The sequence below is a fragment of the Halomicrococcus gelatinilyticus genome (genome assembly GCA_024227995.1).
Classification (GTDB): domain Archaea; phylum Halobacteriota; class Halobacteria; order Halobacteriales; family Haladaptataceae; genus Halomicrococcus; species Halomicrococcus gelatinilyticus.
Window position 1 is genome coordinate 496754 of record CP100465.1, and the last position, 52411, is coordinate 549164.

Sequence of the window (52411 nt, forward strand, 5' to 3'; positions counted from 1 at the left end):
AGTCCACTGCTGAAGGGTCGCGTACCGTTCGTCGGACGGTCCTGTCAGCGCCGCCGGGAAGCGCGCTCGTCGACGAGCGGCAGGGTCGAAAGCCGAGCGTGTACGAGGTCAGCAACCATGCCGCTGCGCTCGGAGTCCGCCTGGGCGTGCATGTAGGCCTCCTCGACGGCGGCCTGTCCGCCGACCGGAACGTACCGCACCGTGGTCCCGTCCGGGCCGACCTCCAGCAGGAGGGCGGCCTGCGGGAACGACGACAGCGCCGGCGCGACCACCTGTCGGACGTCGCCGGCGCACGACACCGCGGGCAGGTGGAGGTGTCCCGAGACGACCAGCGGCGCTCCGTGCCCCGTCAGCGTCTCGACCAGCGCGTCGGCGTTCCGGAGCGGATACGACGACCGCCAGGACCGGAGGTCGCCGCAGGCGAGGCCGGGGAGATTGTGGTGCATCACGACGACCGGCGCGTCGGCCCCCGGGAGCGTCTCGTCGAGCCAGGAAAGCTGGTCGTCCGAAACCGCCCCGTCGTGCGTGTCGTCGAGCGCGCCGTCGGGCGTCGACGCGCTGTTGAGACCGATGACGTCCACGCCGCCGACGCGTGCGTGGAACGGGAGCCCGGAGGGGGACGAACCGCCAGCAGCGCCCGTCGCACCCGCCGAGGCGTAGTTCGCGGTGAACGCCGACAGCGGACGGCCGTCGTGGGCGTCGAAGGCCTTCCGCACGTCGTGGTTCCCGGGGACGGCGAACGTCGGAACCTCGGCGTCCGCGAGCGTGGCGTCGACTGCTTCGAAGTCGATCCGCGCCCCGTCCTCGGTCAGGTCGCCCGCCAGCACGACCGCGTCGACGTCGCGGGCCATCGCGTCAGCGAGCACTGTCCGGAGGCGCTCTCGCGTTCGGTGGAACACCTTCCACGTCCCCTCGCGCTCGGTCGAGACGTGCGGGTCGGAGACCACGGCGACGGTCGTCGCCGTCGCGGTCCGCGGCCGGTCGAACCGGGCAAGCACCGGCCCCGCGTCGGCGTGGCCGGCCGCTCGTCCGTCGTTCTCGCTGCCACGCTCCGGTTCGGTAACGGTCGCGCGCTCGCGTTTCGTCAGGTGTTCGGTCATCCGTTCGGACGAACGAGGGTAGACAGCATAAACCTGCCCCGTAGAATATATAGTTACCACCATAATCTAAATATCTCGGGTCGTTTCGCGGAACTGTTCCTGCAGACGACTGGTCCAGGGAGATAGACGTGTCTGACTGAATTTCAATACGGGGGGAAGCGAAGACGACGACGTCGATGAGTACCAGAAACTCGGGTGGGCTCGACGGACCCGTCGCCGACTCCGCCCCAGAGCATCTGAACCGGGGGCTACAGCTCGCAGGACTGTTCTTCTTCGTGAACGGGATCTATCTCGCGTTCTTCTCGGAGACGCTGGCCACGACGCTGGGCTACTACCTCGTCGTCGTCGCCGCGAGCGCCGCCGTGGTATCGCGGGTTCGTGAAGTCGGAACGCGACGTCCATCGCACGCAGGTCCGGGGCGGAACTGGACGCTTCCGTCCATCGGAGACGCGTCGATGCCGTCGCTGACCAGCGGAACGCTCCGTCGGCGGAGTTCGGGACGCTCGCGGGCAGGGGCCGAACCCCGTCTCGACGGCGGGACCGTCCTCCGTCGTTGCAGCCGTCTCGCCCACGGGACCGTCGAGCGGATCGTGGCGCTGGTTCCCGCCGTCGACCGCAGCGGTCGCGACCGTCTCTGACCTGCCTCACGACTTCCTCCACCTCCACGTTCGACACGTTCTCCGACTCCGAACGCGCGTTCTGGCCACGACCATTCCGCCAGTAGGACGTGTTAGAAGACCGTTATCCGGAGGTTGACCAATCCTAAGGGTTACGTTGCTCACGGTCAACCTACTGTTGTGAGCCGCCAACGAGTCATTACCGTACTGCTCGTCGTCGCCGTGCTGCTGGCTGGCTGCAGCGGGTTCGTCGGCTCGGACGACCCGACGACAGACGCGACCACCACCGCACCGACATCGGCCGATGTCTCGGCGTCGACAGGTACCGCGACCACCGGTTCGACGTCCGGTTCGACGACCACCGCCGCACAGACGACCGAGATATGGGTCCGGCCGTCGCCGCCGCGGACGCCGATGCAGGAGAAGCCCTCCGACCGCATCAGTAACGTCCGTTTCGTCGACAAGACGGCGGTCAACGGCGGCGGATACAGTGACTTCGACGTCGAGGTTACCGCCGACACGCGATTCCCCAACGCCGACCCCAACAGCGAGGGCGAACCGTACTTCATGGTGAAGATCGAGGACACGTGGGTCACGCGCTACAACGCCGAGTGGGAGCAGCAGGCCAACGGCACGTACACGCTCGAAGTACTCCCCGACGCGCTGGACGAGTTCGACGAAGGCACACTGACCGTGAAGGTGTTCCTGCTGGAGGAGGACAAGCAGTACGCCGACCTCTTCGACACCTGGGAGGGCACTATCGAGTACCGGTCCGGGTAGTCAGATGAGGTAGTTTCGCACTGCCTCCGAGACGCTGGAGGCACTGAGCTGGCCGCCGCCGGTGTTGTCGACCAACCCATGTCGTACTTCCCCTTCTGGTGGTACGAACACGCAGTAGGGTTTCTCTGATTCCGGTTCGGGTTCTTCGTACCCCCGGATGCGGACCGTCCCCGGTGCTTCGAAGTCCGCGAAGTTCACCCCCAGCAGGAGCGACGCCGCGACGAACCCCTTCACCGGGACCGCGGTCGCGGTGGCCGACCTGACCGCATCGGTCGTCTGCAGCGTCGACGGGTCCGTTCCCGGAGTCAGGACCACCTCGTCCCGCTTGTGCATCTCCATGACGTCGCTGACGACTGTCGCCTCCTGCATGGCTCCAGCGTCGAACCCGTGCTCGTGGGCACCTCCCCGCCAGCACTGCTGGTAGGTGGAGTGATACGCCTCCACCCAGTCGGTCGCCGGAGCGTGGTACAGCGGTACGAACACGCCCGCTCTCCCCATGGAGACCGACGTTCCGAAGGCGGTGTAGAACCGCACGATCCGTAGATCGTCGATTGTTAGGCCGGACGGGTCGAACTCGTCTATGGCTTCGCCGAACAGTCGCGCGAGTCCACCGTCGGCGTCTCGATGCCGCTCGACGGTCTCCTCGGCGTCGTCCACCGTGAGCGACACCGCGAGCAGATCCCTGATTGCAGACCAGCGATATCCGCTCGGGACGGCGTCGAGGGTCGCGTCCGAACAGACCAGTTCCGCGACCGTTTCGACGGACGTGTCGCGGCCGTAGTACGATTCTGGTCGCTCGTCCGGAGCGGCGTACTTCTCCGCCGTCGAAGCACTGACCCCTGTGATAGCGGTCACCAGGTCGTCCGGTTCGATCGACACGCTGGAGCGGAAATCCTCGATCCGATCACGGAGCGCGTTCATGGACAGTACGAGAATCAGAATGACGAGATACCTTCGCCAGGCAAGGAGGAAGTGAAATATTGCGCTTCCGCCCTTCTACTGACGAGCTCATGTCAGAATACTATAGTCCCGGGCGGATTCGAACCGCCGTCAATGGCTCCAAAGGCCATTATGATTGGCCACTACACCACGGGACTGCGTCGCAACGAACCGCCCTACGCTGTCGGGGACGCCACCGCGTCGCTAATCCGCGGACGAACTTGAACGTACCGCAACGCCCGTAGCGAACGAGGATGGCGGTAGCGCGGGGTGAACGGCGTCAGTCGGCGCCGCCGCAGTCGCGCAGGAGCGTGCACATGTCCGCGTCGGCGTCGAAGCAGTCCGGACACTCCGGCTCCCGGTCGATGATGGTGTCGAGTCGCTCGGCGACGGTCTCGTCGACGACGCCCTCGAGTTGGCGAGCCTCGGCGCGGAACTCCTCGACGTCGAGGACGTTCGCGAGGAAGCGCTCGAGGATGCAGTAGGTCTGGAGCGCGTCGCGGGCGCGGGTCCGACCCTCGTCCGTGAGCGTCGCGCCCTTGTACTTCTCGTGCTCGACCAGCCCGCGGTCCTGGAGCTTGCCGATCATCTCGTTGACGCTGGCCGGACTGACCTCGAGTCGGTCGGCGAGCTGACCGGTAGCGGCCGGTCCGTCGTCGATCCGCTGGACGAGGAAGATTGCCTTCAGGTACTGGTCTGCCGTGTTCATGCGCTCTCCTCCATTATCTCGGTTACCTCCTCGACGCCCTCCGCCTCCTCCTCGCGGATGGATTCGAGGGTGGACAGGAGACGCTGCCGGTCGAGGTCGAACGAAGCGTCACTGGCTTCGACGGCCCGGATGAGGTCGTCGTAGAACTTGTACGCCGTCTCCTCGCCGTGCAACTGGTCGTAGAGGATGCTGTCGAAGTCGTCCGGGCCGGTCCCGGCGAACTGTTCGCCGACCAGCGCCTCGACGTCCTCGAACGGCACGGTGTCGGCGTCGAGTTCGTCGATGAGCGACTCCAGGCGCTCGCGGTGCTCGGCGGACTCCTCGCGCGCCTCGGAGAGGAGGTCGCGGACGTCGTCGTGGAGTTCGTCGCGCTCCTCCGAGGAGAGCGACTCGTAGTGGCGGGCGGCGCGCGCCTCGACCACCTCTTCGAGCACCACGCCGATCTGGAGCAGGCGAGCGAGTTGGTGATCGGTCGAGACGCGTTGGCCGACCGACATCCTTACGCTCGGAGACGCTCGCTGATCTTCGTCTCCAGGTCCTCGCGGAGTTCCTCGACCTCGACCTCCTCGAGGACGGGAACGAAGAACCCTTCGACGAGCATGTTCTTCGCGCTCTCGTCGTCGACGCCGCGGGAGGTCATGTAGAACAGGTCCTCCCTGTCGATCTGGCCGACCGTCGCGGAGTGGCTGGCCTCGGTGTCGTGGTTGTTGATGATGAGCTTCGGCGAGGCGTCGGCCTCGCTGTCGTCCGAGAGCATCAGCGTGTTCTCGCGCTGGTAGGAGTTGGTGTCCCACGCCTCGGTGCCGACGTCCTGGACGCCCTCGTACACCGAGCGAGCGGTGTCGGAGAGGACGCCGCGGGTGACGAGGTCGGCCGTCGTGTGGGCCGCCTGGTGCCAGACGCGCGCCGCGATGTCGAAGTGCTGGTCGTCGTGGCCGAAGAACGCACCGACGGTCTTGGTCTCCGAGCCCTCGCCGTCGAGGTCGGTCTCGACGCTGGACTTGGTGAGCCGCGAGCCGAGGTTGCCCTCGACCCAGTTGACCGTCGCGTAGTCGGCGGTCGACCCGCGCTTGAGCGTGTAGTTGTACGTGTCCTCGTCGAGTTCCTGCAGCGAGCCGTACTGGACGTGGCTGTTCTCGCCGGCGGCGACCTCGACGAGGCCGCTGTAGTAGCGCTCGCCCTCGACGTCCTCACCAGAGGACTGCCGTTCGAGGATGGTGACCGACGAGGACTGCTCGGTGACGACGAGCGTGTAGTTGAACAGCGACTGGCTGTTCATCGTCGTCCGGATGGTGACGTCCTCGGCGTCGACGCCCTCGGGGACGTAGACGAGCGTCCCCGTGCTGAACAGCGCCGTCGAGAGCGCGGTGAGGTAGTTCTCCTGCGGGTCGAGGACGGTACCGAACTGCTCGCGGACGACGTCCTCGTACTCGTCGAGGGCGTCTGCGATGGGCAGCACCTCGACCTCGTCGGGACCGACCTGGTCCTTCTCCTCGGCCGCGTTCAGCGGGTCGACGAAGTCCTCGTAGTCGAGTGCGTCGAGGTTCGTCCAGTCGCGGCCGGGCGTCCGGATGACCTCGGGCATGTCGAGGTCGTCGAGCGCGTCGAGCGCGTCGAGACGCGCCTCCAGTAGCCACTCCGGTTCGTCCAGTTCGTCCGAGATCTGGCGGACGGTCTCCTCCGAGATGGTTCGGTGTACCTGCGTGCTCATCCGAGGCTTCCCTCCATTTCGAGTTCGATGAGGCGGTTGAGTTCGACCGCGTACTCGATAGGCAGTTCCTCCGTGATGGGTTCGATGAACCCGGAGACGATCATCTGCTTCGCGTCGTCGTCGTCGAGACCGCGCGACTGGAGGTAGAACACGTCCTCGTCGCCGATCTTGCCGACGGTCGCCTCGTGAGCGACGTCGACGCGGTCCTCGTTGATCTCCATGTACGGCATCGTGTCCGAGGTGGACTCGTTGTCGAACATGAGCGCGTCACACTCGACCGACGTCGAGGAGTCCACCGCGCCGTCGCTGATGTGGACGAGGCCGCGGTAGTTGGTGCGGCCGCCGTCCTTGCTGATGGACTTCGACTCGATTGTCGAGTTCGTCTTCGGCGCGTTGTGGTACACCTTCGCGCCGGTGTCGATGTTCTGGCCCTCGCCGGCGAAGGCGATGGAGATCTGGTTGGCGCTGGCGCCGCGGCCCTTCAGCACCGAGCAGGGGTACAGCATCGTCGCCTTCGACCCCATGCTGCCGGAGACCCACTCCATGCGGCCGCCAGCCTCGACGAGCGCGCGCTTCGTGTTGAGGTTGTAGGTGTTCTTCGACCAGTTCTGCACCGTCGAGTACTGGACGTGGGCGTCCTCGCCGACGAACACCTCGACGCCGCCGGAGTGGAGGTTGTGGCTGCCGTACTTCGGCGCGGAACAGCCCTCGATGTAGTGAACCTCGCTGCCGGGTTCGGCGATGATGAGGGTGTGCTCGAACTGGCCCATGCCCTCGGAGTTCATGCGGAAGTACGCCTGCACCGGCATCTCGACCGTGACGTCCTCGGGGACGTACACGAACGAGCCACCGGACCAGACCGCGCCGTGTAGCGCCGCGAACTTGTTGTCCGACGGCGGCACGCAGGAGGTCATGAAGTACTCCTTCACGAGGTCGGGGTGCTCCTGGACGGCCTCGTCCATGTTCATGAAGACGACCCCTTTCTCCTCCCACTGCTCCTGCATGTTCTGGTAGACGACCTCGGACTCGTACTGGGCACCGACGCCGGAGAGCGCCTTGCGCTCGGCCTCCGGGATGCCGAGCTTCTCGAAGGTGTCCTGGATGTCCTCGGGGAGGTCGTCCCAGCTGTCGGCCCCTTCGCGCTTGTCGACGTCGGGGCGGATGTATGGGACGATCTCCTCGATGTCGAGTTCGGTGAGGTCGGGCTGGCCGGGCCAGTCCGTCGGCAGCGGCATGTTCTGGTAGTGCTCGAGCGCGCGGAGGCGCCGGTCGAGCATCCACTCGGGTTCGTCCTTGTCCTCGCTGATGAGGCGAACGACCTCCTCGGTCAGGCCCTTGCCGGACCGGACCGCTGCCTGCTCCTCTTTCTTGAACTCGAACCGTTCCTCGGTGTCTGTCTCTTTGAGATGGTCCTGATCTGAACTCATGGTTTTATGCTGTCTGGTAAACTTCGTCGCGCACCCAGTCGTACCCCTTGTCCTCGAGCTTCTCGGCGAGTTCCGCGCCGCCGCTCATGGCGATCTCGCCGTCGAGCATGATGTGGACGTGGTCGGGTTCGACGTAGTCGAGGATGCGCTGGTAGTGCGTGATCTGGAGGATGCCGGTGCCTTGCTCGTCGCGCAGGGCGTTGATGCCCTTCGAGACGTCCTGTAGCCGGTCGATGTCCAGACCAGAGTCGATCTCGTCGAGCACCGCAACGCTCGGTTCGAGGATGGCGGCCTGCAGCACCTCGTTCTGCTTCTTCTCGCCGCCGGAGAAGCCGGCGTTGAGGTAGCGCTGGGCGAACTTCTCGTCCATGTCCAGCTGCTCCATCTTCTCCTGGAGGATCCCCTGGAACTCGGCGACGCCGACCTCGCCCTCGTCGGCGGGTCCCTCCATCGGGCTCGTGTCGTAACCGGCTTCCTCCGCTTCCTCCTCGTCGCCCTCCTCGCCCTCGAAGAGCTCCTCGCGCTCCTCGAGCTTCGCGTTGAGCGCGGTCCGGAGGAAGTTCGCCATCGTGACGCCCTCGATCTCCGCCGGGTACTGGAAACCGAGGAAGACGCCGAGCGCCGCGCGCTCGTTCGGCTCCATCTCCAGCAGGTTCCAGGTTCGTTGCTCCGGTTCGACGTCGTCTTCGAGGTCCTTGTCGTCGAGGTGGACGAGAATCTCGCCGTCGGTCACCTCGTAGGCTGGGTGGCCGGCGACGACCTTCGCCGTCGTCGACTTCCCGCTCCCGTTCGGTCCCATCAGGGCGTGAATCTCCCCCGAGGAGACCTCGAGGTCGACCCCGTTGAGAATCTTCTCGTCTTCCTCTACGACCTCTGCGTGGACGTTTTTGAGTTCGAGTGTTGCCATCGTTAGGTTCACCTAAGTCGTTCGAATGATGGGGCGGTCGTCCCATAACAGTTTCGCAAGCGTCTGCAAACGGTTTCCGCTACGTGAAACTTTGTTCCCGAAAGGGAAAATCCCGTGGGTCCGGACGGACGCTTCGCGCGTCCGGGTGCTACATGAAACTGCCGAGGCCGGTCTGCTCCTGCCCGCTCTTCACTTCCTCCCAGGAGACGTCGAGCGCCGCCAGCACGCGCTCGATGGGACCCTTCAGCGTCCGGTCGAGCATCTTGTCCCAGTTCACCTCGAACTCTTCGGGCACCTGGTCGGCGTACTCGAAGCAGATGACGTCCTGTCCCTCCTTGAACTCGCGGTACAGCGGGTCCGCCTGGGGGTCGAGCCCCTGCTCGCGCTCCACGCGCTCGAAGAACGCGGGGTGGACCTTCTCCAGGTAGAGGCGCTTGGGCTTGCTCCCGCGCTGGAAGTTGGTGCCGAGCAGGAGGTTGGCGTACTTCGCCCCCCGGACCTGCGCGGTGTCGGTGTCGTAGTTGTCGAGGCGCTTCCCGATGCCGCCGGGGACGGCGACGTCCTCCAGGTCGACCTCGCCGGCCTGGAACCGCTCGATGATGTCGTGGACGTACTCCTCGACGTCGTCGAGGTCCTCCCCGGTGACGATCATCTCGATGACCTCGCGCTGGACCTCCTTCGTGATGGGCGCGATGTCGCTGCGCTTGGACTCGAAGCCGGTGATGTCGATGTCGTCGACGTCCTTGCCCTCCTTCCAGACGATGTGGCCGGCGTAGCGCTTCTTCTTGCCTGCCTGGAAGAACCGGCGGTAGAGCTTCTCGAACTCGATCTGGAAGCGGTGGTCGTCCGCGTTCAGTTCCTCGCTCGCGAACTCGTCGTACCGGGCGTTGATGTGGTCCTCGATCTCGAACGACTGCTCGATGGCATCCTCCGTCGAGAACTCGGGGCCGAGTTCGAGCATGACGGAGTCGGTGTCGCCGTAGGCGACGTTGTACCCGAGTTCGCTGGCCGCCGTCTCGGTGAACTCGATGACCTCGCGGCCCGTCGCGGTGATTGCCGCGCCCATCGTCTTGTCGTAGAGGCGGAACCGCTCCCAGCCCAGCACGCCGTACAGGCTGTTCATGATGACCTTCACCGCGGACTGCTGGCGGTCGTAGGTCTCGTACTCGGGCGTGCCGGGTTCGTGCTCGTTGCGGAGCGTCTTCTTCTCCTCGCGCTCGGACAGCGTCTCGTTGATGATCTCGCGCACGATGCCGTCCGGTTCCTTCCGGAAGTGGGTGCCGTTGGGCGCGACGTACGTCTCGCCGTCGTACTCCTCTGGGTCGACCGACGTCTCCGGCGAGAGGTTGATGGTCGCCATCGACATCGGGTACAGCGACTTCAGGTCGAGCACGGTGACGTTCTCCCTGACGCCGGTGATGGGGTCGAACACCGCGCCGCCCTCGTAGTCCTCGCTCTCGACCTGGCCCTTCGACGGGAGCGCGAACTGGCCGTGGGCCTTGTGGAGGACGTAGACGTCCACCGCGTCGCCGGGCGTCGTCGCGTCCTCCAGCTTGCAGCCGACGAACGACGCGACTTCTTTCCAGAACGAGACGATGTCCTGCTTGCGGTCGATCTCGACGCAGAGCTCGACGTCGCGAACGTTGTACTCCAGCAGTCGCTCGGGGTCGTTCTCCCAGAGGTCGCCGATGTCGCCCGCGTAGCGCTCCTTGCCGACGTCGAGTTCCATCTCGCCGACGGCGTCGAGTCGATAGGACTCCAGTTCGGAGAACTGCATCCGCTTGTAGGCGTACAGCAGGTCGAAGACGACCCGTCCTTTCACTGTTGGCCCGCCCCAGTCGCTGCGCCAGACCTCGTCGACGCGCGAGAGCCGCGAGGAGTCGAGGTCGTGGTCGTGGAACGGCCCGGCGAGTTCGTCGAGGCGGTCGAGGAAGTACGGCGCGTCGAAGTCCTCGAAGTTCCACCCGGTGAGGACGTCGGGGTCGGTGTCGTCGACGTAGTCGAGGAACGCCGCCAGCATCGCCTCCTCCTCGTCGAAGACGCGCACGTCGACCTCGGTGTCCTCGCGGTACGGGTCGTAGTCGACGAGGTCCTCGGGCGCACCGGTCGTCGCGTCGGGGGCGTCGTACAGCCACGCGACGTACTCGTCGCGGTAGGAGTCGTGGCTGGTGAGACAGACGATGGGCTCCTCGCCGTCCTCGGGGAATCCGGACCGGTCGTCGACCTCGATGTCGAACGTGTTCACCCGCAGATCGGCGTCGACCTCGGCAGCTTCGACTTCCTCGTGGTGGACGACGACGTCCCCCTCGTCGCGCCGGCGCTCGGGGAGGCGCACGCCGCTCTTGATGTCCTTGTCGATGAGGAAGCGGTTGGGGAACAGGATGTCGGCCTCGTAGTGGTCGAACCGGTCGCGGACGTTCCCGACGTCCCGTGGCGTCTTGCCGAATATCCTGGTCAGCTTCGTCCCGCGGATGCTCTCGTAGCGGTCGCCGTCCTCGTCGGTCTCCTCGAAGCCCGTGATGCGGTCGTCGTCGAGTTTGTCGTCGTCGAGCGTGTTCGTGGGCGCGTAGAAGTACGGCCGGAACCCGACGACCCGGACGTGTTCGAGTTCGTTGTCGCGCGTGCGGCCGAAGACGTGGATGATGGGCTCCTCGTCCTCGCCGCTCCCCTCGACGGTGTAGTCGACCTGCGTCACCGCGAGTTCGAGCGTCCCCTGCGGGTCGGGGAGCCAGTCGGTGTCCACGTCGACGTGGGCGTCCGCCGTCTGTCCGCCCCGGCCGGCGATGGCTCGCGCTTCCGCTTCGGGACGGTCCTCGTCCGCGTCCCCGAAGTCGTCGAGCCCGGATTGAGTCATGTCGGGGATTTTGGCGCTTCCCGGTAAAAACCCTCCCGTTCGCGCCGGTCCCCCAGGCCGCGAGCCTCGTCCGTGACGGGCGGACGTGCCCGCCTGACCCACCCGAGCGTTCAAATACCGGGACGCGACCACGCCACCACATGCTCGCCGTCGCCGGAGGCAAAGGGGGTTGTGGCAAGACGACGACGACGCTGGGGCTGGCGACCGCCCTCGCCGCGACCGGCCGCTCCGTGCTCGCGGTCGACGCCGACCGCGAGATGCCGGACCTGCACGTCCTCGCCGACGTCGCCCAGGAGCCGAACCTCGCGGACCTCGCGCCGGAGAGCGGCGACCCGCTCCCCGCGAGCGAGGTCGCGCACCCGCTGCCGGACCGACCGGGCGTCCGGGTCGTCCCGGCCGCCCCGTCGGCGGGGTCGGGGGCGACGCTCCCGACCGCCTGCGCGCGATTCGACGCCGCCGCGGACCGCGTGCTGCTCGACTGCCCCGCGGGCGGTGGCGAGGCCGCGGCGGCAGCGCTACGGGTCGCCGACCGCGCGTTGCTCGTCTCGACGCCGACGCTGGCGTGTCTCCGGGACGCCGCGACGACGGCGGCGATGGCCCGGGCGCTCGGCGCGACGGTGGTCGGGGCGGTGCTCACTCGCGCCGAACGCGTGCCGGACGGCGTCGAGCGACTGCTCGGCTGTCCGGTGCTGGCGACGGTCCCAGCAGTCGACCGCTCGGCCGGCACGGCGACGCCCGTACTCGGCGACGACGCCGTCTCGGCGGCGTACGACCGCGTCGCTGCGACGCTACTGTCCAAACATTTATGAACTCGTTCCGACTCGTGAAACGTATGGCGAACAGACTCACGACTGGCATCCCCGTCCTTGACAGAAAGTTGAACGGTGGGGTGCCGCCCGGGAGCACCGTCGCGCTCTCGGCCCCGCCGGCCAGCCAGTCGGAGCTGTTGCTGTACGAACTGAGCGCCGCCCGGCCGACGCTGTACGTGACGACCGACCGCGACGAGGCGGCGGTCCGGTCCGCCTTCGAGCGCGCGCCCGGTCGGCCCGGGATGCCGGAGGTGCGCTACGTCCCCACCGACGCCCCGCTGGAGCACGCGCGCCAACTGTTCCAGCGCCTCCCGGACGACTCGACGTTCGTCGTCGACCCGGTGGACCTGCTGGAACGCCAGGACGAGACCCGCTACCGCAACTTCCTCCACGACCTCCAGCACCACGTCCAGTCGACCGACAGCCTGGCCGTGCTGCACTGCCTCGACGGCCGGAGCGTCCCCGACCTGCGGGACCTGACCGAGCACGTCGCCGACGTCGTGTTCCAGTTGCACACCGAGGTCACCGGCGACACGGTGGAGAACCGCCTCGCGGTGCCGAAGTTCCGCGGCGGGCGCGCGCTCCCCGAGACCATCAAGCTGGAACTCGCCGAGAGCGTCACCATCGACACCAGCCGGGACATCGCCTGACCCGACCACCGTTCTCGCCGTCGCCGCCGCGAGCGTCACCATCGACACCAGCCGGGACATCGCCTGACCCGACCACCGTTCTCGCCGTCGCCGCCGCGAGCCACCGACGCGAAGGTCGACGCCCGTCCGAGAGCGCAAGCGCCAAGTCGGAACGACCGGAATCGAGAGACGAGACATGTACGAGGCCGTCCACGCTACCCCCGACGGGGACAGCACCGTCGCCCGACAGGCGGCCACGGCGGCCGAGTACGGCTTCGACGGCGTCGTCGTCAGGAACCACAGCGACGCGCGCGCCGACTACGACGCAGACCGAATCGCTGACGAGTCCGGCATCGACGTCGTCGCGGGCGTCGAGATCCGGGCCGACGACCGCTCGCGCGCCAGCGGCCACGTCGGCAACTTCCGCCCGAAGACGACCGTCCTGCTGCTGCACGGCGGGGCGAACGACCTGAACCGGTTCGCCGTCGAGTCCGACCGCGTGGACGTGCTCGCCCACCCGATGCGCGGGCAGGGCGACTTCAACCACGTCCTCGCGAAGGCAGCGGCGGACAACGGCGTCCGCGTCGAGTTCGACCTCTCGCGGGTGCTGCGGAAGGACGGCGGGCCGCGCGTGCAGGCGCTCCAGGACCTCCGCAAGCTCCGCGAGCTCGTCGAGAAGTACGACGCCCCGTACGTCGTCAGCGCCCGACCGAACTCCCACCTCCAGTTGCGCGCGCCGCGCGAACTGCTCGCCGTCGGGGAGACGGTCGGCTTCTCGCGAGACCAGGTCGAGACGGGGCTCCGGGAGTGGGGACGGCTCGCCGAACGCAACCGGGAACGGCAGTCCGACGCGTTCATTGGCCCGGGCGTGAAACGGGGCCGGTATGAAGAGGACGATTGAGGAGCACGCCGCACGGTTCGACGAAGTCGCCGGCGAGTACGACGACAGCCAGAACGACACGGACGAGTATCGCGCCTGCGTGAGCCTCGTCGTCGAGCACGCCGACCCGGAGAGCGACGACGTGGTCGCCGACCTCGGTACCGGGACCGGCGCCATCGCGCTGTCGCTCGCCGACGACGCCGGACGGGTCGTCGGTCGCGACATCAGCGAGGGGATGATGGAGCAGGCTCGCGAGAAGGCAGCGGCGCAGGGCATCGGCAACGTCGAGTTCGGCGAGGGTCGCTTCCGCGAACCGAACGTCGACGAGGCGGACGTCGTCGTCTCGAACTTCGCGATGCACCACCTCAGCGACCAGGAGAAGCGCGAGGCCATCGAGGCCATCGCCGACCTCGATCCGCGGCGGTTCGTCCTCGGCGACGTGATGTTCTTCGGGACGCCCGACCCCGACGAGCCGTTCTACAGCCCGGAGGTCGACGACCCCTCCACCGTGGGCCACCTCGCCGACGCCCTCACAGACGCGGGGTTTGCGCTGACGGCCGTCGAGCGCGTCCACGACCAGGTCGGCGTGCTGGTCGCCGAGCAAGTTCGATAGCGCATCATTCAAGCCAGTACCCGACGAACGACTCCCGAGGATGAGACACCTCCCGAAGCACCTGCGGCCGCGCTGGCGCTACCTCGCGGTCGGCCTCGAAGCCTGGCCCGACGCCGACCTGAACCGCCGCGCGTTCCAGCGCAGCATCTGGTTCGCGGCACAGAACCTGCTCGGCGACGCCGGGAGCGCCGACGCCGACCTCTCCGTCCTCGATTTCACCTTCGCCGACGGCGAGGGCGAGGCCGTCGTTCGCGCCCGTCACGGGCACGTCGAGGCGGCTCGCGCCGCGCTGGCCTGCGTCGACGAGGTGGCCGGTGACCCCGTGGGCCTGCACGTCCGGGGCATAAGCGGTACGATACGGGGTTGTGAAGAAAAGTATTTAGGTCGCCGCAGGGAACTTTCGGGGGAGAGAAGCGTCGTGTTTGCGGACGCCGAACGTGTCGCAGTCGAGCGCGACGGTCTCATCGACGTGCGGCACGATGGGGCGTTCGCGGGCGCGACGGAACTCGATTTCGAGTGATACTATGCAGGGACAAGCCCAACAGCAAGCGTACGACCGCGGGATCACGATCTTTTCGCCTGACGGGCGACTCTATCAGGTCGAATACGCCCGCGAGGCGGTAAAGCGAGGCACGCCGTGCATCGGCGTTCGGACCAGCGACGGCGTGGTCCTCACGGTGGACAAGTACATCCGGTCGGAGCTGATGGAGCGCGAGAGCATCGAAAAGCTCCACAAGGTCGACGACCACATCGGCATCGCGAGCGCCGGCCACGTGGCCGACGCCCGCCAGCTGATCGACTTCGCGCGCCAGCAGGCCCAGGTCAACCGCCTGCGCTACGGCGAGCCGGTTGGCGTCGAGACGCTGACCAAGCAGGTCACCGACCACATGCAACAGTACACGCAGGTCGGCGGCGCACGGCCGTTCGGCGCGGCGCTGCTCATCGGCGGTATCGACGACGGCGAACCCCGTCTCTACGAGACGGACCCGAGCGGCACCCCCAACGAGTGGAAGGCCAACGCCATCGGCGCCGACCGCAGCGACATCCAGGACTACCTCGAAGAGAACTACACCGAGGACCTGGACCTCGAAGCCGGCATCACGCTCTCGCTCGAAGCGCTGGCCCAGACGAAGGAGGACGGCCTCGACCCCGAGGGCGTCTCGATGTCGACCATCGACGTCGAGACCGAGCGCTACGAGCGTCTCGAGACCGACGAGCTCGCCTCGTACGTAGAGGAGCTCGACCTGCTCCCGGACGAGGAAGAATAGGGCGTCCCTCTTTTCGCCTGCGGTTTCGACGACCACGGCGAGCAGCGGCGGTACCGTCGCGATCCGCTGTCCGTCTCAGTTTCGACGCAGCTACGACAGGCCGACCGGCGATTCCGACGCCGTCAGTTGGTCCTGATGCCGAGCGCCGAGTAGAGGCCGCACGTGCCGGTCGCGCCCGTCGCCAGCAGCACGAGGGAGGCGATGCCGAGGATGGGCGAGAGTATCTCGTTGGCCGACACGTAGTCGCCGAGGATGGCGAGCGAGGCGATGCCCAGCAGGGCGCCGACAGCGATGCGAGCGAGCTTGTCAGTCTGGCCGACGTTCTGTTCCATACGACGGACTTCGTCGCGACCGCACAAGAATCTTCGCCCGTCGTCGTTTGGGCCGCAGGAAGGCCCAGTCCGCGATCGTCCGTCCGACTTCACAGTGTCGTCGTTCCGAGAGGTTCCGCGTGATGTAAGCGACCGTCGACACCAGAGCGGCGGTGTCGAACGACTCACCGCGACCGACCGGGAACGACTGTATTGATAGCCCTGGACGACCACGTCTCTAGCATGTACGAATCGGTGGTGTTCGACGTCGACGGCGTGTTGCTGCGGCCGCACGCCGACCACCCGGACGTGTACCGCGACGCGGTCGTGACGGCGTTCCAGTCGTTCGACGTCACCCCGCCCGCGTCCGACGTCGAGGCGTTCTTCGGCGGGGCGAGCAAGTCGCTCGACTCGATGCGACAGGTGTGCGAGCGCCACGGCGTCGACTTCGAGTCGTTCTGGCCGAAGCGCGAGCGCGAATCCGCGAACCTCCAGCGGCGGATGATGGAGCGCCGCGAGCGCGACCTCTACGACGACTGCGCGGTCGTCGCGACGCTCGCGGAGACGCACGACCTCGGCCTGGTCTCCAACAACCAGCACGCGACCGTCGAGTTCATGGTCGACCACTTCGGCCTCGACGACCACTTCGAGACGGCGTACGGCCGAAGCCCGACCATCGAGGGCTACCGGCGGACGAAGCCGGACACCCACTACATCGAGCGGGCGCTCGAGGACCTCGGCACCCGGTCCGCGCTCTACGTCGGCGACAGCGCGAGCGACGTCGTCGCGGCCCACCGGGCGGGCCTCGACTCGGCGTTCGTCTGGCGCGACCACCGCAACGACTACGAACTGTCCGAAGAGCCGACGCACGAGATCGACCGCCTGACCCAACTCGCGGATCTGGTCGCGGACGGATAGGGAGCTACCGACGAGCGAACCCGTCGAACGGCCTGGCTGTCGGTGCGGCCACGCACCGATTCGATACAGAGATCGTCGGTACGAGGAGTTCGATGACCCGAGAACGCCGGTTCTGAACGTGTCAGGTTCCTTCGACCAGTTCGGGAAACACCTTTTAGGCGTGCGGAACTATCCCCCGGTATGATTTCACTTGAGGACGCGGTCACCGCCCGCCTCGAATCTCACGGCGAGCGATTCGAGGTGCTCGTCGACCCGGACGCGGCGCTCGCCATCAAGCGCGGCGAGTTCGACGGCGAACTGGAGGACGTCATCGCCGCGGAGGACGTGTTCGAGAACGCCAGCCGCGGTGACCGACCGGCCGAGACCGCACTCGAAGAGGTGTTCGAGACGACCGAACCGCTGGAGATCATCCCCGAGGTCATCCGGGAGGGAGAGATCCAGATCACGGCCGAGCAGCGCAAGGAGATGCAGGAGCAGAAACACCGGAAGCTCGTCGACCGCATCACGCGCAACGCGGTCAATCCGCAGATGGACAACGCGCCACACCCGCCGGAACGCATCGAGAGCGCGCTGGAGGAGGCCGACTTCAGCGTCGACCCCATGGAACCCGTCAGCCAGCAGGTCGACGAGGCCCTCGAAGCCCTGCGGCCCGTCATCCCCATCCGCTTCGAGGAGGTCACCATCGCGGTGCAGGTACCGCCGGACTACGCCGGTAGCGCGCAGTCGAAGATCCGCCAGTTCGGCGACCTCGAACGCGAGGAGTGGCAGAACGACGGCTCCTGGGTCGGCGTGCTGACGTTCCCCGCGGGGATGCAGAACGAGTTCTACGACACGGTGAACGAACTCTCCAGCGGCGAGGCCGAGACGCGCATCATCAAGGACGAGGACGACCTGAAGACGCGGTAGTCGGCGGACCATCCTGCGGAAGCGGTCCGCGGGCTGGTAATCGCCGTCGTGGTCGATTCTTCCCGGCTTCTCGACGGGCGCGACGTCGAGACCCTGGTCCACGGTCTCGGCGTTCGGTTACGGGAGGCGAAAACGTGAGTGGCAATCAGTGCGAGTGGCCGGTCGCCTGCTCGAAGCTGATGCCCAGTCGCTCCTCGAACTGCTCGCGGGCCCGCTCCTCGATGCTCTCCAGTTCGGGGTCGACCTCGCCCTGCGCGTGGTGGACCGCGCCGTGGACCTGCTGGACGAGGGAGATGAGCGCCATGTCGCCGACGACCGTCGGCCTGGTGTCGTCCTCCTCCTGGAGCAACTCGACGAGGCCGGACGGGAGTTCGAGGTCGTCGCTGTCGCCGTCGGGGCCTTCGATGGTGTACGTGACAGTATCGTCTGTCATGGCGTCGACTTCGGCGGCCGTACTTAAGGGTCTGTGGGAACCGAACGAGCGGGTCGTCGTCGAGGAGTGAAGACCGAACCGCAAAAAGCGAAGCCCGCGAGCGGGAGTCCGCCGTCAGTCGTCGGAGGCGGCCGCGCCTTCCTGGGCGGCGGCTGTCTCGCCCTGTTCGGCCGATTCGAGGTAGTCGTCGGCGTCGATCGCCGCCTTGGCACCCATGCCGGCGGCGGTGACGGCCTGCTGGTAGTGGTAGTCGACGACGTCGCCGGCGCCGAAGATGCCGGGGACGTCGGTCTCCGTCTGGCCGCCGCCCTTGCCGCCGTGGGTGACGACGTAGCCGTCCTCGTCGAGGTCGACGCCCGTGTCCTGGAGGTAGCCCGTGTTCGGCGTGTGGCCGATGGCGATGAACACCGCGCCCACGTCGAAGTCGAACTCCTCGGTCTCGGGGTCGTCGCGCTTCTCGGAGGGGTGGCCCTCGGGATTGCGGACCATGGTGACGTCGTCGACGCCGTCCTCGGGCGTGCCGTTGATCTCGACGACCTCTGTGTTCTTCATGATCTCGACCTCGTCCTCCTCGACCTTCTGCTGGATGCGGTCCTGCCAGTAGTCCTCCGCGCGGAACTCCTCGCGGCGGTGGACGATGTACACCTTCTCCGCGAACTTCGTCAGGAAGTTGGCCTCCTCGAATGCGGCGTCGCCGCCGCCGACGACGATCATCTCCTCGCCGCGGAAGAACGCGCCGTCGCAGGTGGCGCAGGTGGACACGCCGTAGCCCATCAGTTCGTCCTCGCCGGGGATGGAGAGCGTGCGCGCGCTCGCGCCGCTGGCGGCGATGAGCGCGTCGGTGGTGTAGACGTCGCCGTTCGAGAGTTCGACGCGGAACGGTCGCGAGGAGTCGTCGACGTCCTCGATGATGCCGTTCTGGACCTCGGCACCGAACCGTTCGGCCTGCTCCTGCATGTTGTTGATGAGGTCCGGTCCGCTGATGCCGTCCGGGAAGCCGGGGTAGTTCTCGACGTCGGTGGTGAGCGTGAGCTGGCCGCCGGGCTCGTCGCCCTGGAGCACCAGCGGCTCGTTGTTCGCGCGGGCGGCGTAGATGGCGGCCGTCAGCCCCGCGATACCGCTGCCGGAGACGATGAGCCGCCGGTGCTCGGGCTCGGTACCGCCGTCGGCCGCGAGGCGGCCGAGCTTCTGGTCGAGTTCGCCGGTCTCGTCCATCGCGCAGGTGTGCTCCCAGCCGCCGATGAACTCGTCGTTCACGAACACCTCCGGCGCGGTCGTGCGACCGTTCGCGCGCTCGACCATCTCCTCGAACAGTTCCTCGTCGCCCGTCACGTTGTGGGTCTCGTACTCGACGCCCTTCTCGTCGAAGAGGTCCTTCGCCTTCTCACAGTACGGACACACATCTTTGGTGTATATCTCGACGCGCGGCTGTTCGCTCATGCTACAATATCATTCGTGGCGAGGTATTTACCTTGCGTTGTCCCGGCAGGTTTCAGGGATTTCTGTGCCACGTCGAACCACTGCAGAGTGCCGTTCCAGCATTTCTCTCCGGGTCTGGCGTGGTATCGAGTCACGGGGTTACCGGGGCGAAACGGCACGGGGCGTCGACCGTCGACGGCCGACGTCCGCTCTCGAAGCGCTTAGGGCCGTGGTCGTTCTCGACCCGGTATGGGCGCCGACCTCGAGGAGAAGACCGACCGGTACGAGCGACTGCTCGCCGAAGCGCTGGACGCCGCGACCGTCGCGCCACCCGCGGACACCCCGATGGGCGAGGCGGCAGCCGACTGCCGCGAGATGGCCGAATCGTACCTCGACGACGGCCGTCACTTCCGCGACGAGGACGACCTCGTGAACGCGCTGGCCTCGTTCTCCTACGGTCACGCCTGGCTCGACGCCGGTGCGCGCGTCGGGCTGTTCGAGGTCCCCACCGATGGCCACCTGTTCACCGTCTGACCGCGACGGCAGCGTCGCTACACGCCAGCGGTTCGCTCACGGGGCGATGCGCTTACGGTCCAAGGCGATGTGGATGGGAACCGATGGAGGCGGTCCTGTGGTACGTGCTCACCGGCACCCGTGGCGGTGCCAACCGCCTGCGGCTGCTCCGCGCACTGGACGAACGGCCACGGAACGCCAATCAGATCGCGAACGACCTGGACCTCGACTACAAGACGGTTCGTCACCACCTCGACGTCCTGGTGGAGAACGGAATCGTCGAGAGCAGCGGCGACGAGTACGGCGCGGTGTACTTCCTCACCGACGAGACCCGGGACCACTGGGAGACGGTGGCGGAGATAACGGCGGAGGTGGACTGACGTGCTCTGGCTAGACATCGCACGCGTCGCCACGACGGTGAACGTCCTCCTGCTGGTCGGACTGACCTACGTCTGGCTGAACAACTACCGCCAGTTCCGCTCGAAGCACACGCTGGGTCTCTCGGTGTTCGCGCTCCTCCTGCTCGCCGAGAACGCACTGGCGCTGTACGTCTACCTCCTGCACGCCAGGCTCGTACACTGGTTCGCCACGGGAGTCCCGCCGCTGGCGTGGCGGGCGATGGTCGCGTTGCACCTGCTCGAACTCGGCGCGCTCCTGTTCCTCGCCTGGGTCACGTGGGACTGACGTTGCGGGCGGAAATCGAGGCGGCCTGACCCGTCGGGAGCGACGTGCTCCGGTGAGGATACTGGAGCGCGTGGTACTGTCAGCCACAATCCTTATCTGCTCCTCACTGCTCTGTACATCCGCAATGGCGCAAGGTACGGTGACCTTCTTCAACGACACCGGCGGTTACGGTTTCATCGAGACCGACGACGCGGACGAGGACGTCTTCTTCCACATGGAGGACGTCGGCGGCCCCGACCTCGAGGAGGGCCAGGAGGTCGAGTTCGACATCGAGCAGGCCGACAAGGGACCGCGCGCGACCAACCTCGAACGTCTGTAACCTCGAACGACTGTAATCGTCGACGTCGACCGAACGGCCGAACCCGCTCCCGACGGGGCGACGCAGTTCGACAGCCGCTGCTCCGTCACCTGATGACACCAGCAAGACTTTTCTCACTTCCCTCCGACACAGCCATCATGGTTGAGACGTACGTCCGACTTCTGTGTCCGGAGTGTGGGAAGAACTGGGAGTCGAATCCCGACGACCTCCCGTCCCACGACGAACAGTTCCACTGTCCCAACTGTCACGCGACCCGCCGGACGGCCGAGTTCACGCGTACGGAGCGCGACCTGGAGACGCTGAAACAGCTAGGCTGACGTCGACGACTTCGCCCCGCAGGCCTCGCATCGAAGCAACAGCGCACCCTGTTCTCGCTCGAGACGCGTGTCGGGGAGACCGCACTCCGAGCAGAGCACGAACCGGTCGGTGTACTCCTCGACGGCGTCGCCGATGCGGTCCTGACCGAACTCACCGGTCAGTCGCGCGCGCCCGCTCTCGTCGATGTGCGCGCTCGTGCCGAGCTCGTCCTGCAGGAACTTGAGGACGTGCTCGTCCTCGCGGTCGAGCCGGTCCAGCGTGTCCTGGAAGTTCTCGTAGACCGTGACGTTCCCCTCCTGACGGACCTCGGGGGTCGGAACGTCGAACCGCTCGCTCCCCTCTTGGATGTCCGGCGTCTGTTCCAGCGCACGGTCGAGTTGTTCGTCGTAGCCTGGCATGGGTGACCCAAAGGCCCTGGTCGTTAAAAACGTTTCAAACTGACTGGAAACGTCGCTGGCGGGACGCTACGACGCCAATACTACCAAGCCGTGTTAACGGTACTCAAGATAATAATATAACCCTGCAACTGTTACTCCAGCTTGCTTATGAAGAAGCAGGAGCTCATCCATCTTCACGGCCTGCTTGCGGAGGTCGGGAACCATTACGAGGAGACGAACGACGAATCGATTACACTCGACGAGTACAACTCCCTCGGCGTACGACCAACGTCCATCCACAAATCGAAGACCGATCACAAAGCCGCTGTTTTTGCACTGTCGAAGGCGATCACTTCTTCCATGGAAGCGACCGAGCAGGAGACGGTCGCTCCCACGGCCGACTGAGCGAGAGCGCGACGGTCCCCTGGACGTCCCGATAACCAACCAGTGACGACGCCGGCCGAGCTCGTTGCTCCCGTTACCGTCCCCACCGACCGACAGGTATGCCAGCGTATGTGTCTATTATCAGATGAGATAACCGTCTGTGGGATTTAACACCTGTGTCCGAGAAAACAAATTCAGAGAGCAAACGCTCGCGGACACAAACGGAGAAACATGACTGACAACGACAACGACAGCCGTCTTCCCGACCGCGGTCAGGTCGGTATCGGGACGCTCATCGTGTTCATCGCGATGGTACTGGTCGCCGCGATCGCGGCGGGCGTCCTCCTCAACACGGCAGGATTCCTGCAGAGCAAGGCCGAACAGACGGGCGAGGAGAGCACGAAACGGGTGACCGACCGCGTCTCCGTCATCAGCGCGATGGGCAACGTCACCTACGACAGCACAGATGACCGATACGAGGTGACCCACGTCAACCTCACGGTGATGAAGAGCCCGGGATCGGGCGACGTCAACCTCTCGACCGCCACCGTCCAGTGGCTCGGTCCGCGGACCGGGACCATCCTCACGAACGGGAGCACCGCCGACGCCGACCACTTCGCCTGGGAGACCATCCGCGACACCGACGGCTCGGCCCCCGTCCTGGACGAAAAGGACGACCGCGTCCGCATCGTGCTGAACGCCACCGCCCTCTCCGACAACCTGAAACAGCGTGAGGAGTTCTCGCTGAAGATCATCACCTCCACCGGAGCAGTGACCCACCATTACGGGCTTCCGCAGTCGATGCACGACGGCCACGACCTCGACCTCTAGCGGGGTCGCTCGTTCTCTTTTCCGTTCTCTTTCCCGTCAGCGCCGCCTGTCGTGCCAGGCCGGGAACTCCTCGCGAACCCGGTTCACCTGGTCGGTGTCGACGTCGGCGACGACGAGGTCCGGTTCGTCGCCCGTGCTGGCGAGCGGTGTCCCCCACGGGTCGTAGACGGTCGACCTGCCGAGCAGCGTGGCGTCCTCGAAGGAGCCTGCGCCGTTGACGGTGACGACGAACGACTGGTTCTCGATCGCTCGCGCCCTCGGGAGCACCTGCCAGTGCTCGACGCGGGGGTACGGCCACGCGCTCGGCACGAAGACGACCGTCGCGCCGGCCTCCGCGATGTCCCGGTACAGTTCCGGGAACCGGAGGTCGTAACAGGTCGTCATCCCGATGGTGGTCCCCTCGAACTCCGCGAGGCCGAGCGACTCGCCGGGGACGAGCAGGTCGGCCTCCGCGGACTCGTACCCGAACAGGTGGTGCTTGCGGTAGACCGCCCGCCGGTGGCCGTCGCGGTCGAAGAAGACGGACGTGTTCGCCAGCCCCTCCTCGGCCGGCGTCTCCGAGTCGGTGGCGGCGAGGTCTTCGACGATGCTGCCGGCGAGTATCCCCACGCCGTGCTCGGCCGCCAGGTCGCTCATCCGCGACAGGGTGGGTCCAGAGAGCGACTCGGCGTGCCGCTGGTACGTGTCGAAGGCGAAGTAGCCGACGTTGAAGATCTCGGGGAGCGCGACCACGTCCGCGCCGCGGTCGGCCGCGGTCTCGACGGCGTCCTCGGCGCGCTGACGGTTGGCTTTCACGTGGCCCCCTTCGATCTCGAGCTGGGCGAGTGCGACTCTCATGACGCGACGCCGACCTCCTCACGGAGTTCGTTCTCCAGGTTCGTCAGTTCGTCGTCGAGATGGCGCTTGAAGTAGCGCTCGATCCCCGGGAGCCGCCCCTCGACGAGGAAGCGGTTGACGAGGCGACAGCCGTCGTCGGTCGGTTCGATCTCGTGCTCGCCGACGACGCGCATGGCCGACGCACGACCGACGAACTTCACGTACCGCGGCTCGTCCCGCTCGACGTCCTCCGTCTCGACGGGTATCGTCCGGTTGACGAGCGGAATCGGAAGTTCGATGTACCACGTCGCTCTGTCGGTGTCGACGTCGTAGTCTGCGACGACGCTGATGGCGCTCGCGCGGCGTTCTGGGTCGGCGATGAACTCCCAGACCTCCTCGGGTGGAACCGCGAGGTCGAACGTTCGCTCTACCCGGACGGTCATACGTCTACGTACGTGGGGAGCGGTAAAAACTCGTCCCTTAGCTCGGTTCGACCTTCCAGGTGGTCGACCGGGCCCGCCCCCACTTCTCTATCTCCATCTCGTCGGCTTTCTCGGCCAGTCTCGGAAGCCGTACCCCCACCTGCTTCGAGGAAAGACCGAGGTGCTCCGCGATGTTCTTGGCGCGGAAGTATCGCTCGCCTGCCGCGACGCTTTCGCTCAGGAACTCGAGGATGCGCCGTTCCTCGTCGGTGAAGTCAGTCATCCTCGTGCGGGAGTAGGCGCTTCACCGTATTAACCTCTGTCGCCGTTCCCGGCAAGTGACGATTTACTGTCAGTCCCAGTAGAGGTGGGTCGCCGCGACCGCGAGCACGCCGGCGACGACGGCACCGGCGAAGCCCCACGCCGCCATTTCACTGCCCGGTGTGACGAACGTCACCGCGCTCGCGCCGATGGCCACGAGCGTGAACAGCACGGTGAGACCGACCCCTTTGTCCGACCCGACTGTCTGATTTCCTGCCATACCCGGCCGTTCTGCCAGGCGGAACTTAGTTCATTCTACTCGCGAGTACCGACGCGGACGGCATCCCGATGTCGAGAGGTTTTTTGTTCGGTCGGTGAACTGGCACACATGGTAAGCGACGGCATCAAGGCGGCGTTTCCGTCCGGCAAGCGAGCGTTGCTCGTTCCGGTCGGACTGCTCGCGGTCCTGATAGCGGGCGGGTTCATCACCGGCGTGCTCGGTGCGCCACACGTCGTCGGCGTCGACAACGAGTTCGGCGAGACGAGTCAGAACACGACGAACGTCACAACAGCGCTCGTGGTCGGGAACCCGAACCCGGTCGGCGTGAGACTGGGGTCGACCTCGGTGGACTACACCGTCGCGATGAACGGCGTCACGCTCGCGTCCGGCGGGACGGACGACGTCGCGCTCGAGCAGGGGAACACCACGCTCCGGTTCGCCACGGCGATGCAGAACGAGAAGATTCCGGCGTGGTGGGTCACCCACGTCCGCAACGACGAGACCTCGACGCTCCAGCTCGACGCGACGGTCCGCTCGTCGCTGGTCGACCGGTCGGTGAGCGTCCCCTACCAGAAGAGCGTCGAGACCGACGTCATCGGCCAGTTCAACTCGACGGAACCGCGTCCGGTGAACGCCGACGCGCCGCTCGTCTCCGACCCGGTGCTGTACGTCAACGAGACGAGCGCCAACTGGGGCCGGGTGACCCGGTCCGAGACGCCGATCCGGACGCGGATGCGCGTCTACAATCCAAAGCCCGTCCCCTACACCGTGACGGAGGTCGGGTACGAGATGACGATGAACGACGTGACGGTCGGCGAGGGGACGACCGACCGGGCGCACGTCGTCGCGCCGAAGTCGTCCGAGACGGTCGAGATGCGGACCGTCATCCGCAACGAGCGACTCGACGAGTGGTGGGTCAGCCACGTCGAGAACGACCAGGTGACGGACCTCCGCATCGAGTTCTACGCCAGGCTCGAACTCCCGACCGGCGAAACGATCCGCGTCCCCCTCCGCGGCGTCGACTACACGAAGCGCGTCGAGACGCACCTCTTCGAGAACGACTCCGCCGAGGGGACGCTGGAGGAGACGGCGGGAACCGGCGACGGCGCAGGGACGGGTGACGACGCCGGGGCGAGCGGCGATGCAGGAGCGACCGACGGCACCACGTCGGACGGTAGCGACGGGACCCGGACGAGCGGTACGACTGACGGCACCGTGACGACGGACGACGACGGAACGACCGCCAGTAGCACGACGACGGAGGGCGGTGAGACGACCACCGACGACGGCGGCCTCCTCGGCGCGACGACGGACGACGGATTCCTGGCGCGACCGTCCGACACCGGTCGCTGACTGGGGTTCGCACGCTGAACGGTACCGTACCCGGCACGTCGCGGCGGACCTCCGCCGCTGCTTTCCTTCGGACGCGATGGACGGCTTCCGGCACGACTGTCCGCCGACCCGCACGCATTTAGCCCGGGGTGTCCAACGCATCCCCATGCGAATCGGCGTGGTCGTCAACCCCATCGCTGGCATGGGTGGGCGCGTCGGCCTGAAGGGCACGGACGGCAAGGTCGAGGAGGCGCGCGAACGCGGCGCAGAACCGCGCGCACCGGACCGGGCGGTCGCCGCGCTGGAGGCCCTCCGGGACCGGGCTCCGGACACCGAGGTCCTGACGTACGGCGGTGCGATGGGAGAGTCGGCGGCACGGAGCGCGGGGTTCGACCCGGCGGTCGTGGGCGAACCGGCGAGCGAGGAGACGACCGCCGCGGACACGCGCGCGGCGGTCCGGTCGCTGGTCGACGAAGGGGTCGACCTCGTGCTGTTCGTGGGCGGCGACGGGACGGCCGTCGACGTTGCCGAGGTGCTGGACGACCTCGGGACGGACGTCCCGATGCTCGGCGTGCCGGCCGGAGTGAAGGTCTACTCGGCGGTGTTCGCGGTGACCCCGGAGACCGCGGGCCGCGTCGCGGCCGAGTTCACGCGGGTCGAGCGGCGCGAGGTGAACGACATCGACGAGGACGCCTACCGCGAGGGAGAGGTCCGCTCGGAACTCGAGGCCGTGGCGCGCGTACCGGTCGCCGACGGCCTCCAGTCGAGCAAGCAACTCGGTGGCGGGACCGTCGAGAGCCTGGCGGCGGGGGTCGCCGAGGAGACGACGGCCGGCGTCACCTACGTGTTCGGGCCGGGAGGGACGGTCGGTGCCATCGAGGCGGAACTCGGAGTCGAGGGAACCCCGCTCGGGGTCGACGTGTGGCGCGACGGCGAGGTGCTCGTCCACGACGCGAGCGAGGCGGAGATACTGGACCACCTCGGCGAGCGGAACGTGGTCGTAGTCTCGCCGATCGGCGGCCAGGGGTTCGTCTTCGGGCGCGGCAACGACCAGATATCGCCCGCCGTGCTCCGCCGGTCGGAGGTGGAGATCGTGGCCACGAAGTCGAAGCTCGACGGCGTGGGCGTGCTCCGGGTCGACACCGGCGACGCCGAGGTCGACGAGTCGCTGCGCGGCTGGCAGAAGGTCCGCGTCGGCCGGTTCGAGCGGCGGATGATGAAGGTCGAGTAGCGGCGATGCGTGGCGTCTCGAACCCCCGTACGACGGTCTGGTGACATTTAGTGGCATAGGGAGACATTTAATGCTGGGCGCGTGAACTAAGGGTATGGAAACGCGAAAGGTGCAGCGGCTCGGTCCGTCGACGCTGGCGATGACCCTCCCAGCCGAGTGGGCCTCGGAACACGACGTCGAGAAGGGAGACGAGGTCTCGTTGCGGGTCAGCGGCAAGGGTTCGCTGACGGTGCTCCCGGAGTCGGCACACGGCGAAGAGACGGAGGCGAAGATCCACACCGAACAACTGGACGCGGCCGCGGTCGAGCGTGCGATCGTCGCCCAGTACGTGCTCGGACGCCGGGTCATCCACGTCGAGAGCGACGACGCACTCGACAGCAGCCACATCAACGCCGTCTACAACGCGGAGACGCAGCTGATGGGGCTCGGCGTCATCGAGGAGACCCCCGAGAGCATCGCCATCCGGTGTTCGGTCGACCCGGAGGACTTCGACCTGGACAACCTGCTCGAACGACTGGAGAACACCGGCAGCACCATGCGGAGCGAGGCCGTCAAGGCGCTCGCGCACGGCAATCCCGACCTCGCCCAGCGGGCCCTGAACCGCGAGCGGCAGGCGAACAAGATTTTCGTCCTGCTCCTGCGACTCATCTTCACCGCACACGAGAACCCGACGCTGGCCCGGGCCGTCGGTCTGGACAGCGGCTTCCCGCTCATCGGCTACCGCTCCATCGCGAAGAACCTCGAACTCACCGCCGACAACGCGGAGGACATCGCGGACATCGTCCTCGAGGCCGACGGACACACCCTCGACGTCGACCAGGCGACGATGCGCCGCATCCGGGAGTTCACGGACCAGGTCGACGAGATGACGGCACAGGCCGTCGAAGCGGCCGTCGAGCGGGACTACGACAAGACGCTGGCGGTCCGCCGGCAGTTCCACGAACTCGGCGACCGCGAGAGCGACATCCTGAGCGACCTGCCGGAGATGGACAACGAAGACCTCCTCCGCGTCCGGGACGTGCTCGTCAGCCTCCAGCAGACGGCCCAGTACGCCATGCGGAACGCGGAGATCGCGGCGAACCTGGCGCTCAACGAGGAGAGCGTCCACACGACGATCAACTGATTCTCCTGCGGTCGCCGCCGCCACGGTCGGTCGCTCTCACCGTTTTCCGCCGGGTACCGTCGCCCGTTCGGCGATATCGCCACGCTGGCGACGACAGCAGTCGCCCGGTCCAGAGCGGCGGCGGTGACACCCGGTCGTCGGACCGGACGAGTCACGAACGGTGCCTACGGAGCCGGAGGCGACGCTACGGAGCAAGAGTGGCTACAGTCGAAAATCGAACGAACCGCCAGTTTCGACGTCGAATCCCAGCAGGTGGTCCGGGGACCGCTCGTGGTGGACGGTCAGGCGAACGTCTTCGAGACGTCCTCGTCCTCGTCCTCGTTCTCGATCTTCTCCTTGGCGTCGAGGAAGTCCTGCATCCGGATCTCGGTGCGGTCGTCGCGGATGGCGAACATGCCCGCCTCGGTGCAGATGGCCTTGACGTCGGCACCGCTGGCCTCCTCGCTTTCGCGTGCGAGCTGCTCGTAGTCGACGTCGTCGGCGACGTTCATGTCGCGGGTGTGGATGCGGTAGATCTGCTCGCGGCCCTCGACGTCGGGCGTCGGGACCTCGATGAGGCGGTCGAAGCGCCCGGGGCGGAGGATGGCGCGGTCGAGCATGTCGAAGCGGTTGGTGGCGGCGATGATGCGGATCTCGCCGCGGTCCTCGAAGCCGTCCATCTCCGAGAGCAACTGCATCATCGTCCGCTGGACCTCCGCGTCGCCCGAGGTCTTCGAGTCCGTCCGCTTGCTCGCGATGGCGTCGATCTCGTCGATGAAGATCACGGCGGGTTCGTGCTCGCGGGCGACCTGGAACAGGTCGCGCACGAGCTTCGCGCCCTCGCCGATGAACTTGTGGACGAGTTCGGAGCCGGCCATCTTGATGAAGGTGGCGTCGGTCTGGTTGGCGACGGCCTTGGCCAACATCGTCTTGCCCGTCCCCGGCGGGCCGTACAGCAGCACCCCGCTCGGCGGCTCGATGCCGACCTCGCCGAACATGTCGGGGTTCTCCAGGGGCATCTCGACGGTCTCGCGGACTTCCTGCATCTGGTCCTCGAGACCGCCGATGTCCTCGTAGGTGACCTCGGGACTCCGGGTCACCTGCATCACGCGGGCACGGACGTCGGTCTCGTCTTCGAGAGTCTTGACGATGGAGAGGGAGTTGTTCACCGCGACCCGGTCGTCGGGCTCTATCTCCGACCGCATCTCGTCGGTCACCTCGGTGACCGCCTCCTGGTTGTTTCCGTGCTGCTTGATGATGACGCCTTCGTCGGTGAGCTCCTGGACGGTGGCGACGAACAGCGGCGACTGCTTGAGCTTCTTGTTCTCGTGGGTGAGCCGCTCCAGCTTCTGCTGGTACTTGTTGTTCTCCGCGTTCGCGTCGAGGAGCTTGTCGCGCATCTCCTCGTTCTGGGATTCGAGGACCTCGAGGCGCTCCTGAAGTGCCTCGATCTTCTCCTGCTGGGACGCGCTCTCCTCGTCGTACGGGAGATCGACGTCATCCACAGTATCAGTCATCAGTTCCGGGTAAGTGCCTGTCTCTTAAGAGGCTTCGGGTGGTGTAAGCCTCGCGTCATACGCCGACCGACCGGGCTGATAGATGTTTGCCAGTAATAAATTCGAACAGGAAATATTATTACGCTGTATCCAAAAGCTGGACGTGATGAGCGCTACCGAGCTTTCCGGGACGGAGGAAACGAGCCTGACGGACGACGACGTGGTAGAGACGATACGGGAACTGCCCCCGAGTGCGAAACTCGTCGCCAAGGTGCTGGAGTACGACGGGACGCTGACCCAGACTGAACTCGCCGAGGAGACCCTGCTTCCGCCGCGCACCGTCCGCTACGCACTGAACCGCCTCGAGGACCGTGACCTGGTCGACTCGCGGTTCTCGTTCGCCGACGCCCGCAAGCGCATCTACGCTCTCGATCTCGACGACCGCCAGGCGGAATAGCTCGCGACCGAACACGGGGGCAGCCAATGGGCGGTCAGAGGGCAGTCAGGGGGCAGCCAATGGGCGGTCAGAGGGCAGTCAGGGGGCAGCCAGGAGACTGTCACGCACGAACGACGGCAATTCTCCGACCTGGATTCGTGGACATGTCACCGGCGACTGTTACCGTTCCGAATGGTGCCGCGAGCGAAAGGGATTTAATGTGTTAACGCATAGCAAGCGGCTGAGGCCAAGTCAATGTCCGACAACGCCACCGAAGACGGAGAGTTGGACCGTGTCGACAGCGAGCTGCCGGCGTCCACCGAGCCGGCGAGCTCCGTCGAAACGTACGAGACGGAAGACGGCGTCGTATTCTACGACGCAGAGAATCCGCTTGGGTGGCTCAAGGCGTCCGCGACGGTGACCCTGAAAGAGCACGTCTGATAAGACACAGAACGTTTTTCCCTTCTCCGGCGGTTTCTCGAACCAGTGCTCGATAGATTCGACCCCGATGACGAGGGGTCGTCCGAACTTGCGGGCGGCCCGGAGGCCGACATGGTTCCGACCGTCGACGACCCCGCCGAAGGGCTCGAACCGTCTGCCCCGACAGTCGACGACTACAGCGAGAAGGACGTTCCCCGGGAGCTGAAACACGAGTTCTGGTCCCAGGTCCTGCTGTTCAACGTCGCCCTGTTCGCGCTCAGCCTCGGGCTGATGTTCATCGGGTTCGAGAGCCGGTGGAGGGTCGGCGGTGGCCTCGTCGCGGTCGGCCTGTTCGCACTCGTCCGTGGGCTGAAACGCTATCGTGCCGTCAAGCGTGACCCCGACTGGGTCGACGACGGAGACGACTGACTCCGGAAGGCCTAATCGCCTCTCGCCGTAACGTCGAGGTATGCGAACCCTCCGGGACGAGTCGGGCCGGACGTACCTGCTTCTCAAGCGGTCCGACGAGTCGAGTCTCGTCCGCGACCCGCGAACCGGCGAGGAACGATACCTCGACAACGACCGTCTCGAACCAGCCGAGGGAACGTCCCCCCTGGAGACCGAGGCACTCGCCGTCCCCCCGGCGGTGCGACGGCTGCTGACTGCCTCGCGCGACGAGCGGTCGCTTGGCCTGTTGCTCCTCCTCGACGACCGCGGGCCGCTCCCGGTCCGTACCTTGCTCGACGCGGGCGACTACTGCGAGAGCGACCTCCACGGCCTGCTCGCGGAGTTCCGCGCGGCCGGCCTGGTCGAGGAGCGCCAGGTCGCCGGCGAACGCGGCTACGGCACGACCGAGGACGCGACCGCGGCGCTCGCCACGCTCACCGGTGGGGACTGAATCCCGCCCCTTTTCCGATGCACCCCTGAAGTGACGTCCATGCTGGAGCGAACGCGGTCGAGCCTCCACGCGGCGCTTCTCGTCGCGGTTCTCGGAGCCGCCGCGTGGCTCGCCGGACGCCCACTCCTGTTCCCCAGCCTCGGCCCGTCGGCGTTCGTCCTCGCCACCCGGCCCGACGGCGAGGAGAGCGACCCGGAGCGGGTCGTCCTCTCGCACGTCCTCGGCGTCGTCGCCGGCCTGTTCGCCTACCACCTGCTCGCACACGGCCACGTCGTGACGGAGGCGGTCCGACCCCTGTCTCCCCAGGGGTTCTGGCTCGCGGCGAGCAGCGTCGCCGCGATCGCGCTGACGGTCGAGGGCATGGAGTTCTTCGACGCCCGCCATCCGCCGGCCTGCGCGACCACGCTCATCGTCTCGCTCGGCCTGCTCTCCTCGGTCGTCGAGGGCCTGTTCGTCGTGGTCGCAGTCGTCGGGCTCGTCGCGGTCCAGGCCGTCGTCACTGCGTCGCCCGGACGGACGGGCGAGAAGGTAGTCGACCGGACGCGGTGAGGCGTCGACGACGGCAGTCGTGTCGAGACGGCTCAGTCGTCGGCACCGAGCTCGGCCTCGAGCGTCGCCATCTCGCTCTCGCGTTCGACGTGCGACCGGTTCGTGGTGGCGTCCTTCTCCACGCGGACCAGGTCGTCGGCCGCCCCGACCAGTTCCTCGTCGTGGCTCACGACGATTATCTGTTCGACGCCGAGCTCGCGCATCGACTCGACCAGTTCGACCAGCTGGGAGACGTGGCCCGAGTCGAGGAACACCGTCGGCTCGTCGAGGATGAGCGGTGGCATCGGCGCCGTCCCCTCGATGCCCTCCGAGAGCAGGCGGTAGATGGCACAGCGCAGGCTGAGGTTGAACAGCGCGCGCTCGCCGCCGGACAGCTGTTCGGGGTCCAGCGGTTCGCCGTCCTTCTGGTAGACGGTGAGCCGGTACTCGCCGTCGAGTGCGATCTTCGAGTAGGAGTCGTTCTTGTAGACGAGGTCGAACACCTCGTTGAGCATCCGTTCCAGGCTCTCGACGTTCTGCTGGCGGAGCTGCGCCCGGAGGTCGCCGTACATCGCTTCGAGGTCGGCCGCCTCCTCGCGCAGCGATTCGAGCGCCTCGACGCGCTCGCGCACCTCGTCGCGGCGCTCGCGTAGCTCCTCCAGCTCCTCTATCTCGCCGCGGACGTTGCCGATGCGGCCCTGGAGGTCGTCGCGCTGCTCCCGCAGCTCCTCCAGCGTCTCGGTGACCTGTTCGATGTACTCTTCGGCCCGTTCGCGGTCCTCGCGGGCCTGTTCGACGCGGTCCTCGTCGTAGGCGTCGCGCAGCTCGGACCGACGGTCGCGCTTCTCCGCCAGGCGCTCCCGGCGTTCGTCGTTGACGGCCTCGAGGTGGTCGCGCTTCTCGGCCAGGCGCTCGCGCTCGTCTTCGGCCTCCGCCACCGACTCCCGGAGCGAGTCGACGCGCTCGACCCGCTCGCGCATCTCCTCGATGGTCTCCCGTTCGGCCTCGAGCTCCTCGACGGTCTCCCGGTGGTCGTCGGCCTCGGCCTCCTTCTCCGCGGCCACCTCGCGCTTCTCGGCCGCCTCCTCGGCGAGGTCGGCGGCTTCCTCGCGGAGCGTCGCCGCCTGCTCGCGCTTCTCCTCGATGGCGGTCTCGCGGTCCTCGACCAGCTGCTCGACGTTCTCGCGGTTGCTCCGCAGGTCCGCGACGCGACTCTCGGCCTCGACGAGCGCCTCCGCCGCCTCGACGTCGTCGACCACCGACTCGCGTTCCTCGCGGAGCTCCTCGAGACGCGTCTCGAGTTCGGCGACGCGTTCGCGGTCCTCCGACAGCGAGTCGACGTGCGGCGACGCCTCGACCGGCTGACCGCACTCCGGACACTTGCCGGCGTCGAGCAGTTCCTCGGCTTCGGCGACGCGCTCGCGGGCAGACTGCAGGTCGGCCCTGACCTCGGTGAGCTGCTCGCGGAGCTCCTCGCGCTCCGTTTCGAGCGATTCGAGGTGGGCCTCGGCCTCGCCGAACGTCACGGGGGCGTCCTCGAACGTCGCCCGACAGGACTCGATCTCCGCGTCGAGGTCGTCGAGCTTCTCTCGGCGCTCGGCGAGGTCGTCCTCGTCCTCCTCGGCCTCGGCTTCGAGTTCGGCGGCGCGCTCGCGCTTGTCCTCGACGCGAGTCTCGAGGTCGTCGGCGCGGTCGGTGAGGTTCGTCGCCTGGTTGTCGAACATCTTCGCGTTCGTCCGCGCCTCCTCCAGGCGCTCGTCGACGTCGGCGCGCTCCTCGTCGAGGTCGTCCAGTCGCGCCTCGATGGCGTCCTCGCCCGCTGCGTCGAGGTCGGTGTCGGCGAGCAACTGGTCGAGTCGCTCGCGGCGCTGTTCGACCGTGTCGCGGAGTTCGACCATCCGCTCGCGCAGGTCGTCGCGTTCCCTCTCGGCGTCCGCTATCGTCGACTGCAGCTCCTCGACGTCCTCGGCGAGTTCGGCCAGCTCCTCCCGCTTCTCCTCGTAGCTCTCCAGCACCGACGCCGCCTCGTCGCGGGTCTCGCGGGCGTTTTCCTTCTGTTCCGCGTACCGCTCTATCTTCTCCGTGAGCTCGTTGCGCCTCGATTCGAGGTCGTTGAGCAGGCCGTGGAGCTCCTTCGCCTCCTTCGTCTCGATCTGGGATTCGAGCTCCGCCAGGCTACCTCGGCGGTCGTCGAGGACGCTCTTGACGCCGAGGCGGGCGTCGCTCGCGCGTTCGCGGTACTCCTCCAGTTTGCCGAGCTGGAGGAGGTCGTCGATCATGTCCTGGCGCTGGGACGGCGTCGCGTTGATGAGTTTGTTCACCTCGCCCTGGCGGACGTACGCGCAGTTGACGAACGCCTCCGCGTCCATCCGGAACAGGTCGACGACGTGCTCGCGCACGCCCTGCGCGCCGTCGACGCTCCCGTCGGGCGTCTCGAGGACGCACTTCGCGGTCCGGGCGCGTTCCCCCGTCGCCCGGATGCGGCGGTGGACGTGGTAGTCGCCGCCTTCGTGTGTGAACCAGAGCTCGACCTCGGCGTCCTCGGCACCGATCGTCACCACGTCGTCAAGCGTCCGGTCGAGGGCGTTCGCGCCGTACAGCGCGAAGAAACAGGCCTCCAGCAGCGACGACTTCCCGCTACCGTTGAGGCCGTGGATGACCGTCACGCCCCGGTCGAGCTGGAGGTCGGCGTCGGCGTAGCACTTGAAGTTCGAGAGGCGGACGCGGTCGAACTTCACAGGAAGTCCTCCATGGAGACCTGGTCGTCGGGCTCGTTCGCGTCACCGGACTCCCCCGGGTCCGGGGCCGTGGCCGTCTCGGGCGGGTCGTCGGGACTCGCCGGTTCGTCCGCGTCGGCCGCGGTCGCCGGTTCTGTCGGTGCGGCCGGCTCCGGCGATTCGTCGCTCCCCTCCATCCCGGCGTCGTCGTCGGTCACCTCGTCGTCCGGGGACGCGTCCGGACTGGCGACTTCGTCCTCCGACCCCTCGGACGTCCCGACGTCGGCAGCGTCGTCCTCCGGCGCGGGTTCGAACGCGTCGACGCCCTCCTCGACCAGTTCCGCCACGCGGTCCTCGACGGCGCTGCGGACGTTCGAGTCGGCGAGCTTGCTCGCGCGGACCGTCTCGTCGAGTTCGCGGGCGGCGTCGCTCAGCCCCATCTCGCGGACCCGTTCGCGGACGGCGTCGTCCGGATCTGCGAAGGAGACGCCGCGCTCCTCGTCCTCCGGCGTCACGTCGCGGCGGTCGTTCACCCGGGCGACGAGCGCGCCCTGTTCGAGTGCGAACTCCTCGACGCGGGCGGGCGTCACCTCGCCGCCCTCGCCCTCGATGGTGACGAGCGCGACGGCGTCCTCCAGCGCGTGCTCGCGGATCGTCTCCCGGACGCGGTCGATGCCCTCGTCCTCGCCGAGGTCGACCGTGACGAACGCGAAGTCGCGGGTCGGGATGCCGCGTCGCGTGATGGACACGCCGTCGTCGAACCGGACGATGTTGTAGCCGCGGTCCTCGCGCTCGTCCGCGCTCGCGCGCTCGGTCGACCCGCAGTAGGTGACCCAGGCGTCGGCGACGCGCTTCTTGCCCGGCCTGTGGTTGTCGCCCAGCAGCATCGCGTCGAACTCCACCGTCGCTTCGGTCAGCACCGCCTCGGCGTCCCAGTTGCCGAACTCGAAGGGCTGGAAGAGGCCGTGAGCGACGAGCGTCGCGTACTCGGCGTCGTGGTCGGCGAACTCGTACTCCAGGTCGTCGCGTTTCGACAGCGGGACGTGGTCGAGGCCGTAGAACGCCGCGTCGTCGACGACGACGGGCTCGTCGCCGAGTCGGGTCGCCAGCCCCAGCGTCTCCAGCAGGTCGAGCCACTGGTCGCCGCGCGTGCTTTCGTGGTTGCCGACGACGGCGAGGAATGGCACGTCCGCGCGGTCGAGCTTCCGCAGGACGCCGATGGTGCCGTGCAGGTCGGCGAGGTCGGGCCGGCGGTCGTGGAACAGGTCGCCGGCGTGGACGACGGCGTCGACGTCCTCCTCGACGGCGTCGTCGACCACCCGCTCGAAGGCCGCGAGGAAGTCGTCGCGTCGCTCGGGCGAGTGGTACTGCCGATACCCGACGTGGGTGTCGCCCGTGTGGATCACCCGTGTCATTGATTCGTGAGATGGCCTCACCGCTCTTAAATCATTTCAGTGACGGGGTCGTTGTTCGATACATGACACTCTGGACCGACCGCGTCGGACCGCGGACGCTCGACCGACTCGCCGGCGAGGTCGCCCCGGTCGACGCACCGGGAGTCGGAGCCGCGGCCGCGACCGGCGCGGGGACGTCGAAGGCGACCGACGAACGGACGTCGCTGACCGTCGAGGCGCCGTTCACGGGCGAGGAAATCGGCGCCGTCCCCGCCTGCGACCCGGCGGACGTCGAGGACGCGGTGCGGCGGGCGCGCGACGCACAGCACGAGTGGGCGTCGCTGCCGCTCGACCGTCGGACCGACGTCCTCTCGCGGTTCCACGACCTCGTCCTCGACGAGCGCGAGGAACTGCTCGACCTCGTCGCCATCGAGAGCGGGAAGGTCCGCCGCGACGCCTTCGAGGAGATACTCGACGTCGCGACCAACGCCCGCTACTACGGGAGTCGCGCGAAAGAGTTCCTCGCCTCGCGGCGACGGGACGGTGCCATGCCGCTGCTCACGCACACCGTAGAGCACCGGCGGCCCGTCGGCGTGGTGGGCGTCATCGCGCCGTGGAACTACCCCCTCACGCTGGCCGTCTCGGACGCGATTCCGGCCCTCGTCGCAGGGAACGCGGTCGTCCTGAAGCCCGCCGAGGAGACGCCGTTCACCGCACTGCGTGTCGCCGAACTCCTGCGCGAGGCCGGCCTCCCCGACGACGTCTTCCAGGTCGTGCCGGGGCGAGGCAGCGAGGTGGGGCCGGCGCTGATCGACCGCGTCGACCACGTCTCGTTCACCGGCAGCACCGAGACGGGCCGCTCGGTCGCGCGCCGGGCCGGCGAGAACCTCGTGGACTGCTCGCTGGAACTCGGCGGCAAGAACCCGATGGTCGTGCTCGCCGACGCCGACCTCGACGACGCCGTCGAGGGCGCGGTCCACGGTGCCTTCACGAACGCCGGGCAACTCTGCATCTCCTTCGAGCGCCTGTACGTCGAGGACGGAATCTACGACGCGTTCCTCGACCGGTTCGCCGAGCGGACGCGGTCGCTTCGCCTCGACGCCGCGCTCGACTACGACGTCGAGGTGGGGTCGCTCGCGTCCGCCGACCAGCTGGAGAAGGTGCAGGCCCACCTCGCCGACGCCGTCGAGAAGGGCGCGACGGTCGTCGCCGGCGGCGAGGCCAGGCCGGACGTCGGCCCCTACTTCTTCGAACCGACGATACTGACCGGCGTGGCCCCCGAGATGGACCTGGCGAGCGAGGAGACGTTCGGCCCGGTGGTCGCCGTCCACCGCGTCGCCGACGCCGAGGAAGCCGTCGAGCGCGCGAACGACTCCGACTACGGCCTGAACGCCAGCGTCTGGACCGGGGACGGCGAGCGGGGGCGCGAACTCGCGACGCGCATCGACTGTGGCACCGTCGGCGTCAACGACCCCTACCCCGCGACGTGGGCGTCCGTGGACGCGCCGATGGGCGGGATGGGCGACTCGGGGCTCGGCCGTCGCCACGGCCGCCAGGGCCTGCTGAAGTACACCGAGTCCCAGACGGTCGCCGAGCAGCGCGGCCCACCCATCGCCGTCCCGCGTGGCGTTCCCGGGAAGTGGTACGCGCGTGCGATGACGGCAATGATGCGGGTCTTCAAGCGCGTCGCGGAGGTGCGGTGAGCGATGGCGGTCTTCTTCACCGGCTTCCCGGGGTTCCTCGGCTCCGCGGTGGTCGAACGCCTCGTCGGCCGCGGCGAGGAGGTGACCTGCCTCGTCCAGTCGAAGTACCGCCGCAAAGCGGAGGCGCGCGCCGACCGCATCGACGGCCCGGGGAGCGTCGAACTGGTCGAGGGCGACGTCACCGAGGACGACCTCGGACTCGGTGTGGCCTACGAGCGACTGCAGGCGGAGACGGACGAGCTGTTCCACCTCGCGGCCGTCTACGACCTGGCCGTCGACCGAGAGGTCGGCATGGCCGTCAACGTCGAGGGGACGCGCAACGTCCTCGACTTCGCCGAGGGCTGCGACCTCGACCGGTTCCACTACGTCAGCACCTGCTACGTGAGCGGCCGGTACGAGGGTCGGTTCGGCGCGGACGACCTCGTCGAGGGCCAGCGGTTCAACAACCACTACGAGACGACGAAGCACCTCGCGGAGGTCGCCGTCCAGGACCGGATGGACGCGGGGTTGCCGGCGACCGTCTACCGGCCGGCCATCGTCGTCGGCGACAGCGACACCGGTGCGACCCAGAAGTACGACGGGCCGTACTACCTGCTCCGGTGGCTGCTCCGCCAGCCGTCCGTGGCGACCGTGAACACTGTCGCCGGCGCTGGCGACTGCGGGATCAACGTCGTCCCGCGGGACTTCGTCGTCGACGCCATCGAGGCACTGAGCGAGCGCGAGGAGGCGGTCGGCGAGGTGTACCAGCTCTGCGACCCGGACCCGCTGACCGTCTCGGAGATGGTCGACGTGCTCGCCGAGGCCACGGACCGCCGGGTCGTCCAGGTGCCGCTGCCGAAGTGTCTCGCGAAGGGCGCGCTCGAACGCCTCCCGGGCGCACAGCGACTGACGGGCATCGAACCCGCGACCATCGATTACTTCGACCATCCGACGCGGTACGACTGCGAGCGGACGCAGGAAGCGCTGGCGGACGCCGACGTCGCGTGCCCGCCGTTCGCGTCGTACGTCGACGCCATGGTCTCGTTCGTGCGCGAACATCCGGAGGTCACTCCCGACGCGATGACGTAGCCGCCTCGCGGAACCGACGGAACGCGGTCAGCGCTCGTTCACCTCGGCGTGCGAGGCCGGGGTCGCGTCGCTCGGCCGCGGCGACCGCCGTCTCCAGGCGGTCGACGCCGACGCGGTCGACGAAGTCGGCGGCGTCTGTCACGTCCCCGGTCGACTTCGCGGCCTCCTCGATGACGGGACGCGCTCGCTGCGGCGCGTCGCGGGCGAGTCTGGCGAGCGCGCGCTTGACTGCCTCGGGTGACACGGGCCTGCCTGGCCCCGGCCCGGTACTTGAACCTTCGGACCGTCGAGGGTCACCGTCTGCAGTTCCAGGGCGTCGGTGACGGATGTGGTCTATCCGCGAATCGACGCGGTCGACCCGTTGCCGCGCTGGACGTCGCCCGCCGACCAGTTACCGGCGGTTGCGTTGCGCACCGTCGCCGTCTGGACGGTGGCGTTGCGGATCTCGACGTCCGGTCTCGGGTCCGTCGAGGCGTTCGCAACCTGCGCGTCGACGACCGGACCTGACGACTGCGACGGCACGCTCGCGTTCCGGACGGTCATGTTCTGCAGGACGAGGCGGTCGAGCGTCGCGCCGTCGACGGTCACGTCGGCGAGGACGTGGCGGTCGACGACGCGGTTCTCAACGCCGGGGTCGAACAGGTCGCCGCCCGGCACGTTCCAGATGGACCGGTTGCGGACGACCAGCGTCGTCGCGGTCACGTTCCGGAGCCGACCGTCGTCGATCTCCAGTTCGTCGATGGTGACGTTGCTGAGGGTGACGTTCCGGCGCATCTGGCCGTCGACGCGGAGGTTGCGGACGACCACCTCGTCGACGGACGCGTTCTCCACCGTCGTGTTGCGGAGCACCCACGTCCGGACGGTCACGTTCTCCAGCGACACCTTGTACTGCAGGCCACGGCGCTCGATTCCGTCGACTACTCGCTGTTGATTCCGTGTGTCGAGTGCGTCGTGCCGTGCGTCGGCCTGCGTCGGCCCGGCTGCAACGGGGGCGGCCCCCGAGAGCAAGACGAGGACCGACAGGGCGACGACGGCGCGTTCTCCAGTCGCGTCGCTCATGTCCGGCGACGTACCACAAGGGGGCGTAAAAACCGAGGCGACCGTTTCGGCGGCTTCACCCGGGTTAGGCCGGTGTTTCCCTACTCGACGCTGATGTGTGCCGCGATGTCGTCACGGACGATGGTGTCGCAGTACTCGCACCGCACGCCGTCGGGCAGCACGGCGAACTTCGAGTCGACGGGTTCGTCCTCGGTCGAGATGCAGTTGCGGTTCGGACAGGAGAGGACGCCGACGACCTCGTCCGGACGCTCCAGTCGGTGCTTCTCGACCACCTCGTAGTCGCGCACGATGTTGATGGTCGCGTCGGGCGCGATCAGCGACAGCACGTCCACCTCGTCCTGGCTCAGTTCGCGGCCCTCGACCTTGACGATGTCTTTCTGCCCCATCCGGTCGCTCGGGACGTTCATGCCGACGCTGACGGCCTCGCCGTCGCTGCCGTCGATGCCGAGGATGGCGAGGACGTTCAGCGCCTGCCCGGCGCGGACGTGGTCGATGACGGTACCGTTGCGGATCTTGCTGACTCGGAGTTCGTGTTCACTCATCGTTCTCGAGGAGCTGGTCGAGCAGGGCCATCCTGACCGGGACGCCGTTGTGGGCCTGTTCGAAGTACTTCGCGTGCTCGGTGTCGTCGACCTCGGGTGCGATCTCGTCCACGCGCGGGAGCGGGTGCATGATGGTCAGGTCGTCCGGCGCGTCCGCGAGCGTCTCCATGTCGATCTGGTACTCGCCCGCGATCTCGAAGTACTCGTTCTCGTCGGGGAACCGCTCGCGCTGGATGCGGGTGACGTACAGCACGTCGAGGCTCTCCAGGATGGCGTGGAGGTCGGTGTGCTCGCGGACGTTCGCGCCCGCCTCGTGGAGGTCGTAGCGGACGCTGCGTGGGAGCTTGAGACTCTCGGGGCTGACGAAGTGCTGGCGAACGTCGAAGTTCGTCAGCGCGTGCGCGAGCGAGTGGACCGTCCGCCCGTACTTCAGGTCGCCCATGATGCCGATGGTGAGGTCGTCCAGACCCGCGTTCTCACGGATCGTGTACAGGTCGAGCAGCGTCTGGGTTGGGTGGTGTCCCGCGCCGTCGCCCGCGTTCAGCAGCGGAACGTCGACGAACTCGCTCACGAGCTGTGCCGACCCCTGGCTGGGGTGGCGCAGGACGAGCGCGTCGGCGTAGCCCTCGATGACCCGCGCGGTGTCGGCGAGGCTCTCGCCCTTCTTCACGCTGGACGACTCGACGGACCCCATGTCGATCACGTCCCCGCCGAGGCGCTTGATGGCCGTCTCGAAGCTCATCTTCGTCCGCGTGCTCGGTTCGTAGAACATCAGGCCGAGCAGCGCGGACGGATGTCGGTCCCCGAACGCCGACGGGTCCGCGTCGAACTCGGCCGCGCGGTCGAGGACTGCCTCGATGTCCTCCCGCGACAGCTGTTTTGTGTCGATGAGATGGTCGTGCCGCATTGATTGATACCGGGACGGCCCGCGCCTTGAATGTCACTGTCCGCGGTCGCGAGGAGGGCCGCCACGGTCGCGAGAAGGGTCGTCGCGTGCGCCGACATCCGACGGCCCCACCGTTACGTCGCTGCTACGCCGGAGACCGGGTCGCTGGAAACGACTGCTTTCCGGGCGTAATCAGGGGCAGAAGCGGCCGGAGCTATCAGCTCTCGTAGGGGTATCGCGACTGGTTGCCGCAATCACAGGTAACGACGACGTGGCCGTCCTGGAGCCTGACGCGCGCGTTCTTTCCGGGGCGGAGGTACGCGTCGCAGGCGTCGCAGCTGAACCGTTCCAGTTTCCGGGGGAGCGAGAGCCGGTTCCGTTCGGCGATGCGGCGCGCTCGGCGGACGTACTCGCGGGCACGGTCGTCGTAACAGTCCGCGGCGGCGTCGCTGGCGAGTGATGCGAGACGCTCGATTCGCTCTTCGGCTATCGTCATCGGGAATGGGGGGGTGGGGGTTTCCGGGGCGAGACAGGACAAGGATAGAAGGTTCCTGTATTGCCCCATGCGGGTCATACTCTCCCGACAACAAATACTTTATGGTCGTTCAACGACCGATTTCCGGCGACGTTCCGGCAGGATTAATGACCGGTCGTCCGATTTCCCGACCTGTGCGCGCGTTCAGCCACTGCGGACCGGCCGCCCGACGCGAACCGGCCGCCCGACCGTCGACGGCCCGGACCGACGCGTCCGGCGGAGGGCAGCGATGAAGGTCAGCCACTACTTCGAGTGGGAGGAGTACATCACGGGCGGCCACGCCCAGTCGGTGACGAACCAGCGGACGATACTCGACCGTGAGGGTATCGACTACACCACGAAACCGACGCTGGACGCCGACGTCCTCCACCTCAACAACATGGGCCCGCGGTCCATCTACTACGCGCGGAAGGCACAGCGCCGCGACGTGCCCGTGGTCGTCCACACCCACCAGACGGCGGAGGACTTCCGGGAGAGCTTCGCGTTCTCGAACGCGCTGTCGCGACCGATGAAGCCGTACCTGAAGTACGCCTACTCGCTGGGCGACCGGCTGGTCTGCCCGTCGGAGCACAACCGCGAGGTCATCGAGGAGTACTCCTCTGCGCCCAAGACCGTCATCAGCAACGGGTTCGACCCCGGCATGCTGGAGGGCCACGAGGACCTGCGCGAGGAGTACCTCGACCGCTACGACCTCGAACCGCCGGTCGTGTTCAACGTCGGGCACGTCATCAAGCGGAAGGGGCTGGCGTCGTTCGTCGAGACCGCCCGCCGGATGCCGGAACTCGACTTCGTCTGGTTCGGCTTCCTCAACCCCACGGGCGGAACCTTCGACCGACTGCTCCGGAGCCGCGAGACCACGGAACTGGTCGAGAACTCGCCGGACAACTGCACCTTCACCGGTTACATCGACGACGTCCGCGGGGCCTACGCCGCCGGCGACGTCTTCTTCTGGCCCAGCAAGAACGAGAACGAGGGCATCGCGCTGCTGGAGGCGATGGGCTGCGGGAAGCCGCTGGTCGTCCGCGACATCGACACCTACCGCTGGCTCGAGGACGGTCGGCACTGCCTGAAGGCCGACGACGACTTCGTCCCGAAGCTGGAGGCGATGAAGGACGAGGACCGCCGGCGCGAACTGGGCCGCAACGCCGAGTGCAAGAGCGAGGAGTTCACCATCGACAGCATCGGCGACCAGCTCGCGGCGCTGTACCGCGACGTGGCGTGAGCGCGGCGTCACCGCGTGCGCAGTGGAACGCACGGACCGTCTCGCCGCCGTGTCGCCGACTCACACCCCGGTCCGACTTCACAAGTCCTTAAGTACCGGTTCACAAAGGAATCAATAATGTGCCGGGTCGCCGCGTTCACCGACAGCTACCTGCCCACCGTCAACGGCGTCACCTACACCATCGAGTCGTGGCGCGAGGGGTGGGAGCGCGACCACGGACGCATGGACGTGGTGTACCCGCGCGCGGACGGTTACCGACCCGACGACGGTGAACGCCCCATCCGGAGTCTCCCGTTCCCGTTCTACGACGGGTACCACATCGGCGTGCCGCGCATCCCGCGCGGCATCGGCGACGTGGACGTCGTACACGCCCACACGCCGTTCGGCATCGGCCTCGGCGGCCTGCGCCTGGCCCGCAGGGAGAACTGCCCGTTCGTCACCTCCTACCACACGCCGACGAGCGAGTACGCCGACTACCTCGTGCCGTACGGTCCAGCGGCGCGCGTCGTCGAGCGCGCGTCCGCGGCGTACGAACGCTGGTTCTTCGACCGCTCTGACGCCGTGCTCGCCCCGAGCGAGGCGACGCGCGAGCACGTGGTAGAGGAGGTGGGCGTCGAGGCGCCGGTCCACGTCGTCCCGAACGGGGTCGACGTCGGCCGGTTCCGCCCCGTCGGCACCGACGCGTTCCTGCGACGGTACGACCTCGACGGCGACCGACCGCTCGTGGGGTACACGGGCCGTCACGGGTTCGAGAAGCGACTCACGGAGCTCGTCGCGGCCGCCGACGGGATGGACGTGACGGTCGTCTTCGGCGGCGACGGCCCGGCGCGAGAGTCCCTGGAGGCGCAGGCGCGCGACAGCGACGCCGACGTCCGGTTCCTCGGATTCCTCGACCGGGAGGAACTGCCCGCGTTCTACTCCGCACTCGACGTCTTCGCGTTCCCGAGTCCGGTCGAGACCCAGGGCCTCGTCGCGCTGGAAGCCAACGCCTGCGGGACGCCCGTCGTGGGCGCGGACGCGGGCGCGCTCTCGAACACCGTCGACGACGGCGAGACGGGCTACCACTTCGAAAGCGGCGACATCGGGGCGTTCCGCGCGGCCATCCGCCGCGCGCTCGACGACCGGGCGCGTCTTCGGTCGGCCTGCCTCGACCGACGCCAGCGGATCAGCGTCGACCACGCCATCGACGAACTGGCGACCATCTACGAGCAGGTTCGCTGAGCGGGGTCGGAGCCCCGCTCCAGCTGAGAACAGGGGCTTGGAATCTGCCGGCGGCTAGAGTTCGACGCGTTCGACCAGCTGGTCGGTGTCGTCCCGGACGTTCAGCGCGACGATTCGGATGTCGTCCTCCAGCCCCGAGTCGTGGAGCTTGGCCTTCAGGAGGTTGTCCACCTGGTAGACGCCGGCGGCGTTGAGCATCTCGATCTCCACGAGGACCGGCACGGTGTCACCCTGGGTGAGGGTCACACGCTGGATGGCCTGGCTGGAGACGGTGTTGATGCCGCGGCCCCCCTTCTTGTAGGGGATGCGCGAGCGGCCGTGCTCCATGTCGAGGGCGTCCGCGACGCGGATGACGCCCGCCTCCGTCGTGAGCGGGTCCTCCTCGGTGTGGTGACAGAGGATGGCGTGCAGGATCTCGCCTTTCATCCGGATCTCGTCCTCCTTGTCGTAGAAGCTCGGCAGGACGCGGTCGAGGATGTCGGAGGCCAGCGGGATGGAGTAGTAGGTGTGCTCGTCGCGGTGGACGACGTGACCGATGTCGTGTAGCGTCGCCGCGAACGCCACGATGACGCTCTCGTCCTCCTCGTCGAGTCCCTGGTCGCTCGCCCCGTTGAACTGGACGTTGCCACGCTTCAGGAGGTCGTAGAGGATGAGCGAGCGGTTGCGAACGATCTCGATGTGCTTGCGCCCGTGGTCGTTGTACCCCTTCCGGGTGACGGCGTTGACGTTCTGCGCGTCGAGGTAGGTCTGGATCTCGGTGTCGCTCTCGATGAAGCTGAGCACCTCGTTCAGCTTCTCGTCGGGGAAGGCGTGGTCGCCTTCGGGGTCGTACCGCCGGCGGTTCTGCGCGTCGTCGGTGTCCGTCGCGTCCATGCACCACCCGTGGAGTGCCGGACCAAAAAGCACTCGGGCGAAATCCATCCGCTGCCGGTGCGCACGCCCGGCAGGACGCCGGAGCAAATGTTGCGCCACGGGCAAACGTTATTACGCTGCAGGTGTTGAGAACTGGTAACATGGAGCAGCGACGCACGCGCTCGTCGTCGGAAGGCGCGAGCGGTGGTGCTGTCGGCGTCGTGCGTATCGTAGGGGCCTGAGCCCCTACCAACCCCACATCCAGTTCCTCCGTGCACCGACGTTCGACCGACAGCCACCAGTACCACGAAATGACACGACACCGCCGACAGACGACCGACGACCGACAGACGAACAACCAGACGATGCGCGACGTCAGCCACTCACATCCCTACGACGACCGCGGCGCGACGAACGACGTCTTCGGCCGCGGCCCCCGGGTGGTCACCGACGGGGGACGCGACCGACGCGGACGGACGATGGCCGACGTCGACCACACGCCGCCGGCCGGCGCGCCCGGTGCGAACCGGGTGTTCGAGCGCGGCAACGAGGGGCGACGCGACTCGCCGTAGACCCCTATCGAAGCCCCGGACAGCGAGAACCCTCGTTTCTCACGTCGTTCAGAAGAAGTACCGGTACTCAGCGGAGCGGCTCGCGCCCACCGATGAGCTGTGTCGTGTCAACTTCCTCGGCGCGTGCGCCCCCTTTCTTGACTTCGGTCGCTGTCATGCATTCGAGACAGCCGAACACCTCGTTTTCGTTGTTCCCGAAGACGCGCGCGAAGTCCCGGGTCACGAAGGACCCACAACTTCGGCAGCGGTTCTCAGCGACTGTGTCGTTTCCGCTCGTCATCCGATCGTTTGATACGGTCATGATGGCTGGCCTCGGCGATACGACTAACGACAGTGTGACCACTTTGTTATCCACCTCATACGGGGTCGAAAGCAACACCTGTCGCCGCGCAAGACGGGTATACGCACCCGCAAGTATGGTCTATCTGGCGGTAATCACCGGTTACGACCGCGATACCGCCCGAACGAACGGACGCGGGCTCCACCGGGGTCGCCGCGCGGACGAAACGGTCGAAATCCCCGACGGAGACGTGATTCCCCGCATAGTTTAATGACGCTCGCGGTCCAATCACCGACGATGCCCAAGATAACCCTCGACGAAGAGACGGTGTCTCGGCTCGACGGCCTCCGCGTCGAAGACGAGTCCTACGACGAGATCGTCAACGAGCTCATCAACATCTACGAGGCCGAGGAGCTGACGCTGTTCCACAGCGGCGACTGACGGCGACCGTCGCGGCGAGGGGCAGTGCGTCGACGCCGCCACCTCGACGGCGAACCGCTGCGGCCACGCCGCCACCGCCGAGTCACTCCACCGTCGTCCCGCGCACCACGACCGTCTCGCCCGCGCGCACCCGGTCGCCCGTCTCGACGAGCACGTCGGAGCGGTCGACGGACGGCGGGAGCAACACGTCCGCGCGACTGCCGAAGGCGATGTGCCCCAGCCGCTCGCCCCGCTCCAGTCGGTCGCCGGCGTCCACGTAGGGGTGGATGCGGCGCGCGAACGCGCCGGCGATGAGCGTCAGGTCGTGGTCTGCGAAGCGGACGTGGACCTTCTCGTTGCGGTCGGACTCCTTGGTGAACGCCGGCCGGTGAGCGCCGGGTTCGTGCTCGACCGACGTCACCTCGCCGCCGATCGGCGCGCGGTTGACGTGCACGTCGGTGACGTTCATGAACACGCCGACGCGGACGCGGTCGCCCTCCTCGCGGACGACGGACACCCGGCCGTCGGCGGGCGCGAGCACGCCCGCCCCGGACGGGGTCCGCTCGGGGTCGCGGAAGAAAGCCAGGACCGCGACCCCGAGGCCGAGCGCGACCAGGGTCGCCACTGGCGAGAGCAGACCGACGGGACCGGCGAGGAGGAACGGCGGCGCGGCGTACTTCCAGGCGTCCGGTGCGACCTGCATCGCTACTCGCTGACGGCCGACCGGACGCGCTCCCACTTGCCCTGCGATTCCAGACGCTGCTGGAGTTCGTCGGCGTACTCCTGGGCGAGGCGCTCGGCCGCTTCGAGGCGGTCCTCGTCGACACCGCTACCGCCGCCACCGCCGCCGAGGCCGAGTGCGTCCTTGACCGACGAGAAGATGCCGCGACTGTCGCCCTTCGGTTGCCCGCCGCCCATGGCGTTCATCTGGGACTGGATGTTCTCCATCTCCGGCATCACCTGTCGGACCTTGCTCGTGTCCGCGACGAGTCGCGCGCGCTCGTCGTCGCCGGCGTGCTCGATGTCGAACTCCACGGCGGTCATCACGAGCCCCCACTCCTGTCGGGAGAACTCCGAATCGTTGACCCGTTGTGCGAACTCCTGGTCGACGGCCATCCGGTCGCCGACGATCATGTCCGTCCACTCCTGTCTGGCCATGCGTGACACTCGCGTAGCGTCGGACTTGGTGCTTTCGTCTACAGGACGTCAGAACGGCGCGGCCCAAGAAAACGACGTGCCGAGAAGTCCGGCGGTGGCTGTGGTTCGAGGTCGGTGCGGAAAGAACAGCGAGGAGAGCGGCCAGTTATCCCTTCTTGAATCCGATCATGAAGCCGCCGGCGAAGCCGCCGGTGATGGACAGCGTGGAGAGGACGGTCGTCATCCACGACGGCGGCGTCCCACTCTGGCTGGCCTCGCCGGCCTTCAGGATGCCGGCGGTGAGGCGGTCCCAGTCGACCGTCATGATGCCGCGTGATTCGAGGAACTTGAACAGCGCGAGTTCGAGACCGACGAGCACGGCGATGATCTTCGCCACCTTCTTCGCCGCGAAGCCGACGATGCCACCGATGACGGCTCCGCTACCGAACTCGAGTCCGAGCTGTTGGGGATCTATCCCGGCCTGCATGGGTCGACGGAACTCACCGACAGGTTAAGTTTCTTGTGGTTTCACGGATAGAATAGCGATTCAAACCGTCTAACGGCCGATACGAGGTGACGGCGGGCCGCTGGTTTGCCGTCGTGCCGAATGGTTGGGCTTTTAGCACCCCGACTCCATCGTCCCGACAATGCCGGACCCCGAGGACGTCTGCGTGCTCGTCCCCACGCTGAACGAGGCCGAGACCATCGGCGAGGTGATCGACGGCTTCGCGGAACGCGGGTACGACAACGTTCTGGTCGTCGACGGCCGGTCCGACGACGGGACGCGAGAGATCGCTGTCGAACACGGCGCCCGGGTCATCGAACAGACGGGGTCGGGGAAGGGCCAGGCCGTCCGCGAGGGCCTGGAACACATCGAGGCCGAGTACGTGCTGATGCTCGACGGGGACGGAACGTACCGCCCGGCGGACGCCGAGCGGATGCTCGAACCGCTCGACGACGACTACGAGCACGTCATCGGCAACCGGTTCGCGGAGATGGAAGAGGGGTCGATGCCGAAGCTGAACGGCTTCGGCAACCGCGCCATCAACCGCGCGTTCCGGTTCATCCACGGGCGCGACTTCGAGGACATCCTCAGCGGCTACCGCGCGTTCACCCGCGAGTCGGCCGAGCGGTTCCGACTCGCCGCCGACGGCTTCGGCGTGGAGACGGAGATGGCCGTCGAGTGCGTGAAACACGACGTCCCGACGAAGGTGGTCCCCATCACCTACGAGGAGCGGCCGGAGGAGTCGGAGACGAACCTCCATCCGCTCTGGGACGGCGGTAGCATCATCCTGACGCTGTACCAGCTCGCGAAGACGAACAACCCGCTGTTCTACTTCGGGAGCATGGGCATCGCGAGCAACCTCTTCGGCGTGGCGATCGCCGTCTACGTCGGCGTCGAGTGGGTGACGCGGAACGTCTCCCACGAGGTGCTGGCCGTCGTCTCCGGCGTCGCCATCCTCTTCGGCGTCCAGTTGCTCATGTTCGGCGTGCTCTCGGACATGATACTGGCACTCCACCGGGAGCAGATCCGCCGCATAGAGGAGCGGCAGTGAGTGTCGTCCCTGACGTCGCGCGCACGCCACGCCCGGTCGTCGGTCGACTGGACCGTCGCTCCGGTCAGCGCATCGACGGGCCGGTCCACCGCCTCGGCAGTCGAGCGCGGCGCGCCGGTAGCGTCAGACACTCCCCCATAAGCCTTTTCTCGGGTGATTGAGTGGAATTTTGTAATGGCTGACCTCACCGACCTCTTTGGGAAAATAGTCGACGACGTTGACGCCGTGTTTCTCTTCTCCCCCAGCGGGTCGTACTACGAGCGGTTCGCCGACCTCGCCGAACCGGACGTCGTGGTCGTCGCCCCCGACAACCACGTCGGGGCGGACAACTTCGTCGAGTTGCCGCTGGAGTTCGAGAACGTCAAAGACCGGGTCCGGTTCGGTCTCGAAGGGGCGATCGACGAGGGCATCGCGGAGGACGGCGACGTCATCGCCTGCGCGACGGACGTCTTCGACGATAGCATCGACACCGTCTCTCGCGTGCGCGTCAGCGAGGAGACCCACACGGGTATCTACGACCTGTTCGCCAACTCCCGGGCCGACCCCGGCGTCATCCGCGACGTGTTCGAGGTCGCCATCGAGCTCGGGACGAAGGGCCAGAAGGGCGAACCGGTCGGCGCGCTGTTCGTCGTCGGCGACGCGGGCAAGGTGATGAACAAGTCGCGCCCGCTGTCGTACAACCCCTTCGAGAAGAGCCACGTCCACGTCGGCGACCCCATCGTGAACGTGATGCTGAAGGAGTTCTCCCGCCTCGACGGCGCGTTCGTCATCAGCGACTCCGGGAAGATCGTCTCGGCGTACCGGTACCTGGAACCGTCTGCCGAGGGCGTCGACATCCCGAAGGGACTCGGCGCGCGCCACATGGCCGCGGGAGCGGTCACCCGCGACACGAACGCCACGGCCATCGTCCTGAGCGAGAGTGATGGCCTCGTCCGGGCGTTCAAGGGCGGTGAACTCATCCTCGAACTCGATCCGGAGGAGTACTGATGGTAGACTGGCAGGTCCTGCTCGAAGAGGAGTACCGCATCGTCCTGGCACTCCTCATCCTCCTGGGTGGCGGCATCGCGGGCTACTTGCTCGGGCGACTCAATCGACGCGTTCTCCGGGCCGCCGGCGTCCCCGAAGTGGTCGAGGGGACGCCGTTCGAACGCACCGCGCGAAGCCTCGGAACGACGACGGTGTCGCTCGTCGCGCGCATCACGTCCTGGTTCATCTACGGCGTCACCGTTCTGCTGGCGCTCAACACCGCCGAACTCCCGCTCTCGACCCAGCTCTTCTGGGAGATCACGCTGTTCATCCCCGACCTGTTCGTCGGCGCGCTCGTGTTCATCCTCGGCTTCGTCGTCGCCGACAAGGCGGAACTGCTGGTCAGCGAGCGCCTGCGGAGCGTCAAGCTCCCCGAGGTCAACGTCATACCGCGCATCGTCAAGTACAGCATCGTCTACGTCGCCCTGCTGGTCGCGCTGAGCCAGATCCGCATCCACACGCTCACGCTCGTCGTCCTGTTCGCCGCATACGTCGCCGCCGTCATCGTCTTCGGGGTCGTCGCGTTCTGGGACCTGCTCCGGTCGGGCGCCGCCGGCATCTACCTCCTGCTCAACCAGCCGTACGGCATCGGTGACGAGATCCGCGTCGCCGAGAACCAGGGCATCGTCCAGGAGGTCGACCTGTTCGTCACCAGGGTCGAGAACGACGGCGAGGAGTTCATCATCCCGAACCACGTCGTCATGCGCAACGGCGCGGTCCGCGTGCGTAACTGAACCTAGTCGCTCGCCACTTCGTCGCTGGACATCTCCCGCGCAGGGACACCTGCGACCGTCGCACCCGGCGGCACGTCGCGCGTCACGAGCGAGTTCGCCGCCACGCTGGCGTTCGCGCCGATCTCGACGCCCGGGAGGATGACGGCGCCCGCGCCGACCATCGCCCGCTCGCCGATTCGCACCTCGCCGGTGCGGTACTCGTCCTGGAGGAACTCGTGACAGAGGATGGTCGCGTCGTAGCCGATGATGGCGTGGTCCTCGACGGTGACCAGGTCGGGCCAGAACACGTCCGGCGTCGACTCCAGTCCCCACGAGACGCCGCGGCCGACGGTGACGCCGATGCGGCGGAGCAGCCAGTTCTTCAGTCGGAGGCTCGGGTTGATGCGCACGAGCCAGATGACGACGTAGTGGAGCGCGACCCGGAGAGGGCTCCTGGCCTGCGTCCAGTACTGCAGCGAGTTGAGTCCGCCCGGCGTCGGATGGCGCGCGATGCGCTCGTGGCGGCGCGTCGAGTCGTCGTCGGTCACGGCCCGGGGTAGTCGCCGCGACGGCTTGAAACTACTCCTCCGGCCGGTCGAAACCTGGGTTCCTCGCCGCGGATTTCCGCGACGTTGTCGACGTTACTCACCGCGCAGTTCTGCGACGTGGTCGATGCGGCGCTGGACGAGCGCCTCCGTCCCCACGTCGTGGCGCACGCGAAGACCCTCCTCACCGGCGACGGCGAGGGCGTCCTCGGCGACGCGCTCGGCCTGGGCGACGTCGTCGCCGATGCCGACGACGGCGAACGAGCGCGACGTGGTGGTGTAGATACCGTCCTCACGCTCGTCGACGCTAGCGTAGAAGAGGAGAGCGTCACCCTCGCTGTCCTCGGCGGCGTCCGCGGCGCTCTCCTCGTCGATGGCGACCTTCGCGCCCGCGGACGGGTCGGTCGGGTACCCCTCCGGGACGGCGTACTTGCAGACGGTCGCCTTCGGGGAAAAGGATAGCTGGGGCAGGTCCTCGCCGTCGCGGGCGGCGACGAGCACGTCGAGGAAGTCGGTGTTGAGCACCGGGAGCGTGTTCATCGCCTCGGGGTCGCCGAACCGGGCGTTGAACTCGACGACCTTCACGCCGTCGGCGGTGAGCATGAACTGCCCGTAGAGGACGCCCTTGTAGTCGTCGAGGGCGTCGACGGTCGCCTCGAGGACGTCCACCGCCTCGCGATAGTCGTCCTCGTCCATGAAGGGAAGTTCGAGGCCGGCGTCGCTGTAGCTCCCCATCCCACCGGTGTTCGGCCCCTCGTCGCCCTCGTAGGCGCGCTTGTGGTCCTGGACGGCGGGCGTGACCCGCAGCTGGCCGCTGGCGACGAACGCCTGGACGGTGAACTCCTCGCCGACCAGGCGCTCCTCCAGGACGACGCGGTCGTACGCCTCCTCGCGGAGGTGCTCTTTGGCTTCCTCCTTCGTCACCTGGTCGCCGGTGACGCGGACGCCCTTGCCACCGGTCAGGCCCGCGGGCTTCACGGCGAGGTCGCCGTCGTACTCGTCGATGTACTCGCAGGCGGCGTCGACGTCCTCGAACGTCTCGAAGTCAGGGCAGCCCGGGATGGACTTCTCGCGCATGAACCGCC

General features: G+C 67.3%; 65 protein-coding genes and 1 tRNA gene (1 of these 66 only partly in view). 34 read left to right on the forward strand and 32 right to left on the reverse strand.

Annotated elements, in window-relative coordinates:
- Positions 1 to 44: 44 nt before the first annotated feature.
- Positions 45 to 1100: a metallophosphoesterase family protein gene (locus NKT36_RS02645; protein ID WP_327052398.1), complete on the reverse strand. Its 1056-nt coding sequence runs from the start codon at positions 1098 to 1100 to the stop codon at positions 45 to 47.
- Between the two features lie 176 nt (positions 1101 to 1276).
- Here NKT36_RS02645 and NKT36_RS02650 point away from each other — a divergent pair, with 176 nt between their 5' ends.
- Positions 1277 to 1738 carry a hypothetical protein gene (locus tag NKT36_RS02650; RefSeq protein ID WP_327052399.1) on the forward strand — a complete coding sequence of 154 codons (462 nt, stop codon included), beginning with the start codon at positions 1277 to 1279 and terminating at the stop codon, positions 1736 to 1738.
- A 159-nt stretch (positions 1739 to 1897) separates the two neighbouring features.
- Entirely contained in the window at positions 1898 to 2497 is a 600-nt protein-coding gene (locus tag NKT36_RS02655) for a hypothetical protein (RefSeq protein ID WP_327052400.1), read from the forward strand.
- On the opposite strand, the gene NKT36_RS02660 is transcribed toward NKT36_RS02655, so the two are convergent.
- From NKT36_RS02660 to NKT36_RS02695, 8 genes are all read right to left on the reverse strand, one after another.
- Positions 2498 to 3418, reverse strand: a complete 921-nt coding sequence (locus tag NKT36_RS02660; RefSeq protein WP_327052401.1) for a hypothetical protein — start codon at positions 3416 to 3418, stop codon at positions 2498 to 2500.
- A gap of 103 nt (positions 3419 to 3521) precedes the next feature.
- Positions 3522 to 3594 (reverse strand) — tRNA-Gln (locus NKT36_RS02665).
- Between the two features lie 122 nt (positions 3595 to 3716).
- Positions 3717 to 4145: a metal-dependent transcriptional regulator gene (locus NKT36_RS02670; RefSeq protein ID WP_327052402.1), complete on the reverse strand. Its 429-nt coding sequence runs from the start codon at positions 4143 to 4145 to the stop codon at positions 3717 to 3719.
- Positions 4142 to 4642 (reverse strand): ferritin-like domain-containing protein, encoded by a 501-nt coding sequence (locus NKT36_RS02675; protein WP_327052403.1) that lies wholly within the window; start codon positions 4640 to 4642, stop codon positions 4142 to 4144. The genes NKT36_RS02670 and NKT36_RS02675 overlap by 4 nt, the downstream gene beginning before the upstream one ends.
- A gap of 2 nt (positions 4643 to 4644) precedes the next feature.
- On the reverse strand, positions 4645 to 5856 hold the full coding sequence (gene sufD / locus NKT36_RS02680; RefSeq protein WP_327052404.1) for a Fe-S cluster assembly protein SufD: 1212 nt from the start codon (positions 5854 to 5856) through the stop codon (positions 4645 to 4647).
- Positions 5853 to 7283, reverse strand: a complete 1431-nt coding sequence (gene sufB / locus NKT36_RS02685) for a Fe-S cluster assembly protein SufB (RefSeq protein ID WP_327052405.1) — start codon at positions 7281 to 7283, stop codon at positions 5853 to 5855. The genes sufD and sufB overlap by 4 nt, the downstream gene beginning before the upstream one ends.
- A 4-nt stretch (positions 7284 to 7287) precedes the next feature.
- On the reverse strand, positions 7288 to 8190 hold the full coding sequence (locus NKT36_RS02690) for an ABC transporter ATP-binding protein (protein WP_327052406.1): 903 nt from the start codon (positions 8188 to 8190) through the stop codon (positions 7288 to 7290).
- 148 nt (positions 8191 to 8338) lie between these two features.
- Positions 8339 to 11044, reverse strand: a complete 2706-nt coding sequence (locus tag NKT36_RS02695) for a DNA-directed DNA polymerase (RefSeq protein WP_327052407.1) — start codon at positions 11042 to 11044, stop codon at positions 8339 to 8341.
- 140 nt (positions 11045 to 11184) lie between these two features.
- Here NKT36_RS02695 and NKT36_RS02700 point away from each other — a divergent pair, with 140 nt between their 5' ends.
- The 6 genes from NKT36_RS02700 to psmA all read left to right on the forward strand — a co-directional run bounded on the left by NKT36_RS02700 (position 11185) and on the right by psmA (position 15243).
- Positions 11185 to 11853: a MinD/ParA family ATP-binding protein gene (locus NKT36_RS02700; protein WP_327052408.1), complete on the forward strand. Its 669-nt coding sequence runs from the start codon at positions 11185 to 11187 to the stop codon at positions 11851 to 11853.
- A gap of 23 nt (positions 11854 to 11876) precedes the next feature.
- Positions 11877 to 12503: an RAD55 family ATPase gene (locus NKT36_RS02705; protein ID WP_327052409.1), complete on the forward strand. Its 627-nt coding sequence runs from the start codon at positions 11877 to 11879 to the stop codon at positions 12501 to 12503.
- 175 nt (positions 12504 to 12678) lie between these two features.
- Positions 12679 to 13383, forward strand: coding sequence for an RNase P subunit p30 family protein (locus NKT36_RS02710; protein WP_327052410.1), 705 nt, complete (start codon positions 12679 to 12681; stop codon positions 13381 to 13383).
- Positions 13367 to 13975, forward strand: a complete 609-nt coding sequence (locus tag NKT36_RS02715; RefSeq protein ID WP_327052411.1) for a class I SAM-dependent methyltransferase — start codon at positions 13367 to 13369, stop codon at positions 13973 to 13975. The genes NKT36_RS02710 and NKT36_RS02715 overlap by 17 nt, the downstream gene beginning before the upstream one ends.
- A gap of 40 nt (positions 13976 to 14015) precedes the next feature.
- The gene (locus NKT36_RS02720) at positions 14016 to 14495 is read left to right on the forward strand and encodes an Rpp14/Pop5 family protein (protein WP_327052412.1); all 480 of its coding nucleotides are present in this window, start codon (positions 14016 to 14018) and stop codon (positions 14493 to 14495) included.
- 4 nt (positions 14496 to 14499) lie between these two features.
- Positions 14500 to 15243 carry an archaeal proteasome endopeptidase complex subunit alpha gene (gene psmA / locus NKT36_RS02725; protein WP_327052413.1) on the forward strand — a complete coding sequence of 248 codons (744 nt, stop codon included), beginning with the start codon at positions 14500 to 14502 and terminating at the stop codon, positions 15241 to 15243.
- 122 nt (positions 15244 to 15365) lie between these two features.
- Here psmA and NKT36_RS02730 read toward each other — a convergent pair whose 3' ends face one another.
- Positions 15366 to 15575, reverse strand: coding sequence for a YgaP family membrane protein (locus NKT36_RS02730; RefSeq protein ID WP_327052414.1), 210 nt, complete (start codon positions 15573 to 15575; stop codon positions 15366 to 15368).
- A 222-nt stretch (positions 15576 to 15797) separates the two neighbouring features.
- Between NKT36_RS02730 and NKT36_RS02735 the strand changes: the two genes are divergently transcribed.
- Positions 15798 to 16472: an HAD family hydrolase gene (locus NKT36_RS02735; protein WP_327052415.1), complete on the forward strand. Its 675-nt coding sequence runs from the start codon at positions 15798 to 15800 to the stop codon at positions 16470 to 16472.
- A gap of 180 nt (positions 16473 to 16652) precedes the next feature.
- Complete coding sequence (locus NKT36_RS02740) at positions 16653 to 17378, forward strand: ribosome assembly factor SBDS (RefSeq protein ID WP_327052416.1); 726 nt, start codon at positions 16653 to 16655, stop codon at positions 17376 to 17378.
- 145 nt (positions 17379 to 17523) lie between these two features.
- Here the strand turns inward: NKT36_RS02740 and NKT36_RS02745 are convergent, their stop codons facing one another.
- Together NKT36_RS02745 and NKT36_RS02750 are read right to left on the reverse strand one after the other, a co-directional pair.
- Positions 17524 to 17811: a DUF7545 family protein gene (locus tag NKT36_RS02745; protein ID WP_327052417.1), complete on the reverse strand. Its 288-nt coding sequence runs from the start codon at positions 17809 to 17811 to the stop codon at positions 17524 to 17526.
- A 114-nt stretch (positions 17812 to 17925) separates the two neighbouring features.
- Positions 17926 to 19251, reverse strand: a complete 1326-nt coding sequence (locus NKT36_RS02750; RefSeq protein WP_327052418.1) for an FAD-dependent oxidoreductase — start codon at positions 19249 to 19251, stop codon at positions 17926 to 17928.
- A 228-nt stretch (positions 19252 to 19479) separates the two neighbouring features.
- On the opposite strand from NKT36_RS02750, the gene NKT36_RS02755 reads away from it, so the two are divergent.
- From NKT36_RS02755 to NKT36_RS02775, 5 genes are all read left to right on the forward strand, one after another.
- Positions 19480 to 19764, forward strand: coding sequence for a DUF357 domain-containing protein (locus tag NKT36_RS02755; protein ID WP_327052419.1), 285 nt, complete (start codon positions 19480 to 19482; stop codon positions 19762 to 19764).
- An 83-nt stretch (positions 19765 to 19847) separates the two neighbouring features.
- Positions 19848 to 20123: a winged helix-turn-helix domain-containing protein gene (locus NKT36_RS02760; protein WP_327052420.1), complete on the forward strand. Its 276-nt coding sequence runs from the start codon at positions 19848 to 19850 to the stop codon at positions 20121 to 20123.
- 1 nt (position 20124) lies between these two features.
- Positions 20125 to 20427 carry a hypothetical protein gene (locus tag NKT36_RS02765; RefSeq protein WP_327052421.1) on the forward strand — a complete coding sequence of 101 codons (303 nt, stop codon included), beginning with the start codon at positions 20125 to 20127 and terminating at the stop codon, positions 20425 to 20427.
- 124 nt (positions 20428 to 20551) lie between these two features.
- Positions 20552 to 20746 carry a cold-shock protein gene (locus NKT36_RS02770; protein ID WP_327052422.1) on the forward strand — a complete coding sequence of 65 codons (195 nt, stop codon included), beginning with the start codon at positions 20552 to 20554 and terminating at the stop codon, positions 20744 to 20746.
- 137 nt (positions 20747 to 20883) lie between these two features.
- Positions 20884 to 21063 (forward strand): DUF7836 family putative zinc-binding protein, encoded by a 180-nt coding sequence (locus NKT36_RS02775; protein WP_327052423.1) that lies wholly within the window; start codon positions 20884 to 20886, stop codon positions 21061 to 21063.
- Here the strand turns inward: NKT36_RS02775 and NKT36_RS02780 are convergent.
- Complete coding sequence (locus NKT36_RS02780) at positions 21055 to 21462, reverse strand: translation initiation factor IF-2 subunit beta (protein ID WP_327052424.1); 408 nt, start codon at positions 21460 to 21462, stop codon at positions 21055 to 21057. The two genes, NKT36_RS02775 and NKT36_RS02780, sit on opposite strands and share 9 nt — an antisense overlap.
- A 147-nt stretch (positions 21463 to 21609) precedes the next feature.
- Between NKT36_RS02780 and NKT36_RS02785 the strand changes: the two genes are divergently transcribed.
- Together NKT36_RS02785 and NKT36_RS02790 are read left to right on the forward strand one after the other, a co-directional pair.
- A complete protein-coding gene (locus NKT36_RS02785; protein ID WP_327052425.1) occupies positions 21610 to 21846 on the forward strand; it encodes a UPF0058 family protein in 237 nt (78 codons plus the stop codon).
- A 210-nt stretch (positions 21847 to 22056) separates the two neighbouring features.
- On the forward strand, positions 22057 to 22656 hold the full coding sequence (locus NKT36_RS02790) for an archaellin/type IV pilin N-terminal domain-containing protein (RefSeq protein WP_327052426.1): 600 nt from the start codon (positions 22057 to 22059) through the stop codon (positions 22654 to 22656).
- A gap of 36 nt (positions 22657 to 22692) precedes the next feature.
- Here NKT36_RS02790 and NKT36_RS02795 read toward each other — a convergent pair whose 3' ends face one another.
- The 4 genes from NKT36_RS02795 to NKT36_RS02810 form a co-directional block, all read right to left on the reverse strand.
- Positions 22693 to 23493, reverse strand: a complete 801-nt coding sequence (locus NKT36_RS02795) for a carbon-nitrogen family hydrolase (protein ID WP_327052427.1) — start codon at positions 23491 to 23493, stop codon at positions 22693 to 22695.
- Complete coding sequence (locus tag NKT36_RS02800; protein ID WP_327052428.1) at positions 23490 to 23915, reverse strand: SRPBCC family protein; 426 nt, start codon at positions 23913 to 23915, stop codon at positions 23490 to 23492. Before NKT36_RS02800 ends, NKT36_RS02795 begins: the two co-directional genes overlap by 4 nt.
- A gap of 37 nt (positions 23916 to 23952) precedes the next feature.
- The gene (locus tag NKT36_RS02805) at positions 23953 to 24177 is read right to left on the reverse strand and encodes a DUF7123 family protein (RefSeq protein ID WP_327052429.1); all 225 of its coding nucleotides are present in this window, start codon (positions 24175 to 24177) and stop codon (positions 23953 to 23955) included.
- A gap of 69 nt (positions 24178 to 24246) precedes the next feature.
- Positions 24247 to 24435 carry a DUF7525 family protein gene (locus tag NKT36_RS02810; protein ID WP_327052430.1) on the reverse strand — a complete coding sequence of 63 codons (189 nt, stop codon included), beginning with the start codon at positions 24433 to 24435 and terminating at the stop codon, positions 24247 to 24249.
- 108 nt (positions 24436 to 24543) lie between these two features.
- Between NKT36_RS02810 and NKT36_RS02815 the strand changes: the two genes are divergently transcribed.
- The 3 genes from NKT36_RS02815 to NKT36_RS02825 all read left to right on the forward strand — a co-directional run bounded on the left by NKT36_RS02815 (position 24544) and on the right by NKT36_RS02825 (position 28121).
- The gene (locus NKT36_RS02815) at positions 24544 to 25788 is read left to right on the forward strand and encodes an LEA type 2 family protein (protein ID WP_327052431.1); all 1245 of its coding nucleotides are present in this window, start codon (positions 24544 to 24546) and stop codon (positions 25786 to 25788) included.
- Between the two features lie 145 nt (positions 25789 to 25933).
- Positions 25934 to 26998, forward strand: coding sequence for an ATP-NAD kinase family protein (locus NKT36_RS02820; protein ID WP_327052432.1), 1065 nt, complete (start codon positions 25934 to 25936; stop codon positions 26996 to 26998).
- 94 nt (positions 26999 to 27092) lie between these two features.
- Positions 27093 to 28121: a phosphate uptake regulator PhoU gene (locus NKT36_RS02825; RefSeq protein WP_327052433.1), complete on the forward strand. Its 1029-nt coding sequence runs from the start codon at positions 27093 to 27095 to the stop codon at positions 28119 to 28121.
- Positions 28122 to 28402: 281 nt separating this feature from the next.
- Here the strand turns inward: NKT36_RS02825 and pan1 are convergent, their stop codons facing one another.
- Positions 28403 to 29617 carry a proteasome-activating nucleotidase Pan1 gene (pan1, locus tag NKT36_RS02830; RefSeq protein WP_327052434.1) on the reverse strand — a complete coding sequence of 405 codons (1215 nt, stop codon included), beginning with the start codon at positions 29615 to 29617 and terminating at the stop codon, positions 28403 to 28405.
- Between the two features lie 145 nt (positions 29618 to 29762).
- Between pan1 and NKT36_RS02835 the strand changes: the two genes are divergently transcribed.
- The 5 genes from NKT36_RS02835 (at position 29763) to NKT36_RS02855 (ending at position 31899) form a co-directional block, all read left to right on the forward strand.
- A complete protein-coding gene (locus NKT36_RS02835; RefSeq protein ID WP_327052435.1) occupies positions 29763 to 30053 on the forward strand; it encodes a MarR family transcriptional regulator in 291 nt (96 codons plus the stop codon).
- Between the two features lie 234 nt (positions 30054 to 30287).
- Positions 30288 to 30473: a DUF7331 family protein gene (locus tag NKT36_RS02840; protein ID WP_327052436.1), complete on the forward strand. Its 186-nt coding sequence runs from the start codon at positions 30288 to 30290 to the stop codon at positions 30471 to 30473.
- A 45-nt stretch (positions 30474 to 30518) separates the two neighbouring features.
- The gene (locus tag NKT36_RS02845) at positions 30519 to 30881 is read left to right on the forward strand and encodes a DUF7322 domain-containing protein (RefSeq protein ID WP_327052437.1); all 363 of its coding nucleotides are present in this window, start codon (positions 30519 to 30521) and stop codon (positions 30879 to 30881) included.
- Positions 30882 to 30921: 40 nt separating this feature from the next.
- The gene (locus tag NKT36_RS02850; protein WP_327052438.1) at positions 30922 to 31350 is read left to right on the forward strand and encodes a DUF7346 family protein; all 429 of its coding nucleotides are present in this window, start codon (positions 30922 to 30924) and stop codon (positions 31348 to 31350) included.
- Positions 31351 to 31389: 39 nt separating this feature from the next.
- Complete coding sequence (locus tag NKT36_RS02855) at positions 31390 to 31899, forward strand: HPP family protein (protein ID WP_327052439.1); 510 nt, start codon at positions 31390 to 31392, stop codon at positions 31897 to 31899.
- A gap of 32 nt (positions 31900 to 31931) precedes the next feature.
- Here NKT36_RS02855 and rad50 read toward each other — a convergent pair whose 3' ends face one another.
- Together rad50 and mre11 are read right to left on the reverse strand one after the other, a co-directional pair.
- Complete coding sequence (rad50, locus tag NKT36_RS02860) at positions 31932 to 34616, reverse strand: DNA double-strand break repair ATPase Rad50 (RefSeq protein ID WP_327052440.1); 2685 nt, start codon at positions 34614 to 34616, stop codon at positions 31932 to 31934.
- Complete coding sequence (gene mre11 / locus NKT36_RS02865) at positions 34613 to 36010, reverse strand: DNA double-strand break repair protein Mre11 (protein ID WP_327052441.1); 1398 nt, start codon at positions 36008 to 36010, stop codon at positions 34613 to 34615. The genes rad50 and mre11 overlap by 4 nt, the downstream gene beginning before the upstream one ends.
- 62 nt (positions 36011 to 36072) lie before the next feature.
- Between mre11 and NKT36_RS02870 the strand changes: the two genes are divergently transcribed.
- Together NKT36_RS02870 and NKT36_RS02875 are read left to right on the forward strand one after the other, a co-directional pair.
- Positions 36073 to 37692 (forward strand): succinic semialdehyde dehydrogenase, encoded by a 1620-nt coding sequence (locus NKT36_RS02870; protein ID WP_327052442.1) that lies wholly within the window; start codon positions 36073 to 36075, stop codon positions 37690 to 37692.
- 3 nt (positions 37693 to 37695) lie between these two features.
- Positions 37696 to 38760, forward strand: a complete 1065-nt coding sequence (locus NKT36_RS02875) for an SDR family oxidoreductase (protein WP_327052443.1) — start codon at positions 37696 to 37698, stop codon at positions 38758 to 38760.
- Here the strand turns inward: NKT36_RS02875 and NKT36_RS02880 are convergent.
- From NKT36_RS02880 to NKT36_RS02900, 5 genes are all read right to left on the reverse strand, one after another.
- Complete coding sequence (locus NKT36_RS02880) at positions 38738 to 39004, reverse strand: hypothetical protein (protein WP_327052444.1); 267 nt, start codon at positions 39002 to 39004, stop codon at positions 38738 to 38740. The two genes, NKT36_RS02875 and NKT36_RS02880, sit on opposite strands and share 23 nt — an antisense overlap.
- 89 nt (positions 39005 to 39093) lie before the next feature.
- Complete coding sequence (locus NKT36_RS02885) at positions 39094 to 39819, reverse strand: hypothetical protein (protein WP_327052445.1); 726 nt, start codon at positions 39817 to 39819, stop codon at positions 39094 to 39096.
- Positions 39820 to 39899: 80 nt separating this feature from the next.
- Entirely contained in the window at positions 39900 to 40361 is a 462-nt protein-coding gene (pyrI, locus tag NKT36_RS02890) for an aspartate carbamoyltransferase regulatory subunit (RefSeq protein WP_327052446.1), read from the reverse strand.
- Entirely contained in the window at positions 40354 to 41268 is a 915-nt protein-coding gene (pyrB, locus tag NKT36_RS02895) for an aspartate carbamoyltransferase (protein ID WP_327052447.1), read from the reverse strand. Before pyrB ends, pyrI begins: the two co-directional genes overlap by 8 nt.
- 196 nt (positions 41269 to 41464) lie before the next feature.
- Positions 41465 to 41743, reverse strand: a complete 279-nt coding sequence (locus NKT36_RS02900; RefSeq protein ID WP_327052448.1) for a ribonuclease P protein component 4 — start codon at positions 41741 to 41743, stop codon at positions 41465 to 41467.
- A gap of 268 nt (positions 41744 to 42011) precedes the next feature.
- Between NKT36_RS02900 and NKT36_RS02905 the strand changes: the two genes are divergently transcribed.
- Complete coding sequence (locus tag NKT36_RS02905; protein WP_327052449.1) at positions 42012 to 43004, forward strand: glycosyltransferase family 4 protein; 993 nt, start codon at positions 42012 to 42014, stop codon at positions 43002 to 43004.
- A gap of 117 nt (positions 43005 to 43121) precedes the next feature.
- A complete protein-coding gene (locus NKT36_RS02910) occupies positions 43122 to 44225 on the forward strand; it encodes a glycosyltransferase (RefSeq protein ID WP_327052450.1) in 1104 nt (367 codons plus the stop codon).
- Positions 44226 to 44279: 54 nt separating this feature from the next.
- Here the strand turns inward: NKT36_RS02910 and NKT36_RS02915 are convergent, their stop codons facing one another.
- On the reverse strand, positions 44280 to 45098 hold the full coding sequence (locus NKT36_RS02915) for an HD domain-containing protein (RefSeq protein WP_327052451.1): 819 nt from the start codon (positions 45096 to 45098) through the stop codon (positions 44280 to 44282).
- 290 nt (positions 45099 to 45388) lie between these two features.
- Here NKT36_RS02915 and NKT36_RS02920 point away from each other — a divergent pair, with 290 nt between their 5' ends.
- Positions 45389 to 45649 (forward strand): hypothetical protein, encoded by a 261-nt coding sequence (locus tag NKT36_RS02920; protein ID WP_327052452.1) that lies wholly within the window; start codon positions 45389 to 45391, stop codon positions 45647 to 45649.
- A 67-nt stretch (positions 45650 to 45716) separates the two neighbouring features.
- Here the strand turns inward: NKT36_RS02920 and NKT36_RS02925 are convergent, their stop codons facing one another.
- The gene (locus tag NKT36_RS02925) at positions 45717 to 45950 is read right to left on the reverse strand and encodes a DUF7563 family protein (protein ID WP_327052453.1); all 234 of its coding nucleotides are present in this window, start codon (positions 45948 to 45950) and stop codon (positions 45717 to 45719) included.
- A gap of 276 nt (positions 45951 to 46226) precedes the next feature.
- Here NKT36_RS02925 and NKT36_RS02930 point away from each other — a divergent pair, with 276 nt between their 5' ends.
- On the forward strand, positions 46227 to 46370 hold the full coding sequence (locus NKT36_RS02930; protein WP_327052454.1) for a DUF7557 family protein: 144 nt from the start codon (positions 46227 to 46229) through the stop codon (positions 46368 to 46370).
- 82 nt (positions 46371 to 46452) lie between these two features.
- Here NKT36_RS02930 and NKT36_RS02935 read toward each other — a convergent pair whose 3' ends face one another.
- The 3 genes from NKT36_RS02935 to NKT36_RS02945 all read right to left on the reverse strand — a co-directional run bounded on the left by NKT36_RS02935 (position 46453) and on the right by NKT36_RS02945 (position 47973).
- Entirely contained in the window at positions 46453 to 47052 is a 600-nt protein-coding gene (locus tag NKT36_RS02935) for a protein sorting system archaetidylserine decarboxylase (protein ID WP_327052455.1), read from the reverse strand.
- A 2-nt stretch (positions 47053 to 47054) separates the two neighbouring features.
- A complete protein-coding gene (locus NKT36_RS02940) occupies positions 47055 to 47507 on the reverse strand; it encodes a DUF5799 family protein (protein WP_327052456.1) in 453 nt (150 codons plus the stop codon).
- 145 nt (positions 47508 to 47652) lie between these two features.
- The gene (locus tag NKT36_RS02945) at positions 47653 to 47973 is read right to left on the reverse strand and encodes an FUN14 domain-containing protein (RefSeq protein ID WP_327052457.1); all 321 of its coding nucleotides are present in this window, start codon (positions 47971 to 47973) and stop codon (positions 47653 to 47655) included.
- A gap of 160 nt (positions 47974 to 48133) precedes the next feature.
- On the opposite strand from NKT36_RS02945, the gene aglJ reads away from it, so the two are divergent.
- The 3 genes from aglJ (at position 48134) to NKT36_RS02960 (ending at position 50802) form a co-directional block, all read left to right on the forward strand.
- Positions 48134 to 49042 (forward strand): S-layer glycoprotein N-glycosyltransferase AglJ, encoded by a 909-nt coding sequence (gene aglJ / locus NKT36_RS02950; protein WP_327052458.1) that lies wholly within the window; start codon positions 48134 to 48136, stop codon positions 49040 to 49042.
- Between the two features lie 174 nt (positions 49043 to 49216).
- Entirely contained in the window at positions 49217 to 50029 is an 813-nt protein-coding gene (gene dacZ / locus NKT36_RS02955; protein ID WP_327052459.1) for a diadenylate cyclase DacZ, read from the forward strand.
- Positions 50029 to 50802, forward strand: a complete 774-nt coding sequence (locus NKT36_RS02960) for a mechanosensitive ion channel domain-containing protein (protein WP_327052460.1) — start codon at positions 50029 to 50031, stop codon at positions 50800 to 50802. Before dacZ ends, NKT36_RS02960 begins: the two co-directional genes overlap by 1 nt.
- Before the next feature lie 2 nt (positions 50803 to 50804).
- Here the strand turns inward: NKT36_RS02960 and NKT36_RS02965 are convergent, their stop codons facing one another.
- On the reverse strand, positions 50805 to 51329 hold the full coding sequence (locus NKT36_RS02965) for an acyltransferase (RefSeq protein WP_327052461.1): 525 nt from the start codon (positions 51327 to 51329) through the stop codon (positions 50805 to 50807).
- A gap of 93 nt (positions 51330 to 51422) precedes the next feature.
- Positions 51423 to 52411, reverse strand: the 3' portion of a protein-coding gene (purD, locus tag NKT36_RS02970; protein ID WP_327052462.1) for a phosphoribosylamine--glycine ligase. It continues 328 nt past the right edge of the window; the window shows 989 of its 1317 coding nt (coding positions 329–1317); its start codon lies beyond the right edge, outside the window; the stop codon is at positions 51423 to 51425.

What these genes read in the sequence shown, in the direction of transcription:
- NKT36_RS02645 (WP_327052398.1), bottom strand. Translation starts at nt 1,100, where the DNA reads ATGACCGAACACCTGACGAAACGCGAGCGCGCGACCGTTACCGAACCG.
- NKT36_RS02650 (WP_327052399.1), top strand. Translation starts at nt 1,277, where the DNA reads ATGAGTACCAGAAACTCGGGTGGGCTCGACGGACCCGTCGCCGACTCC.
- NKT36_RS02660 (WP_327052401.1), bottom strand. Translation starts at nt 3,418, where the DNA reads ATGAACGCGCTCCGTGATCGGATCGAGGATTTCCGCTCCAGCGTGTCG.
- NKT36_RS02670 (WP_327052402.1), bottom strand. Translation starts at nt 4,145, where the DNA reads ATGAACACGGCAGACCAGTACCTGAAGGCAATCTTCCTCGTCCAGCGG.
- NKT36_RS02675 (WP_327052403.1), bottom strand. Translation starts at nt 4,642, where the DNA reads ATGTCGGTCGGCCAACGCGTCTCGACCGATCACCAACTCGCTCGCCTG.
- sufD (WP_327052404.1), bottom strand. Translation starts at nt 5,856, where the DNA reads ATGAGCACGCAGGTACACCGAACCATCTCGGAGGAGACCGTCCGCCAG.
- sufB (WP_327052405.1), bottom strand. Translation starts at nt 7,283, where the DNA reads ATGAGTTCAGATCAGGACCATCTCAAAGAGACAGACACCGAGGAACGG.
- NKT36_RS02690 (WP_327052406.1), bottom strand. Translation starts at nt 8,190, where the DNA reads ATGGCAACACTCGAACTCAAAAACGTCCACGCAGAGGTCGTAGAGGAA.
- NKT36_RS02695 (WP_327052407.1), bottom strand. Translation starts at nt 11,044, where the DNA reads ATGACTCAATCCGGGCTCGACGACTTCGGGGACGCGGACGAGGACCGT.
- NKT36_RS02700 (WP_327052408.1), top strand. Translation starts at nt 11,185, where the DNA reads ATGCTCGCCGTCGCCGGAGGCAAAGGGGGTTGTGGCAAGACGACGACG.
- NKT36_RS02705 (WP_327052409.1), top strand. Translation starts at nt 11,877, where the DNA reads ATGGCGAACAGACTCACGACTGGCATCCCCGTCCTTGACAGAAAGTTG.
- NKT36_RS02710 (WP_327052410.1), top strand. Translation starts at nt 12,679, where the DNA reads ATGTACGAGGCCGTCCACGCTACCCCCGACGGGGACAGCACCGTCGCC.
- NKT36_RS02715 (WP_327052411.1), top strand. Translation starts at nt 13,367, where the DNA reads ATGAAGAGGACGATTGAGGAGCACGCCGCACGGTTCGACGAAGTCGCC.
- NKT36_RS02720 (WP_327052412.1), top strand. Translation starts at nt 14,016, where the DNA reads ATGAGACACCTCCCGAAGCACCTGCGGCCGCGCTGGCGCTACCTCGCG.
- psmA (WP_327052413.1), top strand. Translation starts at nt 14,500, where the DNA reads ATGCAGGGACAAGCCCAACAGCAAGCGTACGACCGCGGGATCACGATC.
- NKT36_RS02730 (WP_327052414.1), bottom strand. Translation starts at nt 15,575, where the DNA reads ATGGAACAGAACGTCGGCCAGACTGACAAGCTCGCTCGCATCGCTGTC.
- NKT36_RS02735 (WP_327052415.1), top strand. Translation starts at nt 15,798, where the DNA reads ATGTACGAATCGGTGGTGTTCGACGTCGACGGCGTGTTGCTGCGGCCG.
- NKT36_RS02740 (WP_327052416.1), top strand. Translation starts at nt 16,653, where the DNA reads ATGATTTCACTTGAGGACGCGGTCACCGCCCGCCTCGAATCTCACGGC.
- NKT36_RS02745 (WP_327052417.1), bottom strand. Translation starts at nt 17,811, where the DNA reads ATGACAGACGATACTGTCACGTACACCATCGAAGGCCCCGACGGCGAC.
- NKT36_RS02750 (WP_327052418.1), bottom strand. Translation starts at nt 19,251, where the DNA reads ATGAGCGAACAGCCGCGCGTCGAGATATACACCAAAGATGTGTGTCCG.
- NKT36_RS02755 (WP_327052419.1), top strand. Translation starts at nt 19,480, where the DNA reads ATGGGCGCCGACCTCGAGGAGAAGACCGACCGGTACGAGCGACTGCTC.
- NKT36_RS02760 (WP_327052420.1), top strand. Translation starts at nt 19,848, where the DNA reads ATGGAGGCGGTCCTGTGGTACGTGCTCACCGGCACCCGTGGCGGTGCC.
- NKT36_RS02770 (WP_327052422.1), top strand. Translation starts at nt 20,552, where the DNA reads ATGGCGCAAGGTACGGTGACCTTCTTCAACGACACCGGCGGTTACGGT.
- NKT36_RS02775 (WP_327052423.1), top strand. Translation starts at nt 20,884, where the DNA reads ATGGTTGAGACGTACGTCCGACTTCTGTGTCCGGAGTGTGGGAAGAAC.
- NKT36_RS02780 (WP_327052424.1), bottom strand. Translation starts at nt 21,462, where the DNA reads ATGCCAGGCTACGACGAACAACTCGACCGTGCGCTGGAACAGACGCCG.
- NKT36_RS02785 (WP_327052425.1), top strand. Translation starts at nt 21,610, where the DNA reads ATGAAGAAGCAGGAGCTCATCCATCTTCACGGCCTGCTTGCGGAGGTC.
- NKT36_RS02790 (WP_327052426.1), top strand. Translation starts at nt 22,057, where the DNA reads ATGACTGACAACGACAACGACAGCCGTCTTCCCGACCGCGGTCAGGTC.
- NKT36_RS02795 (WP_327052427.1), bottom strand. Translation starts at nt 23,493, where the DNA reads ATGAGAGTCGCACTCGCCCAGCTCGAGATCGAAGGGGGCCACGTGAAA.
- NKT36_RS02800 (WP_327052428.1), bottom strand. Translation starts at nt 23,915, where the DNA reads ATGACCGTCCGGGTAGAGCGAACGTTCGACCTCGCGGTTCCACCCGAG.
- NKT36_RS02805 (WP_327052429.1), bottom strand. Translation starts at nt 24,177, where the DNA reads ATGACTGACTTCACCGACGAGGAACGGCGCATCCTCGAGTTCCTGAGC.
- NKT36_RS02810 (WP_327052430.1), bottom strand. Translation starts at nt 24,435, where the DNA reads ATGGCAGGAAATCAGACAGTCGGGTCGGACAAAGGGGTCGGTCTCACC.
- NKT36_RS02815 (WP_327052431.1), top strand. Translation starts at nt 24,544, where the DNA reads ATGGTAAGCGACGGCATCAAGGCGGCGTTTCCGTCCGGCAAGCGAGCG.
- NKT36_RS02820 (WP_327052432.1), top strand. Translation starts at nt 25,934, where the DNA reads ATGCGAATCGGCGTGGTCGTCAACCCCATCGCTGGCATGGGTGGGCGC.
- NKT36_RS02825 (WP_327052433.1), top strand. Translation starts at nt 27,093, where the DNA reads ATGGAAACGCGAAAGGTGCAGCGGCTCGGTCCGTCGACGCTGGCGATG.
- pan1 (WP_327052434.1), bottom strand. Translation starts at nt 29,617, where the DNA reads ATGACTGATACTGTGGATGACGTCGATCTCCCGTACGACGAGGAGAGC.
- NKT36_RS02835 (WP_327052435.1), top strand. Translation starts at nt 29,763, where the DNA reads ATGAGCGCTACCGAGCTTTCCGGGACGGAGGAAACGAGCCTGACGGAC.
- NKT36_RS02840 (WP_327052436.1), top strand. Translation starts at nt 30,288, where the DNA reads ATGTCCGACAACGCCACCGAAGACGGAGAGTTGGACCGTGTCGACAGC.
- NKT36_RS02850 (WP_327052438.1), top strand. Translation starts at nt 30,922, where the DNA reads ATGCGAACCCTCCGGGACGAGTCGGGCCGGACGTACCTGCTTCTCAAG.
- NKT36_RS02855 (WP_327052439.1), top strand. Translation starts at nt 31,390, where the DNA reads ATGCTGGAGCGAACGCGGTCGAGCCTCCACGCGGCGCTTCTCGTCGCG.
- mre11 (WP_327052441.1), bottom strand. Translation starts at nt 36,010, where the DNA reads ATGACACGGGTGATCCACACGGGCGACACCCACGTCGGGTATCGGCAG.
- NKT36_RS02870 (WP_327052442.1), top strand. Translation starts at nt 36,073, where the DNA reads ATGACACTCTGGACCGACCGCGTCGGACCGCGGACGCTCGACCGACTC.
- NKT36_RS02875 (WP_327052443.1), top strand. Translation starts at nt 37,696, where the DNA reads ATGGCGGTCTTCTTCACCGGCTTCCCGGGGTTCCTCGGCTCCGCGGTG.
- NKT36_RS02885 (WP_327052445.1), bottom strand. Translation starts at nt 39,819, where the DNA reads ATGAGCGACGCGACTGGAGAACGCGCCGTCGTCGCCCTGTCGGTCCTC.
- pyrI (WP_327052446.1), bottom strand. Translation starts at nt 40,361, where the DNA reads ATGAGTGAACACGAACTCCGAGTCAGCAAGATCCGCAACGGTACCGTC.
- pyrB (WP_327052447.1), bottom strand. Translation starts at nt 41,268, where the DNA reads ATGCGGCACGACCATCTCATCGACACAAAACAGCTGTCGCGGGAGGAC.
- NKT36_RS02900 (WP_327052448.1), bottom strand. Translation starts at nt 41,743, where the DNA reads ATGACGATAGCCGAAGAGCGAATCGAGCGTCTCGCATCACTCGCCAGC.
- NKT36_RS02905 (WP_327052449.1), top strand. Translation starts at nt 42,012, where the DNA reads ATGAAGGTCAGCCACTACTTCGAGTGGGAGGAGTACATCACGGGCGGC.
- NKT36_RS02910 (WP_327052450.1), top strand. Translation starts at nt 43,122, where the DNA reads ATGTGCCGGGTCGCCGCGTTCACCGACAGCTACCTGCCCACCGTCAAC.
- NKT36_RS02915 (WP_327052451.1), bottom strand. Translation starts at nt 45,098, where the DNA reads ATGGACGCGACGGACACCGACGACGCGCAGAACCGCCGGCGGTACGAC.
- NKT36_RS02920 (WP_327052452.1), top strand. Translation starts at nt 45,389, where the DNA reads ATGACACGACACCGCCGACAGACGACCGACGACCGACAGACGAACAAC.
- NKT36_RS02925 (WP_327052453.1), bottom strand. Translation starts at nt 45,950, where the DNA reads ATGACCGTATCAAACGATCGGATGACGAGCGGAAACGACACAGTCGCT.
- NKT36_RS02930 (WP_327052454.1), top strand. Translation starts at nt 46,227, where the DNA reads ATGCCCAAGATAACCCTCGACGAAGAGACGGTGTCTCGGCTCGACGGC.
- NKT36_RS02935 (WP_327052455.1), bottom strand. Translation starts at nt 47,052, where the DNA reads ATGCAGGTCGCACCGGACGCCTGGAAGTACGCCGCGCCGCCGTTCCTC.
- NKT36_RS02940 (WP_327052456.1), bottom strand. Translation starts at nt 47,507, where the DNA reads ATGGCCAGACAGGAGTGGACGGACATGATCGTCGGCGACCGGATGGCC.
- NKT36_RS02945 (WP_327052457.1), bottom strand. Translation starts at nt 47,973, where the DNA reads ATGCAGGCCGGGATAGATCCCCAACAGCTCGGACTCGAGTTCGGTAGC.
- aglJ (WP_327052458.1), top strand. Translation starts at nt 48,134, where the DNA reads ATGCCGGACCCCGAGGACGTCTGCGTGCTCGTCCCCACGCTGAACGAG.
- dacZ (WP_327052459.1), top strand. Translation starts at nt 49,217, where the DNA reads ATGGCTGACCTCACCGACCTCTTTGGGAAAATAGTCGACGACGTTGAC.
- NKT36_RS02960 (WP_327052460.1), top strand. Translation starts at nt 50,029, where the DNA reads ATGGTAGACTGGCAGGTCCTGCTCGAAGAGGAGTACCGCATCGTCCTG.